Origin of the sequence: Micromonospora sp. NPDC005237 (assembly GCF_040607775.1) — a bacterium.
Lineage (GTDB): Bacteria > Actinomycetota > Actinomycetes > Mycobacteriales > Micromonosporaceae > Micromonospora.
The window spans coordinates 260,181-315,423 of the sequence record NZ_JBEXHJ010000008.1 but is presented as its reverse complement, the minus strand read 5'-3'; the positions used below and the strand labels follow the sequence as shown (position 1 = coordinate 315,423).

Below are 55,243 nucleotides of genomic sequence, written 5' to 3'. Positions count from 1 at the left end.
CGGGCGCGCTCCGCGCCGGCTGTCTGAAGACACCGTTGTCCCGCCCGCTACGCGGGCCGGCCGCCGCGCCCCGCGTAGCCCGAGGCACAGCAGACAACGGAGGACGCCGCGATGGCGGTCAGCAGCATCCCGGCCCGTTCCGGGGACCCGACGGCCCGCCCGGCCCGGGCGCCACGCCGGCCCCGGGGTGAGGGTCAGTGGGCGCTCGGCCACCGCGAGCCCCTCAACCCCAACGAGCGGATCAAAAAGGACGACGACCCGCTCAACGTCCGGGCCCGCATCGAGAACATCTACGCGCACCGCGGCTTCGCCTCCATCGACCCGCAGGATCTGCGCGGCCGTTTCCGCTGGTGGGGCCTCTACACCCAGCGCAAGGCGGGCATCGACGGCGGGCGCACCGCCGTGCTGGAGCCGCACGAGCTGGAGGACGAGTTCTTCATGCTCCGGGTCCGCATCGACGGCGGCCAGCTCAGCCTGGCTCAGCTGCGCGTGATCGCGGACATCTCGCGGGAGTTCGCCCGGGACACCGCCGACATCACCGACCGGCAGAACATCCAGTACCACTGGATCCGCGTCGAGGACATGCCGGAGATCTGGCGTCGGCTGGAGTCGGTCGGCCTGCAGACGACCGAGGCCTGCGGCGACTGCCCACGGATCGTGCTGGGCAGCCCGGTCGCCGGGGTGGCCCGCGACGAGCTGCTCGACCCGACCCCGGCGATCGACGAGATCGTCTCCCGGTACGTGGGGGACAAGCAGTTTTCCAACCTGCCCCGCAAGTTCAAGACCTCCATCTCCTGGCTGGTCGACACCCCGTACGAGTCGAACGACATCGCCTTCCTCGGCGTCGACCACCCCGAGCACGGGCCCGGCTTCGACGTCTGGGTCGGTGGCGGGCTCTCCACCAACCCGATGCTCGCCCAGCGGCTCGGCGTCTGGGTGCCGCTGGCCGAGGTGCCGGACGTGTGGGCCGGCGTGGTCGGGATCTTCCGCGACTACGGCTACCGCCGGCTGCGTAACCGGGCCCGGCTGAAGTTCCTGGTGGCCGACTGGGGCGTGGAGCGTTTCCGGGAGGTCCTGGAGAAGGAGTACCTGGGCCGTACGCTGCTCGACGGTCCCGCCCCGGAGCTGCCGGCGAAGCCGGTCGACCACGTGGGCGTGCACGAGCAGGCCGACGGGCGGCACTACGTGGGGGCCGCCCCGGTGGTCGGGCGGGTCTCCGGTGGGCAGCTCGCCCAGCTGGCCGACGTGGTCGAGGCGCACGGCAGCGACCGGGTGCGGCTCACCCCGTACCAGAAGCTGCTGGTGCTCGACGTGCCGTCGGAGCGGACGGAGTCGCTTGTCGACGCGCTGCGCGGGATCGGGTTGGAGGCCCGGCCGTCGGCCTGGCGACGCGGCACGATGGCGTGCACCGGCATCGAGTACTGCAAGCTGGCCATCGTCGAGACGAAGGCCCGCGGCGAGGAGCTGGTGGCCCGGCTGGAGCAGCGGCTGCGCGACTTCGACGCGGACATCTCGATCCACATCAACGGCTGCCCGAACGCCTGCGCCCGCACCCAGGTGGCCGACATCGGGCTCAAGGGCCAGCTGGTGGTCGGCCCGGACGGCCGCCAGGTAGAGGGCTTCCAGGTGCACCTGGGCGGTGGCCTGGGCATGGCGCAGGGGCAGAAGGCTGGTTTCGGCCGCAAGCTGCGCGGTCTGAAGACCACCGCCGACGAGCTTCCGGAGTACGTGGAACGGCTGGCCCGTCGCTACCTGGCCGGGCGGAGCGAGGGCGAGACGTTCGCCAACTGGGTGATCAGAGTCGACGAGGAGGAACTGCGATGAGCAGCGAGAACCGAGCGGCACCCCTGTACTGCCCGTACTGCGGCGAGGAGGACCTGCGGCCGCACGAGGCGGGGCACGGCGCCTGGGAGTGCCACGCCTGCGCACGGGTCTTCTCGGTGAAGTTCACCGGGCTGCTCTCGCAGGCGGTGACCCGATGAGTCTCGTCTCCGCCGCGAGCCTGCGCCTGGTCGGTCCGGGCGCTCAGACCTCGACCGACCCGGCCGGGCGCAGCCCGGACGAGCTGCGGACGCTGGCCGAGCAGGCGGCTCAGGACCTGGAGGGCGCCCCCGCCCTGGAGATCGCCCGCTGGGCGGCGCAGACCTTCGGTGACCGCTTCTGCGTCACCAGCTCGATGGCCGACGCCGTCCTGGCCCACCTGGTGTCCCGGGTCGCCCCGGGGGTGGACGTGGTCTTCCTCGACACCGGTCTGCACTTCCCGGAGACACTGCGGGTGCGCGACGAGGTGGCCCGGACGCTGCCGGTGAACGTCCGGTCGATCCGGCCCCGGCTCACCGTGGGGCAGCAGGACGGCCAGTACGGTCCGCGACTGTTCAACAAGTCGCCGGACGACTGCTGCCAGCTGCGCAAGGTGGAGCCGCTGGAGCGGGCGCTGTCCGGGTACGACGCCTGGGCCGCAGGCCTGCGCCGGGACGAGTCGCCGACCCGTGCCAACACGCCTGTGGTGACGTTCGACGCGCGACGCGGCAAGGTCAAGGTCAACCCGATCGCGGCCTGGTCGCAGGCGGACGTGGACGCCTACATCGCCCGCTGGAACGTCCCGGTCAACGAGCTGTTCAAGCAGGGCTACGGCTCGATCGGCTGCTGGCCGTGCACCCGACGGACGAAGGCCGGCGAGGACCCGCGGGCCGGGCGGTGGGCCATGTTCGAGAAGACCGAGTGCGGGCTGCACGTCTGACCCCGTCACCGACGACCCCGACCGGCCCGGTTGCGGCCGGCGGGGCGGCCCCGGTGGTGCTTGTCGCACACGGCAGCCGGGATCCACGAGCGGCCGAGGCCACCCGGGCGCTGGCCCGGGCGGTGTCGGCCGCCCGGCCCGGCCTGTCGGTGTGGGCGAGCTGGCTGGACCACACCGAGCCGGGACCGACCGAGGTGCTGCGCAGGCTGGCCGAGGCCGGGCATCCCCGTGCGGTGGTCGTGCCACTGCTGCTGACCGCCGCGTACCACCACCGGGTGGACATTCCGGCGGCCGTCGCCGCCGCGACGGAGGCCGGGCCCCCACTGGCGGTACGGGTGACCGACGTGCTCGGTCCGGCGGACGGAACGGTGTCGCCGGCGTTGCTGGCGGGGCTGCGCCGTCGGCTCGTCGAGGTTGGCCCGGGGCGCTTCGACGCGCTGGTGCTGGCCGCCGCGGGCACCCGGGACGCCCGGGCGCGCGGTTCGGTGGGCCGGGTGGCGGACGCGCTCGGCGCGGAGTTCGGGGTGCCCTGCCGGGTCTCGTACGCCTCGGCGGCCCCACCGGCGACCGCTGTGGCCGTGGCCCGGCTGCGGGCGGCCGGCGCGCGCCGGGTGGCGGTGTCCGCGTACTTCCTCGCGCCGGGCCTGTTCCACGACGCGGTGGCCGACTCGGCTCGGGCGGCCGGTGCGGTGGCGGTGGCGGCCCCGCTCACGGATGCGCCGGAGTTGGCCGAGCTGGTGCTGCGCCGGGTCGACGACCGGGGCGCGCTGGCACCGACGGGTTGACGGCTCAGCGGCTCGGGCGGCTCTGCCGCTGACGGCTCAGGCGGCTCAGCCGGGTTGGCGCAGACGGCGGCGGAGCCGGTGGCGGCTCAGGCGGGTTGGCGGGCACGGGACAGCAGTACGCCCCGGCAGGCGGACCTGCCGGGGCGTGCAGCTGTGTCGTTGGGGATCAGGCGGAGTGAGCGCGCAGCACCCGGAGGCCGCCGCGCCGCTTCACAGCGCGCCGCTCCTCCTCGCTCATCCCGCCCCAGACGCCGGCGTCCTGACCCGACTCGAGCGCCCACTGGAGGCACTGGTCGGTCACGGAGCAGCGCCGGCAGACGGCCTTGGCCTGCTCGACCTGCAGGAGAGCCGGTCCGGACGTCCCAATCGGGAAGAACAGTTCCGGGTCCTCGTCGCGGCAGACAGCATGGTGACGCCAGTCCATGGCGGCAACACTCCTCATTCTGGATGGGTGGCAATTTATTGCGGGTAGTGCTTTTCCTATATGCATCAGCAGTGCCTAAGGTGACCGTTCGCGTCTGACCATTCGGCAGTGCGTGAGCAGGCGGTTAGCCTCGGAGACCTGCTGGAACAGCTCAACCTGACGAGCATATCCAGGCAATGTCCCGGTAACTCAAGTTCGCTTGTGAATACTTTCACGAACGCTCGTGATGTCAAGGGTGACGCTCGGAAAAACTCCAAGCGGTGAGCAAGCCCACAACCCATTTGTCCGGGTTCCAGTGCGTTCCTGGTTACCCGCCGTGCCACAGCCGAGGATCAATATAGTACAGTCCGCGTGACATTGCTGACATTTCCGGCACCTGCCCCTCGGTGTGGCGGCACCTGCCGGCGCGGTTGCGGCGCCGCGTCGACCAAGGGCAGTACCCGAGACCTAGCAGATTACTCTGAGTGCGGCCGGAATGGATGCGAATCTGACTTTCTCCCGCTCGCCAAGATAGTCGCCGTCCAGCTGGAACGCCTGCGGGCGGCTGGAGAGCAGGGTGAACTCCGCTGTGTCATGGAGTCGTAACACCTGACGACCGCTCGGATCCGGCCGCCGGGACAGGAACTGGGTGACTGTCCGTGTTGTGCTAGCCACCCGGAGCTGACGCAGTGCCAGCACGTCGAGGCCGAGATCGAACGACGCCTCCGGGTTCGGGTTGACCTCGCGGTCGCCCAGGTACGTCCACGGAGCGGTGTTCTGGATGATGACGGTGGCCAGCTCGTCCTCCGCCGGCTCACCCGGTCGCTCCAGGCTGATCGCCGGATGCCGCCGGTCCGAGGCGAAGAAGTACTGGTTCATGATCGAGCGCAGGTAGAGCCCCGGAGTCGAGACCCGCCCCTTCCGCCGCGCCTGCTCCACCCGGTGGATCACCGCAGCGTCCACGCCGAACCCGGCGCAGAAGGTGAAGTAGCGGTCGTCCGCGCGGCCCAGCCCGACCGTGCGGTGCCGGCCCAGGCGCAACCCTTCGAGGATCATGCTGGTCGCCTCCGGCCATTCCCGGGGCAGGCCCAACGCGCGGGCGAACACGTTTGTCGAACCGCCCGGAACGGTGGCCAACGCGGGCAGTCGCTCCGCCATCGAGGCGCCCTCGACGCCGGCCGGCGGTTCGGCCGCCATCAGGCCGTTCACCACCTCGTTCACAGTGCCGTCACCACCCAGGGTGACGACGAGATCGACCCCCTCCACGGCGGCCTCCCGGGCCAGCGCCATGGCGTGCCCCCGGCGACGGGTGTAGCGCACACTGAGGTCGACTTCGCTGCGCAGCGCCCGGACAAGCACGTCCCGGCTGCGTTCGCTGGTGGTGGTGGCCTTCGGATTGACCACCAGGACGGCCCGCATGGGCGGCACTGTACCTCTCGGTAGCCCGGGTATCGTGGCGCGCGTGACCATCGACTCGGCCCCGGTTCCCGTCACACTCCGCTGGGCGGTGCGGCTGCTCTGGGCGGAGGCGGTCGCCGTCGGGCTGATCGCGGTCTGGCTGGTCTGGGCCGACCTCACCGCCACCACCACCGACCTGGCGTCGGCGCTGCTGGTGACCGCGTTCGCCGTCGGGGCGGCCATCGCGCTCTGGGCGCTGGGCCGCGCGCTGCTGCGCCGACAGGCCGGCGCGCGGGCCCCCGCGATCGTCCTTCAGCTCATGCTGCTGCCGATCGGCTGGTTCATGATCCAGGCCGGGCTGGGCTGGGCTGGCGTACCGCTGATGGCGCTCGGCCTGGGCGTCGGCTGGCTGCTCGTCAGCCCGCCCACGACGAAGGCCCTCGGCTTCGAGTGACCCCGCCGCACGGGCGGAGAGCAACGGATTCGCCCGCGGCCCCGGCTGTACGGGGTCGGCGGGGTGCGTCGGTCAGTAGCCGCCGGAGCGGCGGGTGAGCAACGAGATCGTCGCCCGGCCGTCGGTGGCCGTGGCGGACGCCGACGTGGTCAGGGCGGTGAGCACCTTCCAGGCGAAGGACGACTCGGCCGGCAACGTTGCCCCGCGTACGGTCGGCACGGTCACCTCGACGGTCAGCGCGTCGTTGGTGACCGAGAACCGGCACTCCAACTCGGCGTCGCGGGTGGCGATGGCGAGCAGCATGGCGCACGCCTCGTCGACGGCGATCCGCAGATCCTCGATCTCGTCGAGCGCGAACTGCAACCGGGCCGCGAGGCCGGCGGTGGCGGTGCGGAGCACGCCGAGGTAACCGCCGTCGGCGGGCACCGTGAGGTGCACCACGTCGTCGTCGGTCGCTGGCTGGCCGGTCAGTTGAGTCACGCCTCATCCCCCCGGTCGGGGACTCTACCCGGTCAGTCGTTCGGGCGCGTGTCGGCGGCCTCCGCCTGAGCGGCCAGGTCGCGCAACGCGTCACCGCTGAGCCGGTAGGGGACCCACTCGCTCATCTGCTCGGCGCCGATGGAGGCGTAGAAACCGGCAGCCGGATTCCACTCGATCATCCACCACTCCAGCCGCCGGTAACCCCGTCGTACGCAGATGTCGGCGAGCGTGGCGAGCAGCAGCCGGCCCGCGCCGGTGCCCCGGGCGGCCGGGGATACGTAGAGATCCTCCAGGTAGATGCCGTGCACGCCAGCCCAGGTGGAGAAGTTGAGAAACCACAGGGCGAAGCCGACCGGCTGGTCGCGCTCGTCGACCGCGACGTGGCCGAAGAGCGCCGGAGCAGTCGCGAACAGCGCCGAGGTGAGCTGCTCGGTGGTGAGGTGGCACTGGTCGGGAGCGCGTTCGTACTCCGCCAACTCGTGCACCATGGCGACGACGGCCGGCACGTCCTCGGGACGTACCGGCCGGATCGTCGGGATGACCGCGTTGGTCACGCCTTCTTGGTCTCCCAGAAGATCTTCGCGATCTCGTCGATCTTCGCGAGGAGCTTGTCGGCGGTGGCCGGGTCGAGGCTGCCCTTGACGCCACCGGCGCCGGCGAGCTTGGTGGCCTCGTTGAACAGGGTGTGCAGGTTCGGGTACTTCTCGAAGTGCGGCGCCTTGAAGTAGTCGGTCCAGAGCACCCACAGGTGGTGCTTGACCAGCTCGGCGCGCTGCTCCTTGATGATGACCGCCCGGGTGCGGAACTCCGGGTCGGTGTTCGCCTGGTACTTCTCGCAGATCATTTTGACCGACTCGGCCTCGATCCGGGCCTGGGCCGGGTCGTAGACGCCGCACGGCAGGTCGCAGTGAGCGCTCGCGGTGACGCGGGGCGCAAGGATGCGTGGAAGTCGCATCGGGATCCTCCATGGGAAGTTTGCGATGATCAAAGGCGACATTACTCCTGGGAATGCTCCCCGAACCGGGTGGAGGTGAAACCAGTGCGAGCCGATCACCCGGCGGAGGTGCCGCACCTGCGCGGGCCGCTGACGCCCGTTTCGGTGACGGGCCCGTCCATGGCGCCGACGCTGCGGCACGGCGACGCGGTGCTGGTCCGCTCGGGGGGGCGCCCGATCCGACCCGGTGACGTGGTGGTCGCCGTCTTCCGGACGCGTCCCGAGCTGCTGGTCGTGAAGCGGGCGGTACGACCGCAGGACGGCGGCTGGTGGCTGCGCGGCGACAACGATCTGGTCACCGACGACTCCCGGGCGTACGGGGTGGCCGACGTGCGCGGGAGGGTGCTGTTCCGCTACTGGCCCCGCCCCGGACGGGTGCACCGTCGGACGTTATGACCCTGCTCACATCCGAGTGACGGTACCGACACTATGCTCGGAAAGTGCCCGGGTGACCCCCCGCACCGCGTGCCACTGCTCGCCGCCCACCTCGCGGCCGGGCCGGCCGCCCCGTCTGCTCGACAGATCCTGGAGTCACCATCATGTCTTCGTCCACCGTGGACCCTGCTGATCCCGTCTTCCAACTGCACCTGGGCGGCAAGATGGCCGTCGCCTCGACGGTCCCGCTCACCAGCCGCGAGGACCTCTCCCTCGCGTACACCCCGGGTGTGGCCCGGGTGTGTGAGGCGATCGCCGCCGACCCCGACCTGGCCGACGACTACACCTGGGCGTCGCACGCCGTCGCGGTGGTCACGGACGGTTCGGCGGTGCTCGGGCTCGGCAACATCGGCCCGCGCGCCGCGTTGCCGGTGATGGAGGGCAAGGCGGTGCTGTTCAAGCAGTTCGCGGGGGTGGACGCGGTTCCGGTCTGCCTGGACACCCAGGACGTGGACGAGATCGTCGCGGTGGTGCGGGCACTGGCCCCGTCGTTCGGCGGGATCAACCTGGAGGACATCAGCGCGCCACGCTGCTTCGAGGTGGAGCGCCGACTCGACGAGGCGCTGGACATCCCGGTCTTCCACGACGACCAGCACGGCACCGCCATCGTGGTGCTCGCCGCGCTGCGCAACGCCGCCACCCTGCTCAACCGCAAGCTCGGTGACCTGCGGGTGGCGGTGAGTGGCGCGGGCGCGGCCGGCGTGGCCGTGACGAAGATGCTGGTCGCCGGTGGGGTCAACCCCGACCAGGTGGTGGTCTGCGACTCCAAGGGGATCATCGGCCGGCACCGCACCGAGTTGACCGGCACCAAGGCCGAGTTGGCGGCGAGCACCAACGCCGACGGCCGCCAGGGCGACATCACCGAGGCGCTGCGTGGTGCGGACGTGCTGATCGGCGTCTCCGGCGGGCAGATCCCCGAGGCGGCCGTCGCCCAGATGGCACCCGGCGGGATCGTGTTCGCGCTGGCCAACCCGACCCCGGAGGTGCACCCCGAGGTGGCCACCCGGCACGTCGCGGTGGTCGCCACCGGCCGCAGCGACTTTCCCAATCAGATCAACAACGTGCTGGCCTTCCCCGGGGTGTTCCGGGGCGCGTTGGACGCGCGGGCCACCCGGATCACCGAGGGGATGAAGGTCGCCGCCGCCGACGCCATCGCCGGCGTGGTGGCCGAGTCGCTCACCGCCGACGCGATCGTCCCGTCGCCGCTCGACCCGCGCGTCGCCCCGGCCGTCGCCGAGGCCGTCGCCGAAGCGGCCCGTCGCGACGGAGTCGCCCGCCGGTAGGCGGGGCCCTTCTTAACGGGCGCTCAGCTTGTTACCGTGCCGATCATGCGTGCCGCCTTCGCCTCCCGCTTCGACGATGCCGATCCGCTCGCCGCCCTCACCGTCGGTGAGCGGCCCGAGCCGACCCACCCGGAGGACGACTGGGTGACCGTGCAGGTACGGGCCACCTCGCTCAACCACCACGACCTCTGGTCGCTGCGCGGCGTCGGTCTCACCGAGGCCCAGCTGCCGATGATCCTCGGCTGCGACGCGGTCGGCGTGGACGCCGACGGCAACGAGATGGTCGTCTACCCGGTCGTCGTCACCCCGGGTGACCCGCGCGGGGTTTCGATCCTGTCCGAGCACTTCGCCGGGACCCTCGCCGAGCGGGTCGCCGTACCCCGGTCGAACCTGATCCCACTGCCCGACGGCATGGCGGCGACCGACGCGGCGTGCCTGCCCACGGCCTGGCTGACCGCGTGGCGGATGCTGACCACCAAGGGCCGCGTCGCGGACGCCGACAGCGTGCTGGTGCAGGGCGCGGGCGGCGGCGTCGCGACCGCGGCCGTCGCGCTCGCTGTCGCGATGGGCAAGCGGGTGTACGCGACCAGCCGTGACGCCGCCAAGCGGGAGCGGATCACCGCCCTCGGGGCGACTGCCCTGGAGTCCGGTGCCCGGCTGCCGGAGCGGGTCGACGTGGTGATCGAGACGGTCGGCGCGGCGACGTTCGACCACTCGTTGAAGTCGGCCGCGCCGATGGCCCGGATCGTGGTCTCCGGCGCCACCGCCGGGCACCAGCCGTCGGTCAACCTGCGCCGGGTCTTCGCCATGCAGCTGGAGATCCTGGGGACCTCGATGGGCACGCCGGAGGAGCTGTACGAGCTGCTGGCGTTCTGCGCCGAGAATGAGGTCCGCCCGGTGATCGACACCGTGGTCCCGTTCAGCCGGGTCGAGGACGCCTTCGCCCGCCTGCACTCCGGCGACACCTTCGGCAAGATCGTCATCGACCACACCGCCTGACGCGGGTCGTGCCCCCGCCGGACGCCGCCCGGCCGGCCCAGCCCTGCCCCGCCCCAAGACATCATGGAAATAGTGGCCTCCGCGTCGTGGGAGGCCACTACTTCCTGGTTAATCCGCGATCTTGAGCGGTCGGAGCGGTCGGGATCTCAGAGGTGATCGTCGAAGGTGGCGATGTCGCCGCGCGTCGCGTCGGTGGGGATGCGCTTCTTGGCCTCCGCGTCGCCGTACAGCGACCAGCGCAGGAACTCGACGGACGTGTCCGAGACGACCCGCAGCGTCGCGGCGTCGCTGAGCAGCGCCCGCCCGTGGTCGCCCTTGGGCAGGCTGAGCAGCGCCTTCGGCCACGGCACCTTGTCGTACGCCGCCTTGCCCGCCGCGTAGTCGACCACCTCGTCCAGCTCGCCGTGCACGAACAGCTGCGGCGCGGTCGCCCCTGCGAACGCCGTACCCACGCCTACGGCCGTGCCGGCGAACACCACCCCGGCGTCCAGCCGCTCGTCCCGGCTGGCGGTGAAGAGGCCGATGGTGGTCACCCCGCCGGCCGAGTGCCCGGCCGCGGCGACCCGGTCGGTGGCCAGCCGGCCGCGCAGCCCGTCGCCGGCCTTGCCGTCGAGCGCCAGCACCTGGGTCAGCGCGTACGACACGTCGGCCGGCTGGTTGAGCACGTCGAGGATGTTGCCGTCGCTGCCCCGGGAGGTGTGCGGGAAGGTCGGCGCGGCCACCACGAAGCCCGCCGCCGCCCAGCGGGTCAGCAGGGTGGCGTAGTCCTCCGGCCGCCCGGTGAGGCCGTGGCTGAACATCACCACCGGAAACCGGCCCTGTGCCGCCGCCGCGGACCGCTTGACCGCGCCGCCGGCCTCCCCGGCCGCCGGATACCAGAGCGTCACCGGCAGCGCGCGGCCGTCGCGGTTCAGCTTGAGCTGGCGTACGCCGACGCCGAAGGCGCTTTTCGGTGCGGTCCCGGCGGGTACCTGCGGCGTCGGCGTGGCGGCGGGCGGTGGCGCGGCCGGCGCCCGCCAGCTCTCGGTCTTGCGGGCGTCGGCGGAGCAGCCGACCAGGCTGGCCATGAGCAGGACGCTGGCCAGCAGCGTGGAGGTGACGCGACGCGACATGAAGCCAATTGTGCCCTGCCGCGCCGACCGGCTCGGCGCGGTTCGACGCGCAGTGGCCGCGGCGTGACCGGTTCGCTCAGGCCGCGGCGTGACCGGCTCGCTCGGGCCACGCCGTGACCGGTTCGCTCAGGCCGCGGCGCGGTCGGGGAGCGGGCGCCGCCGCCGGGCGGTGTCGGTCAGGGAGCGTGGCGGGAAGGCGGCGTTGGGGTCGTACCGGTTGGTTCCGGGCGGCACGATCTCGTCGATCCGGTCGAGGTTCGCGTCGTCCAGGGTGAGCGTGGCGCCCTTGATCAGGTCCTCCAGGTGCGCCATGGTCCGCGGTCCGATGATCGCCGAGGTGACCGCCGGATGGGCCACGGTGAAGGCGATGGCGAGCTGCGGGAGCGTGCAGCCGATGCCCGCCGCGAGGTCGACGAGCTGCTCGACGATGTCGAGCTTGGCGGCGTTCTCGGCGAGCGTGGGATCGAACTGCGCCGGCCGGAGCACGGCACGCCCGGTCGACAGGTCGACGGGCCGGTCCCTGCGGTACTTCCCGCTGAGGAATCCGAAGGCGAGCGGACTCCAGACCAGCACTCCCATGCCGTAGCGCTGACAGACCGGCAGGGTCGACGCCTCGACCCCGCGGGCCAGGATCGAGTACGGCGGCTGCTCGGTGCGCAGCCGCCCGAGGCCGCGACGCTCGGAGACCTGGTGCGCCTCGACGATCTCCTCAGCGGGGAACGTCGAGCACCCGAAGGCGCGGATCTTTCCCTCGCGCACCAGGTCGGTGAGCACCGAGAGCGTCTCCTCGATGTCGGTCGAGGGGTCGGGGCGGTGGACCTGGTAGAGGTCGATCCAGTCGGTGCCCAGGCGCCGCAGGCTCCCCTCGACCGCCTTGAGGATCCAGCGCCGCGAGTTGCCGCCCTGGTTGGGCCCCTCACCCATCGGAAAGTGCACCTTGGTGGCGAGGACGACGTCGTCCCGACGCCCCCGCAGCGCCTTGCCCACGATCTGCTCGGCCTCGCCCCGGCCGTACATGTCGGCGGTGTCGACACAGTTGATGCCCTGGTCCAGGGCCGCGTGGACGATGCGGACGCAGTCGTCGTGGTCCGGGTTTCCGACGGCGCCGAACATCATGGTCCCGAGGCAGTGGGTGCTCACCTCGATGCCGGTGCCGCCGAGTGTGCGATAGCGCATGCCGATGCTCCCTTGGCGATGTCGTAACGATCACGGGGGACCCTAGGAGCTGGAGTCGGCTCTAGGTCAAGCCTCGTTACCCTGCTCGGCATGGCCGAGGACACCGTGAGTCTGAGCATCGGGCAGGTCGCCGAACGTACCGGCTTGAGCGTGCACGCCCTCCGCTTCTACGAGCAGGAGGGCGTCTTCGTCGATCCCGTACGCCGTGGGCCCGGTGGGCGTCGTGTCTACAGCCAGGACGACGTCGACTGGCTGACCGTCTGCATCATTCTCCGCGCCTCGGGCATGCCGTTGCCCGCGCTCCGCCGGTACACCGACCTCGTCCGGGAGGGCGCCGGCAACGAGGAGGAACGTCTCGCCCTCCTGCGCGAGCACCGGGAGCGCGTCACCAGCCAGATCGGCAGGCTCACCCAGTGCCTGGACCTGATCGGCTTCAAGGTCGGGGTGTACGAGGACCTTCTCGACGGAGCCCAGCCCGCAGTCGAGCCAGGTCGTCCGCGTCCTTCGGACGGCGGGGCCGCTCCGGCATCCACACCGGGTACATCTGCTTGAACTCGATCTGGGCCGGCACCGAGATCGTCGGCACGGTCAACGGGCCGAGCCGGCCGGGTGGTGCGTCCAGCATCCCGGCCGGCAGTGGCGTGCCGGCCCAGGACCCGGCACCCACCGTCGGTCGACCGGCGTCGTCGCGACCCAGGTACGCGAAGCTCACCTCCACGTCGGCGGCGAACAGGTCGAGCTGTAGCTCCACCGGCATCCGAGGATCGGGTCGCCAGCCCCGGGCCAGCAGCAGGGCGGCCAGCCGGGCCGCGTCCTGGCGCCAGCAGTACCAGTCGACGTCGACGTGCGGTCGGGACACCTGGCCGAGCTGGAAGTCCATCGCCCAGCCGCCACGCAACCACAGCGGAATGCCGGCCGATCCGGCCACCTCGACCACTTCGGCGATGCTCGCCAACTGGCGGCGCGCGAGGTCGTCCACCGGGGCACCCTAGCGGCACGTCCGGGTGCGCGGGGGAGCCTTCAGTGGGCAGCAGCGCTTGTCGTGTGCGGCCACCGCCACCGCCGCTAGGTGAGGCGGGACTCGTAGTGGGTGCCGGGCGTGCGCGCGTCGGTGGGCAGGCGGGCGCCGGCGGTCCGGTCACCGTAGAGGGTCCAGCGCAGGAAGTCGGTGGTGGTGGCGAGGACGGCGGCGAATCCGGGGTTGCCCGGCGTGAGGTACGCGCCATGGTCCTGGCCGAGCACACTGACGAACACCGCCGGTCCCGGGGTACGCGCGTACGCCGCCCGGCCGACCGTCACCGGCACCACCGGGTCGGCCGTGCCGTGCACGAAGAGCACCGGTGCGGTCGGTCCGGCGAAGCTGCCCGGCAGCCCGCCGCCGGCGATCACGATGCCCCCGCGCAGCCGGGCCGGGTGGCCCTCGGTGAACATGCCGGAGGTGGTGAAGCCGCCCGCCGAGTGACCGGCGGCGGCGATCGACGTGAGGTCCAGGTGGCCGGCGAGCGGATCACCCGGGTCGCCGTCGAGGCGGCCCAGGTGCCGGATCAGCCGCCAACCGTCGGCGGGCTGGTTGCGCACGTCGGCCCGGGTGAAGTGCGCGGCACCCGCGCTGGTGTGCGGGTACGCGGGCGCCGCCACCACGAAACCGGCCGCCGCCCAGCGGGTGGTCAGCCCGGCGTGCAGCTCGGGTCGACTGTGCAGCCCGTGGCTGTAGATCACCACCGGGAAGCGGCCGGCGGCCACCCCGTCGGTCCCGGCCGGATACCAGATGGTCACCGGCAGGGGGCGCGCCGAGCGCGGATCGAGGGTGAGCGTACGCACGCCGACGACGTACGACCCCTCGGGCGCTCGGCGCGCGGACGGCGGCCCGGTGGAGCCGCCCGCCACGGCGGTGGCCGGCGCGCAACCGGCCAGCAGCGCTGTCACCAGTACGGCGACCAGCCGTCCCGCCCCCACCGTTTCACCGTAGGTGCCCGGGCACATCCGGCGGCCCCGCCGTCCGGCCCGGCTCTGCCCGCCACCCGGTCGGGTCGCCTCCGCCGGCCGGCTCGACCCGGTGGGACGGCGGAGGCGGGGGCGGCGCTCGGCGACCGGCTTCGCTAGGGTCACCGACATGGCTGAGAACTACACCGACCCCAGCGGCAACACCGAGGCGTTCCGCGCCTTCACCCAGACGCCGGAGGCCGCCGGCCCGGCCGACGCGCCGTCCCGCCTGCCGCTCATCGTCGGTGCGGCGGTGGTCGTCGTACTGCTGGTGGCCCTCGTCGCCTGGTTGGCGATGCGCTGAGCGGGCGCGCGGCGATGCGCTGAGCGGGCCCGCTCCCACGGGTCGGGGCGACGTCAGTGCGCCCCGACCACGTCCCGGGTCTGCCGGGCGATCTCCCGTTCCTCATCGGTGCGGATGACACAGACGCTCACCTCGGCGTCGTCCGGCGAGATCAGCCGGTCGCCGTCACCGTTGTTGCGCGCCTCGTCGACGGTGATGCCGAGCCGGGCCAGCCCGGCCAGCGCGGCGGCCCGGACGGGCGCGGCGTGCTCGCCCACGCCGGCGGTGAACGCGATCGCGTCCACGTGGCCGAGCAGCGCGTAGTACGCGCCGACGTACCCGGTGATCCGCCGGCAGTACACGTCGAAGGCCAGCGCGGCTGCCCGGTCCCCGGCCGCCCTGCGCTGCAGCACCTCGCGCATGTCGTTGACGCCGGTCAACCCCAGCAGCCCGCTGCGGTGGTTGAGCAGGTCGTCGATGTCGTCGACCGACAGCCCGCCCTCCCGCCGCAGGTGGAAGATCACGGTCGGGTCGAGGTCGCCGCTGCGCGTGCCCATCACCAGCCCCTGGAGGGGCGACATCCCCATCGAGGTGGCGACGCTGCGGCCGTTCGCGACCGCGCAGGCGCTGGCCCCGTTGCCCAGGTGCAGGGTGATGGTGTTGAGCTGCTCGTACGGGCGGCCCAGCAGTTCGGCGGTACGCCGGGAGACGTACGCGTGCGAGGTGCCGTGGAAGCCGTACCGGCGGATGCCGTACCGCTGCGCGGTGTCCAGGTCGATCGCGTAGGTCGCGGCGGCCTCCGGCAGGGTGTGGTGGAACGCCGTGTCGAAGACGGCGACCTGCGGGACGTCCGGCAGCGCCGCCCGGGTCACCTCGATGCCGGCCAGGTTGGCCGGGTTGTGCAGCGGGGCGAGCGGCACCAGATCCTTGATCGCGGCCAGCACCGCGTCGTCGATGAGGACCGGGGTGGTGAACTTCCGTCCGCCGTGCACCACCCGGTGCCCGACCGCGGTGAGCCCGTTCAGGTCCAGACCGGCCAGGATCTGCCGGACGGCGCTGGCGTGGTCCGCCGGGCCGCCGCCGGGCTCACCGACCCGCTCGACGGTGCCCTGGTCGAAGGGCTGGTCCCCGTCGTAGTGGCGCCACTTCACCGACGACGACCCGCAGTTGAGCACCAGCACCCGACTCATGACGCCTCCTCGGCGGCCGCCTGGATGGCGGTGATCGCCACCGTGTTGACGATGTCCGGCACGGTCGCGCCGCGGGACAGGTCGTTCACCGGCCGGCGCAGGCCCTGCATGACCGGGCCGACGGCGACCGCCCCGGCCGAGCGCTGCACCGCTTTGTACGTGTTGTTGCCCGTGTTCAGGTCCGGGAAGATGAAGACCGTGGCCTGGCCGGCGACCGGGCTGTCGGGCAGCTTCGTCGCCGCCACGGCGGGGTCGATCGCCGCGTCGTACTGGATCGGCCCCTCGACCAGCAGGTCGGGCCGACGCTCCCGGACCAGCGCGGTGGCCGCGGCGACCTTCTCCACGTCTTCGCCCGCGCCGGAGCTGCCGGTGGAGTACGACAGCATGGCCACCCGGGGTTCGATGCCGAAGCGGGCGGCGGTGTCGGCCGACGAGATCGCGATGTCGGCGAGCTGGGCGGCGTCCGGGTCGCGGTTGACCGCACAGTCGCCGTAGACCAGCACCCGGTCGGCGAGCAGCATGAAGAAGACGCTGGAGGCCACCGAGACCTCCGGCACGGTACGGATGATCTCGAACGCGGGCAGGATGGTGGCGGCGGTGGTGTGCGTGGCCCCCGAGACCATGCCGTCGGCGTACCCGGCGTTCACCATGAGCGTCCCGAAGTAGTTGGGCTGGGCCACGATGTCGTGCGCCAGCTCGGCGGTGACGCCCCGGTGGGCGCGCAGCCGCGCGTACTCGGCCGTGAACTCGTCGCGCCACCCGCTGGCGGCCGGGTCGACGAGCCGCGCGTCGCCGAGGTCGATGCCCAGCTCGCGGGTGCGCCGGGCGATGTCGTCCGGGCGGCCGAGCAGCGTCAGGTCGGCCACGCCCCGGCGCAGCAGGATCTCCGCCGCCCGCAGGATGCGCTCCTCGGCGCCCTCGGGCAGCACCAGGTGCCGGGGCTTCGAGCGGGCCCGGTCGATCAGCTCGTTCTCGAACATCAGCGGGGTGACCCGCGTCGAGCGGCTGACCCGCAGCCGGCGGGCCAGGTCGTCGGTGTCCACGCAGCGTTCGAACGCGCCGAGCGCGGCCTCCACCTTGCGGGGGTTGGCCACGCTGGGCCGCCCCTCGATCCGGCTGGACGCGGCCACCGTGTCGTAGCTGTCGCTGCCGACGGAGAGCACGGCCAGGCCGGTGTTGAGGCCCTCCACCAGCCGCATCACCCGGGGGTCGGGTTGCTCGCCGAGGGTGAGCACCAGCCCGGCCACCGACACCTGCCCGGCCACGTGCGCCGCACTGGCGGCGACGAGCAGGTCGGCCCGGTCCCCGGGGGTGATCACCAGAGCGCCCTCGGTGAGGTGGCCCAGCAGGGTCGGCACGTGTGCCGCGCCGACCACGAAGTCCAGCACGTCCCGGCCGAGCGCCGCGTCGTCCCCGGCCAGCAGGGTGGCGCCGAGCGCCGCCGCCACCTCGGCCACCGTCGGCGCCGACACGCTCGGCACCTCCGGGATGGCGTACGCCGGCACGGGCAGCTCCGGCAGCGTCATCGGCTCGGACACCCGGTTGGCGATCACCGCCAGCACCGTCGCGCCCAGGTCGGCCACATCGTGGTACGCCCCGCGCATGGCCGCCGCGACGGCCGTCGGCTCCTGCTCGTAGCCGTCCACCACCGGCACCACCACGCTGCCGAACTCGGTGGCCAGCCGGGCGTTGAAGGCCAGCTCGCGGGGGTGCGCCGGGTCGCCCGGCTCGTCGAAGTCACTGCCCACCACGACCACCGCCGGGCACTGCCGCTCCACCGCCCGGTACCGCTGGACGACAGCGGAGATCAGCTCTTCCCGTCGGCCGTCGGCGACCAGCCTGGCCGCCTCGGCGTAGGTGGATCCGGCCAGCTCGGCGAGCGGCACCTCGACCCGGTACCGCTCGCTCAGCAGCGCGAGGATCGGGTCCGGGCCGGTGTCGGCCACCAGCGGCCGGAACACACCGATCCGCCCGACCTGGCGGGACAGCAACTCGGCCAGCCCGAGGGCGATGGTCGACTTGCCCCCGCCCGAACCGACGCTGGTCAGATACACGCTGCGCGCCACGGCCCCACGCTACAAGATCGTGGTGGCCGTCGTCGGTCCGCTCGTCAGCACGTCGACCCGGCGGGCCAGCCAGAGTGTCCGCTGGAGGTTGCGCTCCCGCACCCGTTCCTGTCGGGGTTCAGGGCGAGTCCCGTCCGTTCAGGACGCGGCTGTCGCGGACGTCGGCCCGATCGTCTCGGCGGACGGTGGCGCGTCGGGCAGCCCGGCCATCCGGAAGATCGCGTCGCTCTTGACGACCCAGGCGGTGCCGAAGGCGGCCACGGCGAGGGTCTCGCACCACAGCAGCGGCTGGAGGGCGTGGCGGACGTCGGTGGGCAGCGCCCCGCTCGCCAGCGCGCCTGCGATCGCCGCCAGGATGAGCAGGCCGCACGCGCGGTAGCAGCGGTTGGCGGCGCGTCGGGGCGGCACCCCAGCACGGTCGGGTCGGGTGAACAGGAACATGCAGAAGGCGGCGAGCAGGACGAACAGCGACCCGGCGGCGGCCTGGTGCACCAGACCGACCAGCCGGCTGTCGCCTCCGGTCGGCCCGTGTACCGGAAACAGGGCCACCAGGATCGCGAGCGTCCCGGCGATCGTGCCTAACAGGTCGTCCGGCCAGCGGTAGCGGTAGGCGATCAGGAACACCCCGATCGCGCACAGTGCGCCGACGAAGATGTTGCGCATCTCGGTGTGGTAATAGGCGCTGAGCGAGTCGAGGACGACGACGCGGCGGCTGGCGACCATGTGGCCGACCACCAGTGCGACGGGCAGGGCCAAGCCGACCGAGCCGATGCCGAGGCGCAGGTGGCGTACGGTCGCGGTGTCCTGCGGCGGGTTGCCGGGCTGGTGTTTCATGGTCGTCTCCTGGCGCCGGGGTGGCGTCCGGTGAGGGTCGAGGAGACCCGCGCACGCCGCCCCACCAGTGCACATCACACAGAGAGACGGGTCAACCGCCGAGGGTCACTCGTCGTCGGGGTCGTCCAGGCGGGCCAGGTAGGTGGCCAGGCGCTCGATCGGGGTCTCGAACTCGGGGTTGAGGTCGACGAAGTCGCGCAGGCGCTCGCCCAGCCACTCCAGGGTCACCTGCTCGTCGCCCCGGCGCTCGACCAGCTCCTCGATGCCACGGTCGGTGAAGTACACGGCGTACGTCCTCGTGCTCGGCCCGGCGCGGGCCGGGCGGGTCGGTGGTTCGGATGGACCGACGCGAGCCGGGGCAGGACCGTGGGAAAACGGCCCTGCCCCGGCTCGCGTGGCGCGGTCAGGTCACGGGCGGGGGAGTGCCGCCTCGATGAGCGCGGTCTGCTCGACCTCGTGGGTCTTGGCCGAGCCGACCGCCGGGGCCGCCGCGGCCGGGCGGGAGATCCGCCGCAGCCGGACGTCGGTGAGGTGCTCCAGCAGGTTGAGCGCCACGAACGACCAGGCGCCCTGGTTGGCCGGCTCCTCCTGCACCCAGGCGAAGTCCTCCGCGTTCGGGAACTGCGCGAGGGCGGCCCGGATCTCCTCCACCGGCAGCGGGTACAGCTGCTCGATCCGGATGATCGCCGTGTCGGTGATGCCGCGCTCCTGCCGGGCCTGGAACAGGTCGTAGTAGACCTTGCCCGAGCAGAGCAGCACCCGCTTCACCGACTCCGGTGCCGGGGCGGCGGTGTCGCGCAGCACCGGCTGGAAGGTGCCGGTGGTGAAGTCTTCCACCGACGAGACGCAGAGCTTGTGCCGCAGCAGCGACTTCGGCGTGAACACCACGAGCGGCTTGCGCTTCGGCGACAGGGCCTGGCGTCGCAGCAGGTGGAAGTAGTTCGCCGGGGTCGTCGGAATGGACACCCGCATGTTGTCCTCGGCGCACATCTGCAGGAACCGCTCCGGGCGACCGGAGGTGTGGTCCGGGCCCTGGCCCTCGTGGCCGTGCGGCAGCAGCAGGGTCACCGCGGAGCGCTGACCCCACTTCACCTCACCGGAGGAGATGAACTCGTCGATCACCGACTGGGCGCCGTTGACGAAGTCACCGAACTGGGCCTCCCAGGCGACCAGCGCGTTGACGTTCTCCACCGAGTACCCGTACTCGAAGCCCATCGCCGCGTACTCGCTCAGCAGCGAGTCGTGCACGAAGAACCGGGAGCGCTCGCCATCGCCGGTGAGCGACTTCAACGGCAGGTAGTCGTCGCCGGTGCGGTGGTCGACCACCGACGCGTGCCGCTGGACGAAGGTGCCGCGCCGCGAGTCCTGCCCGGCGAGCCGGACGGTGACCCCGTCGTGCAGCAGCGCCCCGAACGCGATGATCTCGCCGAAGCCCCAGTCGATGTTGCCCTCGACGGACATCTTGGCCCGCCGGTCGAGCAGCTGCTGGATCCGCTTGTGCGGAGTGAAGCCCTCGGGCAGGTTGACGTGGGCCTCGCCGATCGCCTTCACCACGGCGGCGTCGGTGGCGGTGTCGACCGCCGGCTCCGGCTCCTCCTCGTGGCGGGGGCGGTTGAGCTGGCGCGGCGTGGCGGCGGCGTCCCGGGTGGCCTTGAAGACCTTCTCCAGTTGCGCCTGGTAGTCGCGCAGCAGCTCCTCCGCGTCCTCCACGGTGATGTCGCCGCGACCGATCAGCTCCTCGGTGTAGAGCTTGCGCACCGAACGCTTCGAGTCAATGATCTTGTACATCTGAGGGTTGGACATCGACGGGTCGTCGCCCTCGTTGTGGCCGCGCCGGCGGTAGCAGACCATGTCGATCACGACGTCCTTGTTGAACGCCTGCCGGTACTCGAAGGCCAGCCGGGCCACTCGGACCACGGCCTCCGGGTCGTCGCCGTTCACGTGGAAGATCGGCGCCTGGATCATCCGGGCCACGTCGGTGCTGTAGAGGCTGGACCGGCTGTACTCCGGGGCGGTGGTGAAGCCGACCTGGTTGTTGACCACCACGTGCACGGTGCCGCCGGTGCGGTAGCCGCGCAGCTGCGACAGGTTGAGCGTCTCGGCGACCACACCCTGCCCGGCGAACGCGGCGTCGCCGTGCACCGCCAGCGGCAGCACGGTGTAGCCCTCCAGCTTGAGGTCGATCCGGTCCTGCTTGGCCCGGACGATGCCCTCCAGCACGGGGTCGACGGCCTCCAGGTGCGACGGGTTCGCCACCAGGGACACCTTGACGACGTGCTCGCCGTCCGGGGTGGTGAACTTGCCGTTCTGACCCAGGTGGTACTTCACGTCGCCGGAGCCCTGCGTCGAGCGCGGGTCGAGGTGACCCTCGAACTCCGAGAAGATCTTCTCGTACGGCTTGCCGACGATGTTGGCCAGCACGTTGAGCCGGCCCCGGTGGGCCATGCCGATGACGACCTCGTCCAGCCCGCTCTCGGCGGAGGACTCGAGCACCTCGCCCAGCAGCGGAATCAGCGACTCGCCACCCTCCAGCGAGAAGCGCTTCTGGCCGACGTACTTGGTCTGCAGGAAGGTCTCGAACGCCTCGGCGGCGTTGAGCCGGTTGAGCACGTGCTTCTGCTCGTCGGGGGACGGCTTCTCGTACTTGCGCTCGATCCGCTCCTGGATCCAGCGCCGCTCCTCCGGGTCCTGGATGTGCATGTACTCGATGCCGACGCGCCGGCAGTACGAGTCGCGCAGCACGCCGAGGATCTCGCGCAGCTTCATCCGCTGGCGGCCGGCGAAGCCGTTGACCGGGAACTCGCGGTCCAGGTCCCACAGGGTCAGCCCGTGCTGGAGGACGTCCAGGTCGGGGTGCTTGCGGATGTGGAATTCCAGCGGGTCGGTGTCGGCCATCAGGTGACCGCGCACGCGGTACGCGTGGATCAGCTCGTGCACCCGGGCGGTCTTGTTGATCTGACCCTCGGAGTTGACGGCCACGTCGCGCACCCAGCGCACCGGCTCGTACGGGATGCGCAGCGAGGTGAAGATCTCGTCGTAGAAGCTGTGCTCGCCCAGGATCAGCTCGTGCATGACCTTGAGGAACTCGCCGGACTGCGCGCCCTGGATGATGCGGTGGTCGTACGTGCTGGTCAGCGTGATGACCTTGCTGACCGCCAGCTCGGCGAGAGTCGCCTCGGACATGCCCTGGTAGGGGGCCGGGTACTCCATCGCGCCCACGCCGATGATCGCGCTCTGCCCCTGCATGAGCCGCGGCATGGAGTGCACCGTGCCGATGCCGCCCGGGTTGGTCAGCGAGATCGTGGTGCCGGAGTAGTCCTCCATGGTCAGCTCGTTGCGCCGCGCCCGCCGGACCACGTCCTCGTACGCCTGCCAGAACTGCCGGAAGTCCATCTGCTCGCAACCCTTGATGGAGGGGACCACCAGGTTGCGGCTGCCGTCCGGCTTGGCCAGGTCGATCGCGATGCCGAGGTTGACGTGCGCCGGGCGGACCACGGCCGGCTTGCCGTTGGCCTCGGCGAAGGAGTTGTTCATCTCCGGGTGCTGGACCAGCGCGCGGACCATCGCGTAGCCGACCAGGTGGGTGAAGCTGACCTTGCCACCGCGCCCCCGGGCGAGGTGGTTGTTGATCACGATGCGGTTGTCGACCAGCAGCTTCGCCGGGACCGCGCGGACGCTTGTCGCGGTGGGCACGCTCAGCGAGGCGTCCATGTTCTGCACGATCTTCGCGGCGACACCCCGCAGCGGGGTGGTCTGCGGGCCGTCGGCGCTCGGCGCGGCCGCCTTCGCGGCCGGCTTGGCCGGTGCGGCCTTCTCCGGGGTGGCCTTCGCGGGCGCGGCCTTGGCCGGTGCCGACGGCGCCGCGGCCGTCTTGCTGGCGGCGGCGGTCGGCTTCGCCGGGGCGCTGGGCTGGCTGACCGTGGCCGCCGGCTCCGGCTGGCCGTCCGGCTCGGGCGCGGCGGCGGGCTTGCCCGACGTCTCAGCCCTGCGCGGTGTGCCGGCGCCGGGCGCCGGCCGGTAGTCGGCGAAGAAGTCGTGCCAGGCCGAATCGACGCTCGTTGGGTCGGCGAGGTACCGCTGGTACATCTCCTCGACGATCCACTCGTTCGGGCCGAAACCCGCCAGTGGGTTCTCCTGCGAAGTCTGCTGGGTCGACACGGCCGGTAATCGCCTCTTTCACGCGGGTTTATGTGTCACGCGGTGTCCGTCGCGTCCAGTTGATGGACCACGGACAGGACGACTCCCAGGCTACGCCGTAAGGATCCCGGCGGCATTTCCGCCTCGGTCGGGTGGCCGGTTTCACAGAAGATGCCAGAAGTTCACCAACCCCTGCGCGACCCGTCGCCGGCTGGTACGGCTGGTACCGCCAGATTGAGTACCGGTACGGATGTCCCGGGCCAACGCCGTCCGCGACGATCGGGCGCATGGATCATGACGGGGTACGGGGGCGCTACGGCCGGAGCATGGCGGTGGCGTCCGGTTGGTACGTCACCGCGATCGCGGCCATGGCGGTGGGCACGACGAGCGTGCCGAGCGCGCCGCACGACGACTGCGCGGCCTGGTTCAGCTGCCTGTCGCCGGGCGAGTCGCTGGTGTTCGTCGCTCTGGTGTGGGGCACGCCGGTGCTCCTCGGGCTGCTGGTCGTGACGGCGCTGGTGACCGCGCTGGTCGTCCGACTCGTCCCCTCGGCGGTGCTCGCCGGCACCACGGCCGCGGTGCTCAGCGTCGGGGTCTGCGCCGCCGTGTACCTGGGTCGCTCGTGAAGCGGCTCGGCCTCGGCGGGCTCTTCTTCGCCTGGCTCTACGGGGTGCCGTTCCTGCTGCTGGTGGGCCTGATCCGGCGCTTGGCCAGGCCGTACACGCCGACCGCGGACGAGGCGCAGGCGTTCGGCGCGACCACGGACGCCCTGCTGACGACCGGGCTCGTGCTCAACGCGGTGCTTCCGGTGCTTGGCCTGCTGCTGGCCGGGTTGGCGGGGGAGGCCCTCTGGCGTCGGCACTTCGCCGGGGCGCTCGGCGGGACGGTGCTGCTGTACGTGGCGGTCGCCCTGGTCGCCAGCCTGACCACCAGTGGGCTGACCGGGCACATTCCCGCCGACCAGGAGCCCGACCCGGTGGTCACCCAGTGCATTCCGATCAGCGGCGGCCGGGGCTGCCCGGGCGGGTGAGGTGCCGGCAGCCCGGCGGAGCCGGAGCCGGCCCGGGGTGGCGGCCGTGCCGCCGCCACCCCGGAACTCGCGTCGGTCAGGAGATGTCGCGCCGACGCATCAGCAGGGTGCCGACCACGCCGGTGACCACCGCGTACCCGATGAGCACGGCGGCGCCCGCCCAGCGCGGCGGGTTACCCGGGATGTCCGCCCCGGTGACCATCAGCGACGAGGCCAGCGACGGCACCAGCAGTTGCAGGTTGTTGATCCAGTCACCCCACCGGTTGGCCAGGATGGTGATCACCAGGATGGCGCCGATCGAGCCGCCCAGGTAGAGCAGGATGCCGGTCACGGTGGCGCCGATCTGGCTGCGGATCAGCACGCCGATGCCGACGCCGAACACCGCCCAGAGCAGGTACGCGAGCAGGTTCAACCCGATCGCCCGCCAGGCCGCGTCGTTGCCCAACTGTGAGTCCACCCCGACGGCGTTCAGCACCGCCGAGCCGGCGATCAGGTTGAACACCGTGGTGACCAGCCAGAACAGCAGCGCCAGCACACCCGCCGCGACCAGCTTGGCGACCATCACCGCGGTGCGGTGCGGGTTGGTGAGGAAGGTGGTGGTGACCGTCTGGTGGAAGAACTCGCTGGTCACCACGATGATGCCGAGCAGCATCACGATCAGCAGGCCGAAGAACTGCCCGGTGGTGAACAGGTTCGACGAGAGCGCGTCCGGGGTGGCCGCCGCAGCGATCTGGTCCGCCTGCTCGCCCGACACCTCGCCGAGGTTGTTGCTGGTCAACGCGTCGGCCTGCAACCAGTTGATGAGCAGCGTGAGCGCCCACAGCGGCAGGCTGATCAGCGCGAAGACCCACCAGGTGTTGGTGGTACGGATCTTGAGCAACTCGGATCGGACGAGGTTCATCGGATGCCCGCCTTTCCGGCCGTCAGCTCCAGGAAGACCCGTTCCAGGTCGGGCCGTTCGGTGGTCAGTTCGTGCAGTTCCACACCGGCGGCCAGGGCGGCCCGGCCGATCGTCGGGGCGTCCACCCCGGAGACCAGCAGGATGCCCTGCTCGTCGGTGTCGACCGTGGCCGACTGCGCCTTCAACGCGGTGGTCAGCGCCTCGGCCTGCGGGGTGCGGACCCGGACCCGGGCGCCCTGCGCCATCGACCCGAGCACCTGCTCGACCGGACCCTGCCGGACCAGCTGGCCCGCCGCGATGATCACCACGTCGTCGGCGAGCAGCTGCATCTCCGACAGCAGGTGGCTGGAGACCAGCACCGTGCGGCCCTCGTGGGCGAGGTTCTTGAGGAACCCGCGCATCCACCGGATGCCCTCCGGGTCCAGCCCGTTGGCCGGCTCGTCGAGGATCAGCACCCGCGGGTCACCGAGCATCGCGGCGGCGATACCGAGCCGCTGCTTCATGCCCAGCGAGTAGCCCTTGAACTTGCGCTTCGCCGCCGGGGTCAACCCGACCAGCTCCAGCGCCTCGTCGGCCCGGGACTTGGGCAGGCCGGCCGCCGCGCAGATCACCCGCAGGTGGTTGATGCCGGTGCGGCCCTTGTGCGCGCTGGACGCCTCCAGGATCGCGCCGACGTGCCGCAGCGGGTCGGCGAGATCGGCGTAGCGCTGCCCGCTGATGGTGGCGGTGCCCCCGGTCGGCGTGACCAGGTTGAGCAGCATGCGCAGCGTGGTGGTCTTACCGGCGCCGTTCGGGCCGAGGAAGCCGGTCACCCGCCCCGGTGCCACGGTGAAGGACAGGTTGTTCACCGCCCGCACGTTCTTGTACTGCTTCGTCAGACCGGACACCACGATCTGACCGTCGCTGGTGGGGCTTCGCTGCCCGTCAGTCATCGTTCTCCTCCCGTGTGGCGTCGAGGTACGCCGTGGCACAGCGTGACGGTACCGAGCAACAAGGTCAATCAGGCTCGGTCCCTACGGCGTGGTCCCCCTTGGGGTGGAGTCGTCTCCTCCCTGCGGACGACGGCGGGGCCTCAGCGGGCGATCCAGGTGGCCCGGGCCGAGCCGAGCAGCGCGCCGCCGGGGCCGTACAGGCTGGTGTGCACAAGCGCCTTGCGGCCGTCGACACCGATCAGCGCGCCGGTCACCACGCACTCGTCGCCCGGCGCCGGCCGGGCGGTGACCACCGCGGCGATCCGGCCGAGCAGGTACGGGCGGCCCGGCGCGAGCACCGTCCAGCCGCCGGGGCAGTCCAGCGCGGCCCAGACCGTGGCATCGCTGACCTGCTCGGGTGCGCGGAACGGCGCGGCGGTCCGGCCGTCCGGCAACCGGCCGGGGAAGATCCGCAACCCGTCGTTCCGGCGCGGACCACAGACGAAACACTCGGGGTACGGATGCTCGACGAACCCGGGGTAGCGGGTCGACGCCTGCACCGCCGTCTCCCGGTCGACCGGCGGCACGACGGCGTCCACGGCACCGGCGGGGCGAACCTCGGCCACCAGCTCGCCGGCCGGGTCCCGGACCTCGCCGTCGACCAGGCTCAGCGCCGTCTCCAGCGGCGGTGGCCGACGCAGCGTCACCTCCACCGGTCCGGATCCACCGGCGGCGGCGGCGAAGAGGCCGGCGCTCCAGCCGCCGTTGCCCGAGCCGGTGGGCCCGTTGTGGCGGGACTCGATGCGCATGGGCGACCTCCGTGTGGCGTGGGGCGGCGCCGTCGCCGGCCCGCTGGGCAGCCTCGCACGGACCGGGTCGGAGGCATCCGCCGGCCGGCGTTCATCCGGTCGACACCAGTGGTGCGATCCGATGGCAACCCGGGGCACCTACACAGATCCCATGGCCGTTCTGCATGTCGCTGGCGCACCCCTGACGACCAGCGGATACACCCTGCTGATCGCCGACGACCCCACCCAGGTCGCGGCCGCGCAACGCCTGCGTCACGAGGTGTTCGCCACCGAGTTGGGTGCCACCCTCGCACCCGGCGGCGCCGGGTTGGACGTGGACCCCTTCGACGTCCACTGCGACCACCTCATCGTCCGCGAGGACAGCACCGGGCAGGTGGTCGGCACGTACCGGCTGCTGCCGCCGGGGCGTACCGACCGGCGGTACGCCGAGGACGAGTTCGACCTCGGCGCGCTGGACCCGCTGCGCGACGACCTCGTCGAGACGGGTCGGTCCTGCGTGCACCCGGACCACCGCTCCGGTGCGGTGATCAACCTGATGTGGGCGGGGCTCACCCGCTACCTGCACCTGCGCGGCTCCCGCTGGCTCGGCGGCTGCGCCTCGGTGCCGGTCGACGACGGTGGTCGGACGGTCGCCGGGGTGTGGGCCCAGGCCCAGGCCCGGCACCTGTCGCCCCCGCCGTTGCGGGTGCGCCCACTGCGCCCGTGGTTCGCCGAGCCGGCCGCCGCCCCGGCTGCCCCGGCCTGCGCCACCGACCCGGCCGCTCGGGTGGCGGTGCCGCCGCTGCTGCGTGGTTACCTGCGGCTCGGCGCGTGGATCTGCGGTGAGCCCGCGTACGACCCCGACTTCGGGTGCGCGGACTTCTACGTGCTCTTCTCCCTGGACCGGATGAACCCGCGCTACCTGCGGCACTTCCTGGGCGGGGACCAGCGGTGACCCTCGGAGCGCGGGACCTGTGGCGGCCCTTCTCGGGCTGCGACGACGACTGCCTGCCGGCGGCCGGCGAGGTGCCCACGGTGCCGGTGGTTCGCCGGGTGCTCCGGTTGGTCGCGGCGAGCGGGATGCTGCTGGCCGGGGTGGGAGTGGCGGTGCTGCTGCCCGTGCTGCCGGCACGTGAGCGGCAGGCGGTGCTGCGCGGCTGGGCCCGCGGCACCGTTCGCGCGTTCGGCGTCCGGCTGGTGATCCGGGGTCGGCTGCCCCGGCGGCGCGCGCTGCTGGTCGCCAACCACGTCTCGTGGCTGGACATCCTCGCCGTCCTGGCGGTCGCGCCCACCCGCATGGTGGCGAAGCGGGAGATCCGGTCCTGGCCGGTGGTCGGGCTGCTCGCTGCGGCGGCGGGCACGGTCTTCGTGGACCGGTCCCGGCCGCGGGCGCTGCCGGCCACCGTGCGCCGGCTCGCCGACACGCTGCGCGCCGGCCGGTCGGTCGCGGTGTTTCCCGAGGGTACGACCTGGTGTGCCGGGGACGGCGCGGACGGGTGCCGCCCCGGGGGCGGCTTCCGGCCCGCGATGTTCCAGGCCGCCATCGACGCGGGCAGCCCGGTGGTGCCGCTGCGGCTCGGCTACCGGTGCGCCGCCACCGGCGCGGTCACGACGGTCGCCGCCTTCCTCGGCGCGGACACCCTGCTGCGCTCGGTCGCTCGGGTGGTCGCGGCGCGGCAACTGGTGGTGTCGGTGACGATCGCCGCCGCGCTGCACCCGGCTGGCGACGCCGACCGGCGGTTGCTGGCCCGGGCCGCCGAGTCTGCCGTACACCTGATGCCGGTTGTCCCGACGCGGACCCGGCTGCGGCCGGTCCCCACCATGACCCCGGCGGGTTCCGTGCCGCAGGTGCCTGCCGGCCGGGACCTGGACCTGGCGGCCTGAGAGGAGGATTCATCGCTTGAACACGCGCCGATTCCGGCGCCGGAGTAGGTCGGATCGCCCTTTGCTCTGCTTCAACCCACGCAACACTTGCGGCCCGCTTGTGTTGCCTGGGTTGAAGCAGAGCAAAGGAGGCGACCGGAGCATCCCTTCCCCTCGTCGTTGGAAGGCCGGGGCTGGTGGCTGGCGCCGTGGTCAGGGTCGCGGTGACGACTCGCGACAGTCTTGTGTGTCGCGATGTATCGCGTTAGGGTTTCCTCGTCGGCGCGCGTGGGCGCGTCGCCGAGGGGAGGACGTCATGGCCGGATGGACGGTCGACAGCCCGCAGCGGCTCACCGTGGACGGCCCGGTCACCCGGCTGGACGTCCGCCTGATCAGTGGACGACTCAACGTCGTCGCCACCGACGGCCCGACCCGGATCGACGTCACCCACGTCGGCCGTCGGCCCGTCCTGATCGACCACTCCGACGGCCGGCTCACCATCCGTCAAAAACGCGGCCACGGCTGGTCGGAGGTCCTGCGGTGGTTCCAGATGATCCACCGCTATCCGCGGGTGGACGTCTCCGTCGCCGTGCCCGCCGATGTCCTCGCCGACCTGGACCTGGTCTCCGGGTCGCTGGTCGCCTCCGGTCTGCGGCGGCAGACCACGGCCCACGTCGTCTCCGGCCAGATCACCCTGATGGGCCTGCGCGGCAGCACCTCCGCGAAGATCACCTCCGGGCCGGTGGAGGCGCTCGGCGTGCGCGGTGACCTCACCCTGGAGACCGTCTCCGGGGAGGTGACCCTCGCCGACAGCGCCGCCGACCGGGTACGGGCGCAGACCGTCTCCGGCGCCATCACCTGCGACCTGGACAACCCCCGACGCAGCGAGATCCGGCTCACCACCATCTCGGGCAGCATCACCGTCCGGGTCCGCGAGGACAGCGACCTCGCCGTCCGGCTGAACACCGCCTCCGGTCGGATCACCAGCGGCTTCCCGCAGGTGCGCAACTCGCGATTCCCGCTTCCGAGCAGCGAGGGGGTGCTCGGCGCCGGCGAAGGTAAGCTCTGGGCCTCCGCGACGTCGGGGAGCATTTCGCTCCTCGCCCGACCGGTGACTGCCGACGAGGAGGAGTTGCCGTGACCGCCGTGTTCAGCCACGGGCGGCTCCGGCTCTACCTGCTCAAGCTCCTCGACGACGGCCCCAAGCACGGCTACGAGCTGATCCGCCTCCTGGAGGACCGGTTCCTCGGGCTCTACGCGCCCAGCGCCGGCACCATCTACCCCCGGCTGCAACGGCTGGAGGTCGAGGGGCTGGTGAGCCACACCGCCGCCGGGGGCCGCAAGACGTACGCCATCACCGACGCCGGCCTCGCCGAGCTGCGCCAGCGCGCCGGTGAGCTGACCGCGTTGGAAGCGGACATCGCGGCCTCGGTGGCGGATCTCTCCACCCTGGCCGGCGAGATCCGCAGCGAGGTGCGCGGCTCGACGCGCGACCTCAAGCGGGAGCTGAGCGAGGCCACCCGGCAGACCCGGCGTACGCGGTGGGAGCCGCCCGCGTCGCCGTACCGGCCCCCGTCGGCCGACGTGCCGCGCGCCGCCCTGCTCGACGAGTTCGATCAGCGGCTGGCCTCGTTCACCGCCGAGGTGAGCCGTCTGGCGCGGGCGCGGCAGTTCAGCGACACTCAACTGCGCACGGCGATCCGGCTGCTCGACGGCGCCCTGGACGGGCTGCGCCGGCTGCTGCGCTGACGTCCGCCCGCCCGCCCCGGCGACTCACAGGGTTTTTCCAGCGAGCGTCCAGCGCCGGTGCAGTGAGGTCACCGATGATTGGGCCCATGCCCGCTACCCAGACCGAGGCGCGACTTCTCGTCGTCGAGGACGACCCCAACATCCTCGAACTCCTCTCCGCGAGCCTGCGCTTCGCGGGCTTCGACGTGGCCACCGCAACCAGCGGCAGCGCGGCGCTCAACGCCGCCAAGGACCACCGGCCCGACCTGGTCGTGCTCGACGTCATGCTGCCGGACCTGGACGGCTTCGAGGTCATCCGGATGCTGCGCGAGGGCGGCACGCGTACCCCGGTGGTGTTCCTGACCGCCCGGGACGCCACCGACGACAAGATCCGCGGGCTCACCCTGGGCGGCGACGACTACGTCACCAAGCCGTTCAGCCTGGAGGAGCTGACCGCCCGGATTCGCGCCGTGCTGCGCCGCACCACCACCGGCGAGCAGGCCCCGTCCCGGCTCACCTTCGCCGACCTGGAGCTGGACGAGGAGACCCACGAGGTGCACCGGGCCGGGCAGCGGGTGCAGCTCTCGCCGACCGAGTTCAAGCTGCTGCGCTATTTGATGCTCAACGCCAACCGGGTGCTGTCCAAGGCGCAGATCCTCGACCACGTCTGGAACTACGACTTCCGTGGTGACGACAACATCGTCGAGTCCTACATCTCCTACCTGCGGCGCAAGGTCGACACCACCCAGCCTCGGCTGATCCACACCCTCCGCGGCGTGGGGTACGTGCTGCGCAAGCCGGCGGCGTGAACGCGGTCCAGCAGGCCAAGGGACGGCTGCGGGGCGTACCGCTGCGGGTGAAGCTGGTCGCCTCGGTGCTCGCGCTGGTCTCCGGTGCCCTGGTGGTGATCAGTGTCTCGACCGCGTACTTCCTGCACAGCTATCTGGTCGGCCAGATCGACCTCGAACTGCGGGACTCGGCCAACCGGATCCAGTCCATCACGCCGAAGTCGACAGGTGTCTCGCTGCCGAGCGACTACCTGGTGGTGTTGACCAGCCCGACCACCGGCAAGGTGCAGATCTCCGTCTACGACGATTCTCGCTTCTCGGTGAGCGATCTGCCGCCGTGGCCGAGCGACGCCGCCGGGTTCCAGACGCAGGAGCAGAGCCACGGTGATCCGTTCACCGTTCGCGCCCGGGACAGCTCGGTGCGCTGGCGGATGCTCTACACGGAGCTACCCAGCGGTCAGATGGCGGCGATCGGCGAGCACCTGACCGACGTCGACCTCGCCGTCAAGCGGCTGGCCTGGATCGACCTGCTGGTCGGCGGGGCGGTGCTGATCCTGCTCGCGTCGGTCGGCGCGGCGATCGTGCGGACCAGCCTCAAGCCCCTCGTGGAGATCGAACGGACCGCCGCCGCCATCGCCGGCGGCGACCTGACCCGCCGGGTGCCCGACCCCGAAGAGGGCCACGAGCATCCCACCTCCGAGCTGGGCCGGCTCTCCCGCGCGCTGAACGCGATGCTCACCCAGATCGAGGCGGCGTTCACCGCCCGGGCGGCCTCGGAGACGGCGGCCCGCTCGGCGGAGAGCACCGCCCGGGACGCGGCCGCCGCCGCCCAGGCGTCCGAGGCGCGGGCCCGACGCTCCGAGGAGCGGATGCGGCAGTTCGTGGCGGACGCCTCGCACGAGCTGCGCACCCCGCTGACCACCATCCGTGGCTTCGCCGAGCTGTACCGCCAGGGCGCGGCCCGCGCGCCGGAGCAGACCGCCGGGCTGCTGCGCCGCATCGAGGACGAGGCCGCCCGGATGGGTCTGCTGGTGGAGGACCTGCTGCTGCTCGCCCGGCTGGACCGGGAACGCCCGCTCTCGCTGGCCCCGGTGGAGCTGCCGGTGCTGGCCTCCGACGCCGTGCAGGCGGCGCGCGCGATCGCTCCGGACCGGCGGATCGAGCTGGAGATCGAGCCCGGTTCCGGCCCGCTCGTCGTCTACGCCGACGACGCGCGGCTGCGGCAGATCATCGGCAACCTGGTGACCAACGCGCTGACCCACACCCCGCCGGAAGCCGACGTCAGTGTGCGCCTGCGCGCCGAGCCGGGCAACCTCGCCGTCGTGGAGGTGGTCGACACCGGCCCCGGTCTCTCCCGGGAACAGTCCGAGCGGGTCTTCGAGCGGTTCTACCGGGCCGACGCGGCCCGGACCCGACGGGCCGACGGCAACACCGGCACCGGCCTCGGCCTGGCCATCGTGGCGGCGCTGGTCGCCGCCCACCACGGCTCGGTCGAGGTGCTCGAGACACCCGGTGGCGGAGCCACCTTCCGGGTCCGGCTGCCGCAGGTGCCCAAGGGCGACGACCTGGGCGAGTGACTTTCAGCCAACTTCCAGGACGGTTCCAGGTTGATTGCAGTGCCGGGGGAGAAGGTAGTCCCATGACCGAGTTCGAGTCCGACCCGCAGCGCCGGCCGGCCCCCACCGACGCCGAGCCGTCGCACCCCACCGCCGAGCTGCCGCGCGACGCGCGCGCGCAGTCCGACTCTCCGACCACCCCCGTTCCGGTCGTCTCGACCGACGGGGACACCGCGCCCACCGTCGCCACTCCGGCCGCGTCCGCCGCTCCCGACGGACCGACCGGGTCCGCTCCCCACACCGGGCAGCCGACCGGGTACGAGCCGCCGACCGTGGGCCAGCCCACGGGGTACGAGACGCCGGCCGCCGCCGGTGGATCCGCGCCGCCGTACCCGGTCTCCGGCCACCCGGCGCCCGGCCACTCCGGCCAGCCTGGCTACCCGGGCCAGCCCGGCTACTCCGGTTACCCACAGCCGGCCGCCGGCCAGTACCCGGGCGCCGGCTGGCACGCGGGCCAGCAGTCCGGCTGGGCCGGCGGGGGCCAGCCGGGCGCGGCCTACCCCCAGCACGCCCAGCACCAGCAGCACCCGCAGCACCAGCCGGGGCAGCCCGTGCCGCCCTGGGGCCCGCAGGCCACACCGCCTGGCGCCGGGCCCCGTCCGGGCCGGATCGCCAAGTTCGCCGGCGCCGGCGTCGCGGTGTTCGCCCTGATGCTCGGCTCCGGCGTCGCCGGTGGGGCGCTCGCGCTCGCCCTCGACGGCGACAACGGCGGCGTCACCCGCACCTACTCCGCGGCCCCCGTGCTCAACAGCGCCGACCTGCCGAAGATCGCCGCGTCCGTACAGGACAGCGTCGTCTCCATCGCCACCGACAGCGGCGAGGGCTCCGGCGTGGTGCTCAGCGCCGACGGTTACGTGCTCACCAACAACCACGTGGTCGCCTCCGCCAGCGGGGACACCGTGCAGGTCGTCTTCGCCGACGGCAAGAACGCCCAGGCGAAGATCGTCGGCACCGACCCGAAGACCGACCTGGCCGTGGTCAAGGCCAACGGGGTGAGCGACCTCAAGCCGGCCACGTTCGGCGACAGCGACGCCATGCAGGTCGGCGACCAGGTGCTCGCCCTGGGCAGCCCGCTCGGCCTCCAGGGCTCGGTGACCGCGGGCATCCTCAGCGCCCGGGACCGCACCATCCGGGCCGGCGAGGGCCAGCAGCAGGACCCGAACCAGCAGAGCCAGGCGGTCAGCTCGATCTCCGGGCTGCTGCAGACCGACGCGCCGATCAACCCCGGCAACTCCGGTGGCGCGCTGGTCAACACCCGGGGTGAGGTGATCGGCGTCAACACCGCCATCGCCACCTCCGGGCAGAGCACCGGCAACATCGGCGTCGGCTTCGCCATCCCCAGCAACAAGGCCAAGGACGTCGCCGGCAAGCTCCAGCGCGGCGAGAAGGTCAGCCACCCGTCGCTCGGGGTCGGCGTCAACCAGGCCGAGGGCGGCGGCGCGCTGATCGCCTCGGTCACCGCGGGCAGCGCCGCCGAGAAGGCCGGCCTGCAGCGCGGCGACGTGGTCACCCGCTTCGGCGACAAGGTGATCAACGACTCCGACGACCTGGTCGGCGCGGTGCAGGCCGGCAAGGTCGGCGACCGGGTCGAGGTGCACTTCAAGCGCAACGGCGCCGAGAAGACGGCGACCGTGACGCTCGCCGAGACGTCCTGACCGACAACTGAACCTGCCTCCTCCCTCCGGCGGCGGGTGGCGGGGCCGAGGGGGTCGGCTCCGTCACCCGCCGCTTTTTTCCGCCCGGACGGCGGTTCACCCTCTTGGGGTGAACCGCCGTCACCCGTGCGAGCGGCACGGTCGGCAGGCGAGCCGGCGAGCGTACGGGGGGTGGGCCGTGAGCAGGGTGGATGTCGACGACGACGAGTGGATCCAGCGCGAGGTCCTGGCCGAGCTGGCCTGGGATCCGCGGCTGCGACCGAACGAGATCGGGGTGGCCGTCGACCAGGGAGTGGTCACCCTGACCGGTTTCGTGGACGGCGCGGCCCGTGCGTGGGCGGCGACCCGCTGCGCCCAACGGGTGCGGGGGGTACGCGTGGTGGCCGACGAGATCGAGGTACGCCTGCCGGGGACACCGGGGCGTACCGACGGCGATATCGCCCTCGCCGCGGCCCGGGCCCTGGAGTGGGACAGTTTCGTGCCCGCCGAACGGCTGGACGTCACCGTCGCCAACGGCTGGTTGATGCTGCGCGGCGAGGTCGAGTTCGGGTGGCAGCGCCGGGCCGCCGAGGGGGAGCTGCGCCGGCTGGACGGGGTACGGGGAATCACCAACCTGGTCGAGGTGCGGCCGTCCGCGCCACCGGCCGGCGAGCGGCTGCGGCAGGACGTCCGACGTGCCCTGGCGCGCACGCTCGGCGCCGAGCGGGTGACGGTGGAGGTGGACGGCGACACGCTGGTCCTCGCCGGGGTGGTCCGCTCGTGGTGGGAACGGGACCAGGTGGATCGGGTGGCGTGGTCGGCGCCGGGCGTACGAGCCGTGCACGACCAACTCCTGGTCGGCGGGTAGGCGTCCGTCTTGTCCGGTTTACCGGAGGCCGGGTGGGGAAACCGCCGCGGACCATGCCGACCGACGGCGATACCCGATCGGGGATCAACGGGGAGGACTCGTGGCCGTGAACCACCCGCCCGCCGACCGCTCGCCGCAGCGGTCGTTGCGCATAGCGATGGTGGTCCCGCCATGGCTGTCCGTGCCGCCGCCCGGTTACGGCGGCCTGGAGCAGGTGGTGGCCTGCCTGGTGGACGAGTTGTCCGCGCACGGCCACGCGGTGACGCTGTTCGGTGCCGGCGAGCAGCACGGCACCGACGCCGGCGGCTTCGTCTCCACCGTCGCCGAGGTCCAGTACGAGCGGCTCGGCGAGTCGCTGCCGGAGCTTGCGCACCTGGCCCGGGTGAACCGCATGATCACGCCGGCCGACTTCGACGTGATCCACGACCACACCACGATCGGCCCGCTCGTGGCCGGCCGCCGGTCCGTGCCGACGGTGGCGACGGTGCACGGCAACCCGGTGGGGGAGTACGGCGACGTGCTCGGCGAGGCCGACGAGGACGTCGCCCTGGTGGCCATCTCGCACGCGCAGCGCCGACTCAACCCGAGCCTGCCCTGGGCCGGCACCGTGCACAACGCGCTGGACCTGCGTGGCTTCCCGCGTAAGACCGCGCCCGGCCCCGGGCCGGTGCTGTGGTTGGCCCGGTTCAGCCCGGACAAGGGCCCGGACATCGCCATCCGCGCCTGCCGGGAGGCCGGCCTGCCGCTGCTGCTGGCCGGCAAGTGCAACGAGCCGGCTGAGCGGCGCTACTTCGAGCAGGTCGTCGCGCCGCTGGTCGACGAGGACGTGTCCGTCGTGCTCAACGCCGACCGCGCCGAGACCCTGCGGATGCTCGTCGACGCCCGTTGCCTGATCATGCCGATCCAGTGGGAGGAGCCGTTCGGCATGGTGATGGTGGAGGCGATGGCGACGGGTACGCCGGTGGTCGCGCTCGACCGGGGCGCGGTGCCCGAACTGGTTCGGCCCGGGCTCACCGGGCTGGTCTGTCGGCAGCCCGCCGAGCTGCCCGCCGCACTGCTGGCCGTTCGGGAGCTGGACCCGCTGGACTGTGTGGCGCACGTCGCCGAGAACTTCTCGGTCGAGCGGATGGCGTACGGCTACGAGGACGTCTACCGGCGCTTCGCCCTCGGGCGGCCCGCTGCCCGCGAGACGGCCCCCGTCGCGGTCCGTTGACGGTGTCGCCCCGGTTCAGACCCGGGCCGCGCCCAGCTCGGCGATGGCGGCGTCCAGCCGCTGCGCGTACGCCGGGCTGATCGCCCCCTCGCCCAGCCGGACCGTGACCTTCTCGCGCAGCCGGGCCACCGGTCGGGCCAGCTCGTCCCGGCCGGAGCCGGCGGCGGCCAGCAGGTTGCGCAGCTCGTTGCGCAGGTCGAGGCCGACATCGTCGCGGATCTCCCCGTCGCGTAGGCCGGCGTCGATCAGCCCGTCGACACGGTTGGCGGCCTCCACGAGGGTGCCCGGCTCGCCGGTGGGCGCGCGGGTGGCCGGTGGCGACGACGGTGCCGGGGTCGGCCGGGACGGCTCGGTGGCCGGCGGGTCGGTCGGCGGGTCGGGCGGCACGGGCGTCGCCGGGCCGGCCGACGGCTGGGCCCGGCGATCCGGCTGCCGGTCGGGCAGCAGTGCCGCACCGGCCAGCGCCACACCGACGGCCAGCACCACCGGGATCAGGAGCAGCAGCGCCACCCGCCGGCGGGACCGGCCGGGCCCCGCACCGGACAGCGCCGTCACCTCGTCCGCCAGCGGTGCCGTCGCGTCGCCCGCGTGCGCCGTCCCCGCGGCGCTCAGCGGCGGGGTCGTCGTCGACGGCGGCAGGGCCAGGGTGGGCACCCGGATCGTGGCGGTCGGTGGGTCGGGCGGCGGGAGGTGGCCGCGCAGCTCGGTGGCGAGCTGCCGGGCCGTCGGTCGGTCCGCCGGGTCCCGGGAGAGGCTCCGCAGGCAGATCCGGGCCACCGCCGCGGGCAGCTCCGGCACGTCGGCCAGGGTCGGCGCCGGGCCGCCGGCCAGCGCGGCGCTGAGCTGCTCCCAGGTGTCCGCCGGGTAGGGCACCCGGCCGGTCAACGCCTCGTGCAGCAGCACGCCGAGCGAGTAGACGTCGGTGGCCGGCTGGGCGGGTGCGCCGTGGAGCCGTTCCGGGGCCACGTACGCCGGGGTGCCGAAGGTGCCGCCGTCCTCGTCCTCGTCCGGGGCGCCGATCCGGGTGGCGATGCCGAAGTCGAGGACCTTCACCCCCATCGCCGTCATCATGACGTTGGCCGGGGTGATGTCGCGGTGCACGATGCCCAGCCGGTGCGCGGCGGCCAGCGCGTCCGCGACCTGGGCGCCCAGCTCGACCGCCTCCGGCCACGGCAGCGGGCCCTCGGTGAGCCGCAGCTCCAGCTCCTCGCCGCTGAGCAGCTCCATCACCACGAACGAGGTGATGGTCCCGTCCGGGTCGACCGTCTCGCCGTAGTCGTGCACCGCCGTCACGTGCGGGTGCACCAACTGGGCGGCGGCGCGCGCCTCCTCCCGCACCATGTCGCGGAACCGCGCGTCGGCGGCGAGTGACGGCGCGAGCACCTTGAGCGCCACGACGCGGTCGAGCACCTCGTCCCGCGCCCGCCAGATCACCGACATGCCGCCGGAGCCGATCTGGTCGATGAGTCGGTACCTGCGGGCCAGCAATCGGCCCGGATGCAGCGCTGCCTTCACGGATCGCACCTGCCCTCGGGGGTGGGAGCCGTATCAGGTTGCGCGAATGTGTCCTGCCTGTCAACGGCCGATGTGCCCGATGGTGGCGGACGGCGGGCGGGGTGCGCCCACCGCCCGGTGGGCGGCGGCCGACTGGTGGCGGCGGGCGCGTGCCAGGATGAGGACATGGCGGGGGGACCGGTGGCGTTCGTTCTCGGTGGCGGAGGGGTGCTCGGCGCCGTCGAGGTGGGCATGTTGCGGGCCCTGTTCCGCGCTGGCATCCAACCCGACATGGTGCTCGGCACCTCGATCGGCGCGGTCAACGGCGCGCTGGTCGCCGCCGACCCGTCCGAGGCGGTGACCGACCGGCTGGTGCGGCTCTGGGCCTCACCCGAGGCCAGCGAGGTGTACGGCGACTCGGTCGCCCGGCAACTGCGCCGCTTCGCCGCCCGCACCCACCTGCACTCGCCCCGGCCGCTGCGCCGGCTGCTGGAATCCGAACTGGGCGCCGACACCACCTTCGCCGACCTGCGGGTGCCGTTCCGCTGCTGCGCCGCGCACATCGAGCGGGCCGCCGAGCACTGGTTCTCCAGCGGCCCGGTGGTGCCGGCCGTGCTGGCGTCGGCCTCGGTGCCGGGCCTGCTCCCGCCCACCGAGATCGACGGCGCGCACTACGTCGACGGCGGCATCGTCAACTCCATCCCGATCGGCGAGGCGGTGGCCGCGGGCGCCGGCCAGATCTTCGTCCTCCAGGTGGGCCGGATCGAACGGGAGCTGACGCCACCCCGGCGACCGTGGGAGATCGCCCAGGTCGCGTTCGAGATATCCCGCCGGCACCGCTTCTTCCGCGAGATGGCCGCGCTGCCCGAGGGGGTGGAGGTGCACGTCCTGCCGACCGGTGGGTTGAACCCACGCGACGACACGCCGTGGGCGTACCGGGACATCGCGGCGGTGGGACGGCGGATCAGCCGGGCGTACACCGCTTCGCGCCGCTACCTCGCCACCCACGTGGAGCGCTGATGCCGCTGCCCCCCAGGTGGCTGCGGCGGCTGCTGATCGCCCCCGGCGTGGTGCTGCTCGCGATCGCCGTGGTGACCACGCTGCCGGTCTGGGCGCTGCTCGCGGCGGCCGTCTCGCCGCTGGTCCCGGGCCGGCTACGCCCCCTGCGTCTGCTCTGGATCGGCTGCGTCTACCTGGTCTGGGACGCTGCCGCGCTGCTCGCGCTGTTCGTCCTGTGGCTGGCGTCCGGGTTCGGCTGGCGCAGCCGGTCCCCGGCCTTCCAGCGCGCGCACTACGTGCTGGCCGGCTGGTTCCTGCGGGTGCTGTTCTGGCAGGCCCGCTGGTCGCTGCGGCTGCACATCGACGTGGTCGGCACGGACCCGGACACCGCGCTGCCCGGTCGGCCCGAGCTGGTGCTCTGCCGGCACGCCGGGCCGGGTGACTCGTTCATCCTGATCCACGGTCTGGTCAACTGGTTCAACCGGGAGCCGCGGATCGTGCTCAAGGACAGTCTCCAGTGGGATCCGGCGATTGACGTGCTGCTCAACCGCCTGCCCAACCGGTTCATCGCGCCCACACCGGAGCGCGGCGAGGAGACGGTACGCCAGGTCGGGCACCTCGCCACCGGCCTGGACGACAACGACGCCTTCGTGATCTTCCCGGAGGGCGGCAACTTCACCCCCAAGCGCCGACTGCGGGCCATCGCCCGGCTGCGGTCCCTCGGCCTGGAGCGGATGGCGCAGCGCGCGGAACGGATGCGCCACGTGCTCGCCCCGCAGCCCGGTGGGGTGCTCGCCGCGTTGGACGCCGCCCCGGACGCCGGGGTCATCTTCGTCGCCCACACCGGACTCGACCGGATGCGCACCGTCGCCGACGTGTGGCGGGAGCTGCCCATGGACAAGCAGATCGTGATGCGGTTCTGGTCGGTGCCCCCGGAGGAGGTGCCGACCGGCCGGCAGCAGCGCATCGACTGGCTCTTCGACTGGTGGGCGCAGATTGACACGTGGATCGCGGCCAATCGGGACAGCGCCGCGTAGGGTGCGCTCGTGGACCAGATCTGCGTGGTGACGACGGTGGTGGATGCGCGTTCGGTTGCGGACGTGCTGGCGGCCGCGGCCGTCGCCGGGCGGCTCGCCGCCTGTGCCCAGGTCGGCGGTCAGGTGGACAGCACCTACTGGTGGCGCTCCGGGGTGGAGACGAGCACCGAGTGGTCCGTGCAGTTCAAGACCGCGCCGGATCGGTTGGCCGCGCTGGTGGACCAGATCCGGGCCAGCCACCCGTACGAGGTCCCGGAGATCCTGGTGTCGCGGGTGGACAGTGGTGATCCCGGGTACGCGGCCTGGGTGCACGACCACACCCGACCCTAGGTACGCGCACTCTGGGCCGTCCGCCGTCGGTTTTCGATGATGACCGGGTGGACGACACCCGCTATCCCTGCCCCGCCTGCGGCGCCCCGGCCGACCTGACCGCCGGTTGCGCCGGCTGCCGCCGCCCGCCGGACCCGGTCGCGGCCGAGGTGGTCCGACTGGGGCGGGAGGTGGATCGGCTCGGTCCGGAGGTGGAGCGGGCCCGCCGGACGTACACCGAGTTGGCTGGTCTGTTGGCGGCCACCTCGCGGCGGCGGGCCGAGCTGGCGGCGGTCGTCCGCGCGGGGCTGGCGGCGGGGGCACCGGTCGTCGGGCCGGCGCAGGTCGTCGCGTCGGCGTCGCCCGGTGGCGCGGGGGAGCACGCGCGGCCCGGCGCGGCGGAGACCTCGACCCGGACGGTCCAGGGGTTGCTGTTCGTCCTCGGTGGACTTCTGCTCGGCACCGCGGCCGTGGTCTTCACGGCGGTGGCCTGGGCGTCCGTGGGGGTCGGTGGCCGGGCGCTGATCCTGGCGGCGGTCACGGCGCTCGTCCTGGCCGGCCCGCTGCTGGCGGTCCGCCGGGGGTTGCGGGGTACGGCGGAGACGTTCGCCGCGGTGGGGCTGCTGCTGGTGTTGCTGGACGGGTACGCCGCCTGGTCGGTGAACCTGGGCCAGGTGGCCGGATGGCCGGGCACCAGGTACGCCGCGCTGGTCGGGGGGGCCAGCGCGGCGGTCTTCGTGGCGTACGGCCGGTTGAGCGGGTTGACCGGGCCCTGGTTCGCCGGCCTCGTGGTCGCGCAACCGGTGCTGCCGTTGCTCGCGGCGCCGGCCGAGCCCGGCGCGGACGGCTGGGTGCTGGTGCTGCTCGGGGTGGCCGTGCTGAATCTGGCGGTGCTGGTCGCGCTGCGCGATGGGGACGACGCACGCCGGCTCGCCGGTCGGGTGCTCGCCGGGCTGGGTCACGTCGGCGCGCTGGTCGGCGCGGGCGCGTGTGCGTTGGTGCCGTTGGTGCTGGGGCGGTCGGCGGGGTCGCCGTTGCTGGCCGGCGTGCCGATGCTGCTGGTCGCGGTGACCGGGCTCGTCGCGGCGTTGCTGGTCGGCGGCACGGCGTCGCGGGCGGTGGCCGCCGGCCTGCTGATGCCGGTGCTCGCCGCCGCGCTGCTGCGCCCGGTGGGTGAGCTGCGGCCGTCGTTGCTGCTGCTCGCGGCGGCGACGGTCGCGCTCGTCCTGGCCGGGGCGGTACGGCTGTTGCCGACCGTCTGGCGTCCCGGGCCGCGCGCCGGCGCGCTGCTGGTCGCGGCCGGTGCGGCGCAGGTCGCCGTGGCGATCGCCGGTGTGTTGGCGGTGGCCGCCGCCGCCCGGTCGCTGCCGCCCTGGCACGGGGCCGGGTGGGGGCCGGATCTGAGCTGGGGTTGGCAGGTGGCGCCCGCCGTGGCGCTGGCGCTGGCCGCGGCCGCGTCGTTGCTGCCCCGCCGCGGGTGGGCGGGGCTGGCCACGGCCGGCGCGGTGGTGGTGCTGCTCGCCGTGCCCATCGGCTGGACAGCGTCGTGGGCGACGGTGGTGGCCGTGGACCTGGCCGGCGGGGTAGCCCTGGTGCTCGCCGTACTGGCCCGCCCGACGACCCGACCGGCCACCCAGCTCGGCTGGGCGGCCGGCGGCGCCGTTCTGATCGGGCACGCGCTGCTGGTGGCCCTGGCCGATCCGCTCGGCGTCGTGGTGGTGCTGGGCATCAGCACCGTGCTCGGGGTGGCGCTGGCGGTGCGGACGGCCGACGGGCCGTACCGATGGGTGGCGGGTGTCGGTCTGCTGGCCGCGCACCTGGCGCTGCCCGCCATCGCCGCGGTGGCGCTCTTCGCGGCCGGCGCGCAGCCCTGGTGGCAGGCCCGGGCCGCGCTGATCGCCGCCGGGCTGTCGCTGGTCGCGACGCTCGCGGTGCGTCGCCACCGGGTCGACCTGATCGAGTACGCGGTGCCGGGCGCCGTGGTCGCGGTGCTCGCGGCCGGGGTCGCGCCACTGGTGGCGGCGGGGAACGAACCCGTGACGCTGTACGCCGCGCTGGCGGCGCTGGGCGTCGCGCTCGTCGCCCGCTGGGGCCTGCCGGCGCTCGGCGACGAGCGGGACGGTCCCGCGGAGCAGACGACTGTCGAGGGATTGTCGACGGTCGGGGGGCCGTCGGCGATCGGGGGTCTGCTGAGGGCGTCGGGTGCCGTGCTGGCGGGGGTCGCGGTGCTGGCCGCGCTGCCGACGATCCTCATCGCGCTGGTCTTTCCGTACGGCATCTGGGAACCGGTCTGGTCCGGGGCGCCGACCGCGACCGCCGATCGGGGGCTGTTCCCCACCGGGCTGGCGCTTGTCGGGTTGGCGGTGGCCGCGGCGCTGGCCGGTCGGCGGGTGCGCCCACCGCTGCTGGCCGGCCTGCCGTTCGCCGCCGCCGCGCTGCCGGTGCTGCTCGTCGCGATCGGTGTGCCCTGGCCGGTGCTGCCGGCCGCCACCCTGCTCGTCGGGGTGTCCACGCTACTGCTCGCCGCCCTGGTGGCGCCCCGTCCGGGGCTCGCGTCGATCGCCGTGCCCGTGGGAGCGGTGTTGGCCGCGGCGGGCGTGGCGGTGCTCCTGGCCACCAGGTCCGGCACGCTCGCGGCCGAGGGCACGCTTCTGGTGACGGCGGTGGTCGTCGCCGTCGGAGCGCGGATGGTCGAGGTGCGCGTCGTCGGAAGCGTCGCCGCCGTGGGAGCGGCGTGCGCGCTGGCGGTGACCGCTCCGCTCGCCAACGGGCTGGGGTTGCGGGCGGCGGCGTACCCGCTGCTGGCTGTGGCCGTGCTGGTCCTCGCCGCCGCGGCCACGTCCAGCCGGCGGCGGGCACCGGTCGGGCGCGTGCTGGATGCCGCCGCGCAGGCGGTGGCGGGGGTGGCTGCGGCGCTCACCGTCGAGGTGGCGCAGCAGCTCGCGACCGTCTGCGTGCTGTGGGGTGCGGCCGTCGCGCTGCGGCTGCTGCGCCAGGGGGAGCCGGCCGGTCGACGGTGGCGGTTCGCCGCCATCGCCGCCGGCAGCGAGTTGCTCGGTGCGTGGGTGCTGCTCGCCGCCGGTGGGGTGACCGTGCTGGAGGCGTACACCCTGCCGGCGGCGGGGCTCGCCCTCGGCGCGGGCCTGCTGGCGTTGCGTACCCGGCCGGGGCTGACGAGTTGGCCGGCGCTCGGCCCGGGGCTGGTCGCGGCGCTGCTGCCGAGCCTGGTGTCGGTAATGGCCGGGCCGGATCCGCAGCCGTGGCGACGGTTGCTGCTCGGCGCGGCGGCGCTGGGCGCGGTGCTGGCCGGCGCCAGCCGCCGCTGGCAGGCCCCGGTGTTGCTCGGCGGTGCGGTGCTGGCCGTCCTGGCGCTGCACGAGATCGCCCGTGGCTGGGACCTGCTGCCCCGGTGGATCTACCTGGGCGCCGGCGGGCTGGCGCTGATCGGGCTGGCCGCCAGCTACGAGCGGCGGCGCCGTGACCTGGCCCGACTGCGCGCCGCAGTGGCCCGGCTGGGCTGAACCGAGGCCGGGGGTAGGGCCCGCCCTACCCCCCATCCGGGGGTTGTCAGGGTTACTCACCGCAACCGATGCGGGGAGACTGACGTTGACCCCGAACCATCCTGGTTCGGGCGCAAGCGGAACAGGAGCAGCAATGGCGCTCGGAGCGGTGGCGGAACCGCCGGTACGACGGCGGGGTAGTGATTACGCACAGTTGTCCCGACGGATCAGTCAGGCCGGCCTGCTGGAGCGGCGACCTGCCTCGTACGTTGCCCGCCTCGTGCTCACCCTCGGCGCCTTCGTGGCCGGTTGGGTCGCCGTGTTCCTGGTCGGCGACTCCTGGTGGCAGGTGGCGCTCGCGGCCGTGATGGCGGTGGCCACCACCCAGGTCGCGTTCCTCGGTCACGACGCCGGGCACCGCCAGATGTTCCGTCGACGCGGTCCCAGCCAGGTCGTCGGGCTGGTCGCCGGCAACGCGGCGGTGGGGATCAGCTACGGCTGGTGGGTCGACAAGCACAACCGGCACCACGCCAACCCGAACCACGAGGACGAGGACCCGGACGTCGGCGCGGGCGCCCTGGCGTGGACTCCCGAACAGGCGCTGGAGACCCGGGGCGCACACCGCTGGATGGCCAGCCGGCAGGCGTACCTCTTCTTTCCGCTGCTCTTCCTTGAGGGTCTGAGCCTGCACGTGGCGAGCATCCGGGCGATCATCGGCCGCGAGCAGAGTGGCCGGTACGCGACCCCGATGCGGCACCGCGCGGTCGAGGCAGGGCTCCTCCTCGCGCACACCGCCGGCTACGTGGCGCTGCTGCTGGCGGTCATGTCGCCGGGCAAGGCGCTGCTCTTCGCCGCCGTGCACCAGGGGCTGTGGGGCCTCTACATGGGCTGCGCGTTCGCGCCGAACCACAAGGGCATGCCGATGCCGACCGCCGAGGACGAGCTGGACTTCCTGCGCAAGCAGGTGCTGACCTCACGCAACGTGCGGGGCAGCCGGCTGGTCGACACCGCGCTGGGCGGGCTCAACTACCAGATTGAGCACCACCTGTTCCCGAACATGCCCCGGGCGAACCTGCGCCGGGCGCAGCCGATCGTCCGCGCCTACTGCGTCGAGCAGGGCATCCCGTACGCGGAGACCGGGCTGATCGAGTCGTACCGGCAGGCGCTCGGCCACCTGCACGAGGTGGGCCGGCCGCTGCGCGGCTGAACAGAGCGGCTGACGTGAGATCGACAGGCGGGGCGGCATCGGGTGATGCCGCCCCGCCGGCGTCTGCGTGCCTCAACTGGCGGTGGCGCGTACGGCTCGCTGGACACGCCACCGGTAGGGTCTGGTCATGGCAGACCTGCTCACCGCGGACGCGGTGCGGAAAGAGCTGGGCGGGTTGGCCGACTGGTCGGGTGACCCGACCGGCATCGGCCGCACCGTTCAGCTCGGCAGTTTCCCGGACGCCATCGCGGTCGTGGACCGGGTGGCGGCGGTGGCCGAGGAGCTCGACCACCATCCCGACATCGACATCCGATGGCGGACCCTGACCTTCCGCTGTGTCACGCACTCGGCCGGCGGGGTCACCCACCGGGACATCGAGCTGGCCCGGCGGATTGACGACATCGTCCGGAGTGCGGCATGAGATTCGAGATCAGCAAGGTTCTGGACGCCATCGAGGGGCGGGTCTGCACCGACCCTTCGCTGGCCCGCGCGGTGCTCGACCTGGCCGAGATCATCCGCTACCAGGACATCGACGGTGGCCGGCCGGCGAGCCTGCTGCGCCTCGGCATGGTCATCGACGCGCTCTCCCGCGAGCTGGAGGAGGACAGCGTCCAGGTGTACGCCGTGGTGCACCGGGCGCTGCTCTCCGACGCCGACCTGACCTCGAACGAGCGGATGGTGGTTCGCCGCTGGGCCGACGACGGGCTCGTCGAGGTGCTCGACAACCCGGGGGACCGGATGCTGGAGGTCGCCGACCTGCTCGGCCTTCCGGTGCTCAGCCGGGTGCGCTTCGACGGGCTGCGCGGGCGGTTCCCGTGGCTGGTCGAGCAGCCCGGCCGGGTGGTCGCCCCGGTGCCGGGCGCCGGTGGGCCGGTGTTCATCGCGCACGTCGGTGGCGGGCACGCCCCGGTGGCCGGCAAGCGTTCGCCGACCGGGGCGAAGCTGCTGGCCCGGCAGTGGCGCTGCCCCGAGTCGGGCTGCGCGCTGTTCGGCGGTGGTGGCGGGGGTGGCGCGTTCGCCGACCTGGCCGGCGGAGCGGACCGCAGCCCGGCCGCGCAGCCGCCGCCCTCGCTGCGCAACGGCGTGCCGACCTGCCCGCGACACGGCGCGCGGCTCGGCGACGGCGGCCCGCGTCCGCGTACGGAGGTGTTGGCCGTGCGCGTGGGTGGCCTGGTGCGACGGCGGTTCGTGCTGAGCGAGGAGCAGCCGGTGGTGGCCGGCCGGGCGCCCGAGCAGGAGGGCGGGATCATGCTCGGCCAGTGGCTCAACGACGAGGCCCGGCGGTGGATCAGCCGGGGTCACGTCCGTTTCGAGCTGCGGGTCGGTGAGGTCATCGTGACCGACGTCAGCACCAACGGCTCCGGCATCCGGCCGGCCGGGTCGATGAACGAGGCGGACCGGATCCCCCTGGCCCCGCAGCAGTCCCGGGTGCTGGGCGAGAACGACATGATCGAGCTGTACCCCGGCGTGCAGATCGGCCGCGCCGAGGAGTTGCCAACCGGCGCCCCGTTCACCCCCACCTCGGTGATGGCCGAGGCCCCCACGATGGCGATGCGCCTACCCCGCCCCTAACGCAAAAGGGCGGGCGCCGGGGGTTTCGGCGCCCGCCCTTCCACCCAGTGCCGCCCCAGCGCGCCGACCCCGGTTGATCATGAAGTTATTGCCACGACACGCCGCGGCAGCGGGCAATAACTTCATGATCAACGCGAGGGTCAGGCGGTCAGTACCTCCGCCAGCTGCGCCACCGCGAGGTCGATCTCTTCCTCGGTGATGACCAGGGGTGGGGCGAGCCGGATGGTGGAGCCGTGGGTGTCCTTGGCGAGGATGCCGCGCTGGGCGAGGCGCTCGCAGGCCTCCCGGCCGCTCATCAGGGCCGGGTCGATGTCCAGACCGGCCCACAGGCCGCGTACGCGTACCTCGACGAGGCCCTTGCCGACCAGCCCTTCCAGGCCGGCCCGCAGCCGCTCGCCCAGCTCGGCCGAGCGGCGCTGGAACTCGCCGGTGGCCAGCAGCCGGACGACCTCGATCGCCACCGCGCACGCGAGGGGGTTGCCGCCGAAGGTGGAGCCGTGCTGGCCGGGCTTGAGCACGCCGAGCACGTCGGCGTTCGCAGCCACCGCGGAGACGGGCACGATGCCGCCGCCGAGCGCCTTGCCGAGCAGGTACATGTCCGGCACGACGCCCTCGTGGTCACAGGCGAACGTCCGACCGGTACGCCCCAGACCCGACTGGATCTCGTCGGCGATGAAGAGCACGTTCCGGTCGGTGCAGACCTGGCGTACGCCCGGCAGGTAGCCCTCCGGCGGCACCACCACGCCCTGCTCGCCCTGGATCGGCTCCAGCAGCACGGCCACGGTGTTCTCGTCGATCGCGGCGGTCAGCGCCTCCAGGTCGCCGTACGGCACGACAGTGAAGCCCGGGGTGTACGGCCCGAAGTCGGCGCGGGCGTCCTCGTCGGTGGAGAAGCTCACGATGGTGGTCGTCCGGCCGTGGAAGTTGCCCTCGGCGACCACGATGTTGGCCTGGCCCGGGGTGACGCCCTTGACCTGGTAGCCCCACTTGCGGGCCACCTTGATCCCGGTCTCCACCGCCTCCGCGCCGGTGTTCATCGGCAGCACGAGGTCCTTGCCGCACAGCTCGGCCAGTTCCCGGCAGAAGTCGGCGAACTGGTCGTGGATGAACGCGCGGCTGGTCAGCGTCAGCCGATCCAGTTGCGCGTGCGCGGCGGCGATGAGCTGCGGGTGCCGGTGGCCGAAGTTGAGCGCCGAGTAGCCGGCGAGGCAGTCCAGGTAGCGGCGGCCGTCCACGTCGGTGAGCCAGGCGCCCTCGGCGGACGAGATGACCACCGGCAGCGGGTGGTAGTTGTGCGCCGTCCAGCGCTCGGCGTCCCGGACCGCTCCCGGCGTACGCAGGATGTCATCCACGATCACTTGCTTGCCTTTCCCTGACGGAGTCGCAGCGTGCAGCACTTCGGTCCGCCGCCGGCCTTGAGCAGCTCGGACAGGTCGACACCGATGGTCTCGTAGCCCCGGTCGCGCAGCTTGGCGGCCAGGTCGGTGGCCTGCGCGGGCAGCACGACGTGCCGTCCGTCGCTGACCGCGTTCAGGCCCAGCACCTCGGCGTCGGCCATGGTGGCGTGCACCGCGTCGGGGAAGAGCCGGCGCAGCACGGCCTGGCTGCCGGGGGAGAACGCCTCCGGCAGGTACGCCACGGTCCGCTCGTCGAGCACGGTCAGCGCGGTGTCCAGGTGGTAGAAGCGCGGGTCGACGAGCTGCATGGTGATCACCGGGTAGCCGAAGACCTCCTGCAACTGGGCGTGCGAGGCGTGCGCCGTGCGGAAGCCGGTGCCGGCGAGCAGGTGGTCACCGGCCAGCAGGACGTCACCTTCGCCCTCGTTGACGTGCTTCGGGTCGTACATCTCGAAGCCGGCGGCCTCGAACCAGGCCCGGTAGGCCGGCGCCTCGTCGGCGCGCTGCGGGTCGCGGAACTGCACGGCCATCGCCTTGCCGTCGATCACGGTGCCGCCGTTGGCGGCGAAGACCATGTCGGGCAGGCCGGGCACCGGAGTGATCTCCTCGACGGTGTGGCCCAGGTCAAGGTACGTCTGGCGCAGCTGCTCCCACTGTCGGACGGCCAGCGCGGCGTCGACCGGAGCGCTCGGGTCCATCCACGGGTTGATCGCGTAGTCGACGGCGAAGTACGTCGGCCGGCACATCAACAGGCGCTGGCTGGTGGCGTCCATCGTCATTGTCCTGCTCCCAGGGGTCGGGCGCGCCCGGCCACCGTGGCCCACGGGCTGGCGCCGTTGCTCAACGGTATGCGGCGCGACCGGCAGGATCCACCACCAGAACTTGCGCAGACCGCAGATCCGTTGCGTGTGAGGCCTGCGCGGCCGCGATTCGTTGCGTAGATAGGCCGGTCAGGGCTGACTGGTGCTCCGCGTCACCCGACGTGGCCTGTGCGACGACACCGTCCGTGTGCGTGACACCGTCCGTCTGCGGGTCAACGTGCGGGCCGGCTGCGGGGGCAGTGGGCGCATCCTTTGCTCTGCTTCAGCGGAGGCAACACCTGCCGTCCGGTAATCGGACGCAACGTGTTGCCTGGGGTGAAGCAGAGCAAAGGACGAAAGGAGGAGGAAGGTGAGCCGGAAGGCAGGAGCGAGAAGGAAGAGGAGGAAGAGGAAGAAGGAGGCGGAGAGGGGCTCAAGAGAGGGAGCGGAGGGAGGCGGGGGTGCGCGCGCTGTCCCCTCTTGGAGACGGCCTGTGCGGACCCCGGACACACTTCAGGGGCGGCGAATCGCCGCCCCTGAAAGGGTGTTGCCCGATCGGTGAACCACCTGCGGGCTGCCGGCGAACCGCCGGCCGCGCCGGTGCATCACCGGCGAGCCGAAAAGTGCCCGCTAGAAACGGTCGACAAACTGTGAGTCAAGCCACTCGCGGAAGCGCTGCACCCAGTCACCGTCGGTGGTCGGCCAGTCGAACTGACCGGTCATCGCCAGCACGCCGATCACCACCGCCGCGAGGCCGATGAGCACGCCGAACAGCGCGTCGGTCTTGCCGGCGACGTGCCGGCGGCGGGTGGCCATCAGGCCGAGCACCGAGAGCACCGCGCCGAACGCGCCGAGCCCGATGCCGTACCCGGCCAGGGTGCCGGTCAGCACGAACAGCGCACCGGCGACGGAGACGATCAGGCCGAGGGTGGCGAGCAGGCTGGCCCGGGGCTTCGGGCCGCGCGTCACCGGCGGCTCCGGCTCGGTGTGGCCGGGGGTGGGGTCGACCGGGCGGTCGGTCGCGACGCGGTCCGTCGGGTCGGGTCGCGGGGTCGTCCGGTCGAGGTCCGTGTCGCTCTCGGGGCGTCGGGTCGTGCGGTCGAGGTCGGTGTCACGCTCGATGGTCGGGGCGGTCGCCGCGGCGCTGCTCGCCCGGGTCGGACCGTCCGACCGGAGCGCGCCGGGCCGGGAGTCGCCCTCCACCGGGCGGGCGGTGGCGGCGCGGGCCACCGCCGCGCGCTCCGCGGCACGCCGCTCGGCCTCGCCGGCCTGGTCGCCGGTCGCCGTCGTGCTGCGGTACGTCGTCTGGTCGGCGTCCCGGTCGGTTGCCACCGGTCGGCCGGTGACGTCGTCGGGCCGGCCGGTGTCGGTGACCGCCGTGCTGCTGTCCCGGTCGGCGACCGGGGTGTCGTTGCCGTCGACGCGCCCGTCGAGGTTCTCGTCCCGCGTCGGCGCCGGCTCGGACCGGCGGGACAGCGAAGGAATCCTGACCACTACACACCTCCTGATGAATGCGTGGTGGCCGACGAAACGGGTGGCACCCACGCGGTACCGCCCTCAACTACCCCGTTGGGCGTTTCCTGACACCAATTCCGGGTACGCCCATCACGCGCGGACCGACCTGCCCGGCACCGGGGCGGCGCAGAGCACCCGCAGCCCGGCCCGCTGCACGTACAGCTCCCGCTTGTCGACGGCCAGGCCCCTGTCGTCCAGCACGTAGCCGGTCAGCCAGACCCACCCGTGGTACGTGGGGCGCGCGTCCACGCTCACCAGTCGCAGCCGCAGCTCGCGGTCGCCGGAGAACTGCACCGAGCAGGCCGCCCCGATCAGCAGGAGGTCGCCGGGCTTCAGCTCGGTCACGTCGGCCAGTGCCCACGGTTGATCGGGATGCGGTGGCGGGCCCGGCAGGGCAGCTCCGCGCCGCAGCGGCACACCCTGCGCCAGCGCCTCCAGCTCCAGACCGGGCGATGCCGACGGGCGAGGGTCAGCGCGGTGACCAAGAGGTATTCGTTGTACGACACGCGCACCGCGGCATCCTTCCGCCGAATTGTTGCCGACGCCATTCCCGGCGTTCTTTTCGAGGCCCCGATACGTGACAGCCTGTTCCACGCTGGCCCCCTTGTGCAACAACTCCACCCCGTCCTACTCTCAAGCCGTATTGACGCACGAGGAATGGAAAAGAAATGTGTGCGGGGCGAAACAATCGGTGTTGCAGGAAGGGTGCGGTGATGTTGCATGACGGATGAAACAGGCGGGTCCACGGTCCCTCGGCGACAGCTCGGCCGGCTGCTCACCCAGCTCCGCGAGGACGCCTCGGTGACGCTGGACGCCGCGGCCGCGGCGCTGGACTGCTCGCGGCAGAAGGTGTGGCGCATCGAGAAGGGGCTGGTCCCGGTGCGCGTGGTGGACGCCCGCGCGATGTGCGCTCTCTACCGGGTGCCCGACGATATGCGGGAGATCGTCGCCGCGCTCGCGAAAGAGACTCGCGCCAAAGGGTGGTGGCATTCGTACGGCGATGTCGTCCCGTCGTGGTTCTCGCTGTACGTCGGCCTGGAATCGTCGGCGAGTCTGATTCGCCGATACGACTCCGAGCTGATCCCCGGCCTCCTGCAAACCCGCGAATACGCCAGCGAGCTTTTCCGCCGCAAGAACCCGACCATGAGCGCGCAGGATCGGGAGAAGCTGGTCGAGGTCCGGCTGCAACGGCAGGGCATCCTCGTCCGCCGGCTGCCGACCGCGCCGGTCCTGCGGGTCGTCCTGAGCGAAGCGGTGCTGCGGCGCACGATCCCCGACCGGCGGGCGATGGTGGGGCAGTTGCGCCACCTGCTCGACGCGGCGCTGCTGCCGAACGTCAGCCTGCGGGTGCTGCCGCTCGCCGCCGGTCCGCCGCTGGCCAGCGAGACCGGCACCTTCGTCCTGCTGGGCTTCCCGCAGGCGTTCGGGAGGGCGTCGACCGAGCCGACCACCGTCTACCTGGAGAACATCACCGGAGCGCTCTATCTCGACAAGCCAGCCGAGGTGGCCGCCTTCGAACATGTCTGGTCTGATCTGGAGACGCTGGCGTCGACTGAGGCAGAATCAGAGAAAATGATCACTTCGATCATCGAGGAGCATCATGACTGACCTGGCCGGTGCCACCTGGCGCAAGAGCACCCGCAGCGGCGGGAGCGGCGGTGACTGCGTCGAGGTGGCCGACAACCTCCCCGGCGTCGTTGCCGTACGCGACAGCAAGGCCCCGTCTGGGGCCGCCCTGGTCTTCCCTCCGCGCGCCTGGGCGTCGTTCGTGGCCGACGTCAAGGAGCAGCGCCTGGGCTGACGTGACCGCACTGCTCATTCGGCCCGGCCGGCTGCCGCTGACTATCCTTGGGTCCCGTGCCAGAGGGACACACGATTCATCGCCTGGCGGCCCGGAACGCCGAGCTGTTCGCCGGGGACAAGCTGCACGCCGCCAGCCCGCAGGGCCGCTTCGCCGAGGGCGCGGCCCGGCTGTCCGGCACGGTGCTGGAGAGCACCGAGGCGTACGGCAAGCATCTGCTGCACCACTACGCCGGCGAGCTGACCCTGCACGTGCACCTCGGCCTGTACGGGAAGTTCACCGACGGGCCGGGGGAGCCGCCCGAGCCTGTCGGCCAGGTGCGGCTGCGGCTGGCCAGCGACCGGCACTGGCTCGACCTGCGCGGCCCGACCGCCTGCGAGCTGTTCACCCCGCCCGAGGTCACCGCCCTGCGCGAGCGCCTGGGGCCGGATCCGCTGCGCGCCGACGCCGACCCCGAGCGGGCGTACGCCCGGATCTCCCGCAGCCCCACGCCCCTCGCGGCGCTGCTGCTGGACCAGTCGGTGGTGGCCGGCACCGGGCTGATCTTCGTGACCGAGGCGCTGTTCCGGGCCGGGTTGTCGCCGACGATGCCCGGCCGCAACCTGACCCGCGCCGGCTGGGACGCGCTCTGGGTCGACCTGGTCGAGCTGATGCGGCTCGCCCTCCGGCACGGGCGGATCGACACCGTGCGCGACGTCCACCTGCCGGAGGCGATGGGCCGCCCGCCGCGGGTCGATCGCCACGGCGGCGAGGTGTACGTCTACCGCCGCCCCGGCGCGCCCTGCCACATCTGCGGCACCGAGGTCAGTCGCGGGGAACTGGCCGGCCGCAACCTCTACTGGTGCCGCACCTGCCAGGCCGGCTGACCGGCCGCCGCCCGCGCTTGATCGCGGGATGCGGGGCCAGCGTGGCCGCCGGCCGGGCGTCACTCGCCGTCGAGCAGCCAGCGGACCACCTCGATCTGGTGCGGAAAGACGACCTCGCCGTCGATGCTCCAGGCCAGCGTGTGGCCGATCGTCCAACCCCGGACCCGCTCGGCGTCCAGCCCGAGGTCGCTGCTGAGCCGGTGCAGCCGGTGCCGGACGGCGGCCGGCGAGTGGCCCAGCTCCGGACCGCGCACGAGCGGCACGACCGAGAACTCCCGCTCACCGCTCAGCGGCTTCGGGTCGATCACCAACCAGGGCTCGCGGTCGGCGGCGAGCATGTTGCCGGCGTGCAGGTCCTGGTTGACGAGCACCTGCTCGCCCTGGCTCGACGCCAGGTCGACGAGCAGGGCGCACGCCGCGTCGAGCAGCCGCCGCTCGTACGGCCGGCCGGTCCGTTCCCAACTCCGGGGAATCCGGTCGAGCCAGCCGGCGGCCTCCTCGGTGAGCGGGGTGAACGGCGTGCCGGCCGGCCGCCAGAGCCGGGGCAGCACGTGGGTCGCCGCGTCCAGTGCCCGGTCCAGCGGCAGCTCGTACAGCGGCGTGCCGGGTTGGCAGCGTTCCACCAGCAGGGCGTGCCGTTGCGGGTCGTGTGCGAGCAGCCGGACCGCGCCGTCGCCGTCCCAGTGGGCCAGCGCGTCGGCCTCGTGCTGGCTGTCCCCGGTCGGGAACTGAAGCTTGAGCACCGCCGCCGTGCCGTCGGGCAGGTCGGCGGGGAGCGCCAGGGAGGCGTACGCGTACCGGAAGGGCGGGCCGAGTCGCAGCGACCACCGCTCGGCGCACTGCGCCAGCAGCGTCGGAAGTGTGGCCAGCCAGGCCCGGCCGACCGCTGACCCCCGTATCCAGCCCAGTCCCTCCGGCAGATCCATCCAGCCTCCCGTGGCATCCACCGTGCCACCACGGTGTTCGCGTGCCGGGTCCACTGTGGCTAGCGTGGGACCCGTGCGGATTGGCGTGACCGTACCGAACTTCGCCCCGGGCACCGATCCCGAGCCCGAACGTGCCTGGCGGACCCTTGCGGCCGTGGCCGCGTACCACTCATCTCAGGAGGACCGATGACACCCGAGGACGAGACCTTTCTCCGCCGCGCCGTCGAACTCGCCAGCCAGGCGGGGGCCTCCGGCGAACGGCCGTTCGGCTCGTTGCTTGTCGACGCCGACGGCACCGTTCTGATCGAGGATCACAACACCGTGGTCTCGGACGCGGACATCACGGCTCATCCGGAACTGAAGCTGGCCCGTTGGGCCGCTCGGGAACTCTCGCGCGACGTGGCCGCCCGCACCACCATGTTCACCAGTTGCCAGCCCTGCCCGATGTGCGCGACAGCGATCGACCGGTCCGGCCTCGGCCGGGTGGTGTACGCCCTGTCCGGCGAGCAGTTCGAGGAGGTCAAGCCGGCCACCACCCCGGCGCTGCCTCCGGTCCGCTACGAGGGGCCGGCGCTGTTCGACGAGGCGCGCCAGCCGATCGACAACTACTACTAGCCGCAGCGCACCGGAAGTTGACAGTGGCCCGGCTGCCGGAGCAGGGTTGATGAGTGACAACGATGTCAACGGACAAAAGGGAATAATGGCCCCTCTTGATTCCCTCCGTGTCGCACCGCGGTCGGACGGCCAGCTCCCGGCGTACCGTAAGCGGGTTTTCCGGCGCGGACCCGGTTCGTCCGCCGATCCTTGCCGTATGCCCCTTCGCTCCTCGACGGTGACCAGCTGAGATGACCGACGTGCCCCGCTCCGACACCGAAACGACCCCTGCCCCGGCAGGGTCACCCGACCTGCCCGACCTGGACGGGTTCCTCGCCGACCAGACCCACACGCTGCTCGACACCGCCCGTCGCGCGGTCCGCCCCGAGGGCGGGTTCTGGTGGCTCACCGACGACCGCACCCCGGACCGTGGCGAACCCCTCTACACGTGGATCACCTGCCGGATGACCCACGTGGCCGCGCTCGCCCACCGCAACGGCGACCCGGATGCCGCCGCCCTCGTCGACCACGGCGTCGCCGCGCTCAGCACGCTGCTGCGCGACGACCGGTACGGCGGCTGGTTCGGTGCCGTGGACCAGCAGGGCACGCCGACCGACGAGCGCAAGGCCGGCTACGACCACGCGTTCGTGCTGCTCGCCGCGTCCAGCGCCGCCCGGGCCGGACGACCCGGCGCGGACCGCCTGCTCGCCGACGTGCTCGCCGTGGTGCGGGACCGGTTCTGGGACGACGACGCGGGCGCGGTCCGCGAATCGTGGAACCGGGACTGGACGGTCACCGAGGACTACCGCGGCGCCAACAGCAGCATGCACATGGTCGAGGCGTTCCTCGCCGCTGCCGCCGCCACCGGCGACGCGAGCTGGACCGACCGGGCGCTGCGGATCGCCACCCACCTGGTGCACACCGAGGCCGCCCGGCACGACTGGCGGCTGCCCGAGCACTTCACGGCCGACTGGACGCCCCTGCTCGACTACAACCGGGACCAGCCCGCCGACCCGTTCCGGCCGTACGGCTCGACGATGGGCCACTGGCTGGAGTGGGCCCGGCTGCTGCTGGAGATGGAGGCGGTCCTGCCGCAGCCGCCGGGCTGGCTGCTCGCCGACGCCCGTACCCTCT

The 55,243-nt window shown here is 72.7% G+C and carries 56 protein-coding genes (1 of these 56 running past the window's edge); 33 read left to right on the top strand and 23 right to left on the bottom strand.

Annotated elements, in window-relative coordinates:
- Positions 1-111 precede the first annotated feature (111 nt).
- Genes ABZT87_RS23370 through ABZT87_RS23355 form a run of 4 tightly spaced genes read left to right on the top strand, consistent with a single transcriptional unit; the run spans position 112 to position 3,525 of the window.
- Positions 112-1,824 carry a nitrite/sulfite reductase gene (locus tag ABZT87_RS23370; protein WP_355138059.1) on the top strand — a complete coding sequence of 571 codons (1,713 nt, stop codon included), beginning with the start codon at positions 112-114 and terminating at the stop codon, positions 1,822-1,824.
- Positions 1,821-1,982, top strand: coding sequence for a hypothetical protein (locus ABZT87_RS23365; protein ID WP_354858473.1), 162 nt, complete (start codon positions 1,821-1,823; stop codon positions 1,980-1,982). The genes ABZT87_RS23370 and ABZT87_RS23365 overlap by 4 nt, the downstream gene beginning before the upstream one ends.
- Entirely contained in the window at positions 1,979-2,740 is a 762-nt protein-coding gene (locus ABZT87_RS23360; protein WP_355063653.1) for a phosphoadenylyl-sulfate reductase, read from the top strand. The genes ABZT87_RS23365 and ABZT87_RS23360 overlap by 4 nt, the downstream gene beginning before the upstream one ends.
- On the top strand, positions 2,737-3,525 hold the full coding sequence (locus ABZT87_RS23355; protein ID WP_355138233.1) for a CbiX/SirB N-terminal domain-containing protein: 789 nt from the start codon (positions 2,737-2,739) through the stop codon (positions 3,523-3,525). Before ABZT87_RS23360 ends, ABZT87_RS23355 begins: the two co-directional genes overlap by 4 nt.
- A 166-nt stretch (positions 3,526-3,691) precedes the next feature.
- On the opposite strand, the gene ABZT87_RS23350 is transcribed toward ABZT87_RS23355, so the two are convergent.
- On the bottom strand, positions 3,692-3,949 hold the full coding sequence (locus ABZT87_RS23350) for a WhiB family transcriptional regulator (RefSeq protein WP_007072794.1): 258 nt from the start codon (positions 3,947-3,949) through the stop codon (positions 3,692-3,694).
- A 447-nt stretch (positions 3,950-4,396) separates the two neighbouring features.
- Positions 4,397-5,347 (bottom strand): diacylglycerol kinase family protein, encoded by a 951-nt coding sequence (locus tag ABZT87_RS23345; protein WP_355138057.1) that lies wholly within the window; start codon positions 5,345-5,347, stop codon positions 4,397-4,399.
- A 43-nt stretch (positions 5,348-5,390) separates the two neighbouring features.
- On the opposite strand from ABZT87_RS23345, the gene ABZT87_RS23340 reads away from it, so the two are divergent.
- Complete coding sequence (locus tag ABZT87_RS23340; protein ID WP_355138055.1) at positions 5,391-5,780, top strand: hypothetical protein; 390 nt, start codon at positions 5,391-5,393, stop codon at positions 5,778-5,780.
- 72 nt (positions 5,781-5,852) lie between these two features.
- On the opposite strand, the gene ABZT87_RS23335 is transcribed toward ABZT87_RS23340, so the two are convergent.
- The 3 genes from ABZT87_RS23335 to sodN form a co-directional block, all read right to left on the bottom strand.
- Positions 5,853-6,260, bottom strand: a complete 408-nt coding sequence (locus ABZT87_RS23335) for an ATP-binding protein (protein WP_266245852.1) — start codon at positions 6,258-6,260, stop codon at positions 5,853-5,855.
- 32 nt (positions 6,261-6,292) lie between these two features.
- Entirely contained in the window at positions 6,293-6,748 is a 456-nt protein-coding gene (locus ABZT87_RS23330) for a GNAT family N-acetyltransferase (protein WP_354858530.1), read from the bottom strand.
- A 62-nt stretch (positions 6,749-6,810) separates the two neighbouring features.
- Positions 6,811-7,215: a superoxide dismutase, Ni gene (gene sodN, locus ABZT87_RS23325; protein ID WP_007464694.1), complete on the bottom strand. Its 405-nt coding sequence runs from the start codon at positions 7,213-7,215 to the stop codon at positions 6,811-6,813.
- An 84-nt stretch (positions 7,216-7,299) separates the two neighbouring features.
- On the opposite strand from sodN, the gene ABZT87_RS23320 reads away from it, so the two are divergent.
- The 3 genes from ABZT87_RS23320 (at position 7,300) to ABZT87_RS23310 (ending at position 9,971) form a co-directional block, all read left to right on the top strand.
- A complete protein-coding gene (locus tag ABZT87_RS23320; RefSeq protein ID WP_355138053.1) occupies positions 7,300-7,650 on the top strand; it encodes a S26 family signal peptidase in 351 nt (116 codons plus the stop codon).
- A 143-nt stretch (positions 7,651-7,793) separates the two neighbouring features.
- Positions 7,794-8,972, top strand: a complete 1,179-nt coding sequence (locus tag ABZT87_RS23315; RefSeq protein WP_355063651.1) for an NADP-dependent malic enzyme — start codon at positions 7,794-7,796, stop codon at positions 8,970-8,972.
- Between the two features lie 36 nt (positions 8,973-9,008).
- On the top strand, positions 9,009-9,971 hold the full coding sequence (locus ABZT87_RS23310) for a zinc-binding dehydrogenase (RefSeq protein ID WP_354858483.1): 963 nt from the start codon (positions 9,009-9,011) through the stop codon (positions 9,969-9,971).
- 146 nt (positions 9,972-10,117) lie between these two features.
- Here the strand turns inward: ABZT87_RS23310 and ABZT87_RS23305 are convergent, their stop codons facing one another.
- Positions 10,118-11,083 (bottom strand): chlorophyllase, encoded by a 966-nt coding sequence (locus tag ABZT87_RS23305; protein ID WP_355138051.1) that lies wholly within the window; start codon positions 11,081-11,083, stop codon positions 10,118-10,120.
- Between the two features lie 126 nt (positions 11,084-11,209).
- On the bottom strand, positions 11,210-12,259 hold the full coding sequence (locus tag ABZT87_RS23300) for an aldo/keto reductase (RefSeq protein WP_355138049.1): 1,050 nt from the start codon (positions 12,257-12,259) through the stop codon (positions 11,210-11,212).
- Positions 12,260-12,349: 90 nt separating this feature from the next.
- Here ABZT87_RS23300 and ABZT87_RS23295 point away from each other — a divergent pair, with 90 nt between their 5' ends.
- Complete coding sequence (locus ABZT87_RS23295) at positions 12,350-12,811, top strand: MerR family transcriptional regulator (RefSeq protein WP_355138047.1); 462 nt, start codon at positions 12,350-12,352, stop codon at positions 12,809-12,811.
- Here ABZT87_RS23295 and ABZT87_RS23290 read toward each other — a convergent pair.
- Both ABZT87_RS23290 and ABZT87_RS23285 read right to left on the bottom strand, forming a co-directional pair.
- Positions 12,693-13,238 carry an aminoglycoside adenylyltransferase gene (locus ABZT87_RS23290; RefSeq protein WP_355138045.1) on the bottom strand — a complete coding sequence of 182 codons (546 nt, stop codon included), beginning with the start codon at positions 13,236-13,238 and terminating at the stop codon, positions 12,693-12,695. The genes ABZT87_RS23295 and ABZT87_RS23290 overlap by 119 nt on opposite strands.
- A gap of 86 nt (positions 13,239-13,324) precedes the next feature.
- On the bottom strand, positions 13,325-14,215 hold the full coding sequence (locus ABZT87_RS23285; RefSeq protein WP_355138043.1) for an alpha/beta hydrolase: 891 nt from the start codon (positions 14,213-14,215) through the stop codon (positions 13,325-13,327).
- A gap of 157 nt (positions 14,216-14,372) precedes the next feature.
- Between ABZT87_RS23285 and ABZT87_RS23280 the strand changes: the two genes are divergently transcribed.
- The gene (locus tag ABZT87_RS23280) at positions 14,373-14,546 is read left to right on the top strand and encodes a hypothetical protein (RefSeq protein WP_234588635.1); all 174 of its coding nucleotides are present in this window, start codon (positions 14,373-14,375) and stop codon (positions 14,544-14,546) included.
- 53 nt (positions 14,547-14,599) lie between these two features.
- Here the strand turns inward: ABZT87_RS23280 and ABZT87_RS23275 are convergent, their stop codons facing one another.
- The 5 genes from ABZT87_RS23275 to ABZT87_RS23255 form a co-directional block, all read right to left on the bottom strand.
- Complete coding sequence (locus ABZT87_RS23275; RefSeq protein ID WP_355138041.1) at positions 14,600-15,715, bottom strand: acetate kinase; 1,116 nt, start codon at positions 15,713-15,715, stop codon at positions 14,600-14,602.
- Positions 15,712-17,781: a phosphate acetyltransferase gene (gene pta, locus ABZT87_RS23270; RefSeq protein WP_355138039.1), complete on the bottom strand. Its 2,070-nt coding sequence runs from the start codon at positions 17,779-17,781 to the stop codon at positions 15,712-15,714. Before pta ends, ABZT87_RS23275 begins: the two co-directional genes overlap by 4 nt.
- Positions 17,782-17,919: 138 nt before the next feature.
- Positions 17,920-18,615 carry a DUF998 domain-containing protein gene (locus ABZT87_RS23265; RefSeq protein ID WP_355138037.1) on the bottom strand — a complete coding sequence of 232 codons (696 nt, stop codon included), beginning with the start codon at positions 18,613-18,615 and terminating at the stop codon, positions 17,920-17,922.
- A 105-nt stretch (positions 18,616-18,720) separates the two neighbouring features.
- Complete coding sequence (locus ABZT87_RS23260; protein WP_355063637.1) at positions 18,721-18,900, bottom strand: DUF6104 family protein; 180 nt, start codon at positions 18,898-18,900, stop codon at positions 18,721-18,723.
- A 123-nt stretch (positions 18,901-19,023) separates the two neighbouring features.
- Positions 19,024-22,773, bottom strand: a complete 3,750-nt coding sequence (locus tag ABZT87_RS23255; protein WP_355063635.1) for a multifunctional oxoglutarate decarboxylase/oxoglutarate dehydrogenase thiamine pyrophosphate-binding subunit/dihydrolipoyllysine-residue succinyltransferase subunit — start codon at positions 22,771-22,773, stop codon at positions 19,024-19,026.
- Between the two features lie 266 nt (positions 22,774-23,039).
- On the opposite strand from ABZT87_RS23255, the gene ABZT87_RS23250 reads away from it, so the two are divergent.
- A complete protein-coding gene (locus ABZT87_RS23250; RefSeq protein WP_354858503.1) occupies positions 23,040-23,378 on the top strand; it encodes a hypothetical protein in 339 nt (112 codons plus the stop codon).
- Positions 23,375-23,782, top strand: coding sequence for a hypothetical protein (locus tag ABZT87_RS23245; RefSeq protein WP_354858505.1), 408 nt, complete (start codon positions 23,375-23,377; stop codon positions 23,780-23,782). Before ABZT87_RS23250 ends, ABZT87_RS23245 begins: the two co-directional genes overlap by 4 nt.
- Before the next feature lie 76 nt (positions 23,783-23,858).
- Here ABZT87_RS23245 and ABZT87_RS23240 read toward each other — a convergent pair whose 3' ends face one another.
- The 3 genes from ABZT87_RS23240 to ABZT87_RS23230 form a co-directional block, all read right to left on the bottom strand.
- The gene (locus ABZT87_RS23240) at positions 23,859-24,683 is read right to left on the bottom strand and encodes an ABC transporter permease (RefSeq protein WP_355138036.1); all 825 of its coding nucleotides are present in this window, start codon (positions 24,681-24,683) and stop codon (positions 23,859-23,861) included.
- Entirely contained in the window at positions 24,680-25,615 is a 936-nt protein-coding gene (locus tag ABZT87_RS23235) for an ABC transporter ATP-binding protein (protein WP_355063629.1), read from the bottom strand. The genes ABZT87_RS23240 and ABZT87_RS23235 overlap by 4 nt, the downstream gene beginning before the upstream one ends.
- A 140-nt stretch (positions 25,616-25,755) precedes the next feature.
- The gene (locus ABZT87_RS23230; protein WP_355138034.1) at positions 25,756-26,403 is read right to left on the bottom strand and encodes a hypothetical protein; all 648 of its coding nucleotides are present in this window, start codon (positions 26,401-26,403) and stop codon (positions 25,756-25,758) included.
- A 151-nt stretch (positions 26,404-26,554) separates the two neighbouring features.
- Here ABZT87_RS23230 and ABZT87_RS23225 point away from each other — a divergent pair, with 151 nt between their 5' ends.
- The 9 genes from ABZT87_RS23225 (at position 26,555) to ABZT87_RS23185 (ending at position 36,092) form a co-directional block, all read left to right on the top strand.
- Positions 26,555-27,337 (top strand): GNAT family N-acyltransferase, encoded by a 783-nt coding sequence (locus ABZT87_RS23225; protein ID WP_355138032.1) that lies wholly within the window; start codon positions 26,555-26,557, stop codon positions 27,335-27,337.
- Complete coding sequence (locus tag ABZT87_RS23220; RefSeq protein WP_355063625.1) at positions 27,334-28,266, top strand: lysophospholipid acyltransferase family protein; 933 nt, start codon at positions 27,334-27,336, stop codon at positions 28,264-28,266. Before ABZT87_RS23225 ends, ABZT87_RS23220 begins: the two co-directional genes overlap by 4 nt.
- A 295-nt stretch (positions 28,267-28,561) precedes the next feature.
- Entirely contained in the window at positions 28,562-29,386 is an 825-nt protein-coding gene (locus tag ABZT87_RS23215) for a DUF4097 family beta strand repeat-containing protein (protein WP_355138030.1), read from the top strand.
- Complete coding sequence (locus ABZT87_RS23210) at positions 29,383-29,994, top strand: PadR family transcriptional regulator (RefSeq protein WP_355138028.1); 612 nt, start codon at positions 29,383-29,385, stop codon at positions 29,992-29,994. The genes ABZT87_RS23215 and ABZT87_RS23210 overlap by 4 nt, the downstream gene beginning before the upstream one ends.
- A gap of 86 nt (positions 29,995-30,080) precedes the next feature.
- Complete coding sequence (locus ABZT87_RS23205; RefSeq protein ID WP_030336721.1) at positions 30,081-30,782, top strand: response regulator transcription factor; 702 nt, start codon at positions 30,081-30,083, stop codon at positions 30,780-30,782.
- Positions 30,779-32,338, top strand: coding sequence for a HAMP domain-containing sensor histidine kinase (locus tag ABZT87_RS23200; RefSeq protein ID WP_354858521.1), 1,560 nt, complete (start codon positions 30,779-30,781; stop codon positions 32,336-32,338). Before ABZT87_RS23205 ends, ABZT87_RS23200 begins: the two co-directional genes overlap by 4 nt.
- A gap of 62 nt (positions 32,339-32,400) precedes the next feature.
- A complete protein-coding gene (locus ABZT87_RS23195; RefSeq protein ID WP_354858524.1) occupies positions 32,401-34,032 on the top strand; it encodes a trypsin-like peptidase domain-containing protein in 1,632 nt (543 codons plus the stop codon).
- A 187-nt stretch (positions 34,033-34,219) separates the two neighbouring features.
- A complete protein-coding gene (locus tag ABZT87_RS23190; RefSeq protein ID WP_354862682.1) occupies positions 34,220-34,879 on the top strand; it encodes a BON domain-containing protein in 660 nt (219 codons plus the stop codon).
- A gap of 157 nt (positions 34,880-35,036) precedes the next feature.
- Positions 35,037-36,092 carry a glycosyltransferase family 4 protein gene (locus ABZT87_RS23185; protein WP_355138231.1) on the top strand — a complete coding sequence of 352 codons (1,056 nt, stop codon included), beginning with the start codon at positions 35,037-35,039 and terminating at the stop codon, positions 36,090-36,092.
- A 15-nt stretch (positions 36,093-36,107) separates the two neighbouring features.
- On the opposite strand, the gene ABZT87_RS23180 is transcribed toward ABZT87_RS23185, so the two are convergent.
- The gene (locus tag ABZT87_RS23180; protein ID WP_355138026.1) at positions 36,108-37,607 is read right to left on the bottom strand and encodes a serine/threonine-protein kinase; all 1,500 of its coding nucleotides are present in this window, start codon (positions 37,605-37,607) and stop codon (positions 36,108-36,110) included.
- 165 nt (positions 37,608-37,772) lie between these two features.
- On the opposite strand from ABZT87_RS23180, the gene ABZT87_RS23175 reads away from it, so the two are divergent.
- The 7 genes from ABZT87_RS23175 to ABZT87_RS23145 all read left to right on the top strand — a co-directional run bounded on the left by ABZT87_RS23175 (position 37,773) and on the right by ABZT87_RS23145 (position 46,210).
- Entirely contained in the window at positions 37,773-38,606 is an 834-nt protein-coding gene (locus ABZT87_RS23175; protein WP_354862678.1) for a patatin-like phospholipase family protein, read from the top strand.
- A complete protein-coding gene (locus ABZT87_RS23170) occupies positions 38,606-39,622 on the top strand; it encodes a 1-acyl-sn-glycerol-3-phosphate acyltransferase (RefSeq protein WP_355138024.1) in 1,017 nt (338 codons plus the stop codon). The genes ABZT87_RS23175 and ABZT87_RS23170 overlap by 1 nt, the downstream gene beginning before the upstream one ends.
- A 9-nt stretch (positions 39,623-39,631) precedes the next feature.
- On the top strand, positions 39,632-39,952 hold the full coding sequence (gene cutA, locus ABZT87_RS23165) for a divalent-cation tolerance protein CutA (protein WP_234590601.1): 321 nt from the start codon (positions 39,632-39,634) through the stop codon (positions 39,950-39,952).
- A gap of 47 nt (positions 39,953-39,999) precedes the next feature.
- The gene (locus ABZT87_RS23160; protein WP_355138022.1) at positions 40,000-43,452 is read left to right on the top strand and encodes a hypothetical protein; all 3,453 of its coding nucleotides are present in this window, start codon (positions 40,000-40,002) and stop codon (positions 43,450-43,452) included.
- Between the two features lie 133 nt (positions 43,453-43,585).
- Positions 43,586-44,638 (top strand): acyl-CoA desaturase, encoded by a 1,053-nt coding sequence (locus tag ABZT87_RS23155; protein ID WP_354862674.1) that lies wholly within the window; start codon positions 43,586-43,588, stop codon positions 44,636-44,638.
- 127 nt (positions 44,639-44,765) lie between these two features.
- Positions 44,766-45,059 carry a 4a-hydroxytetrahydrobiopterin dehydratase gene (locus ABZT87_RS23150; RefSeq protein WP_354860475.1) on the top strand — a complete coding sequence of 98 codons (294 nt, stop codon included), beginning with the start codon at positions 44,766-44,768 and terminating at the stop codon, positions 45,057-45,059.
- A complete protein-coding gene (locus ABZT87_RS23145) occupies positions 45,056-46,210 on the top strand; it encodes an FHA domain-containing protein (protein WP_355138020.1) in 1,155 nt (384 codons plus the stop codon). The genes ABZT87_RS23150 and ABZT87_RS23145 overlap by 4 nt, the downstream gene beginning before the upstream one ends.
- Positions 46,211-46,350: 140 nt before the next feature.
- Here the strand turns inward: ABZT87_RS23145 and rocD are convergent, their stop codons facing one another.
- The 4 genes from rocD to ABZT87_RS23125 form a co-directional block, all read right to left on the bottom strand.
- A complete protein-coding gene (rocD, locus tag ABZT87_RS23140; protein WP_355138229.1) occupies positions 46,351-47,565 on the bottom strand; it encodes an ornithine--oxo-acid transaminase in 1,215 nt (404 codons plus the stop codon).
- Positions 47,565-48,380 (bottom strand): dimethylargininase, encoded by an 816-nt coding sequence (ddaH, locus tag ABZT87_RS23135; RefSeq protein WP_354860482.1) that lies wholly within the window; start codon positions 48,378-48,380, stop codon positions 47,565-47,567. The genes rocD and ddaH overlap by 1 nt, the downstream gene beginning before the upstream one ends.
- 657 nt (positions 48,381-49,037) lie before the next feature.
- Positions 49,038-49,901 (bottom strand): thrombospondin, encoded by an 864-nt coding sequence (locus ABZT87_RS23130; RefSeq protein WP_355138018.1) that lies wholly within the window; start codon positions 49,899-49,901, stop codon positions 49,038-49,040.
- Positions 49,902-50,012: 111 nt separating this feature from the next.
- Entirely contained in the window at positions 50,013-50,267 is a 255-nt protein-coding gene (locus tag ABZT87_RS23125) for a hypothetical protein (RefSeq protein ID WP_355138016.1), read from the bottom strand.
- 375 nt (positions 50,268-50,642) lie between these two features.
- Between ABZT87_RS23125 and ABZT87_RS23120 the strand changes: the two genes are divergently transcribed.
- Genes ABZT87_RS23120 through ABZT87_RS23110 form a run of 3 tightly spaced genes read left to right on the top strand, consistent with a single transcriptional unit; the run spans position 50,643 to position 52,589 of the window.
- On the top strand, positions 50,643-51,530 hold the full coding sequence (locus tag ABZT87_RS23120; protein WP_355138014.1) for a helix-turn-helix transcriptional regulator: 888 nt from the start codon (positions 50,643-50,645) through the stop codon (positions 51,528-51,530).
- The gene (locus tag ABZT87_RS23115; RefSeq protein WP_354860466.1) at positions 51,523-51,723 is read left to right on the top strand and encodes a DUF397 domain-containing protein; all 201 of its coding nucleotides are present in this window, start codon (positions 51,523-51,525) and stop codon (positions 51,721-51,723) included. The genes ABZT87_RS23120 and ABZT87_RS23115 overlap by 8 nt, the downstream gene beginning before the upstream one ends.
- Before the next feature lie 56 nt (positions 51,724-51,779).
- The gene (locus ABZT87_RS23110; protein ID WP_355138012.1) at positions 51,780-52,589 is read left to right on the top strand and encodes a DNA-formamidopyrimidine glycosylase family protein; all 810 of its coding nucleotides are present in this window, start codon (positions 51,780-51,782) and stop codon (positions 52,587-52,589) included.
- A gap of 59 nt (positions 52,590-52,648) precedes the next feature.
- On the opposite strand, the gene ABZT87_RS23105 is transcribed toward ABZT87_RS23110, so the two are convergent.
- Complete coding sequence (locus ABZT87_RS23105) at positions 52,649-53,515, bottom strand: aminoglycoside phosphotransferase family protein (RefSeq protein ID WP_355138010.1); 867 nt, start codon at positions 53,513-53,515, stop codon at positions 52,649-52,651.
- A gap of 186 nt (positions 53,516-53,701) precedes the next feature.
- Here ABZT87_RS23105 and ABZT87_RS23100 point away from each other — a divergent pair, with 186 nt between their 5' ends.
- Positions 53,702-54,130, top strand: a complete 429-nt coding sequence (locus ABZT87_RS23100; protein ID WP_355138008.1) for a nucleoside deaminase — start codon at positions 53,702-53,704, stop codon at positions 54,128-54,130.
- 230 nt (positions 54,131-54,360) lie between these two features.
- On the top strand, positions 54,361-55,243 hold the 5' portion of the coding sequence (locus tag ABZT87_RS23095) for an AGE family epimerase/isomerase (protein ID WP_355138006.1). The gene runs 383 nt beyond the window's last position; only the first 883 of its 1,266 coding nucleotides appear in the window; it begins with the start codon at positions 54,361-54,363; its stop codon lies off the right edge, out of view.

What these genes read in the sequence shown, in the direction of transcription:
- ABZT87_RS23370 (WP_355138059.1), top strand. Translation starts at nt 112, where the DNA reads ATGGCGGTCAGCAGCATCCCGGCCCGTTCCGGGGACCCGACGGCCCGC.
- ABZT87_RS23365 (WP_354858473.1), top strand. Translation starts at nt 1,821, where the DNA reads ATGAGCAGCGAGAACCGAGCGGCACCCCTGTACTGCCCGTACTGCGGC.
- ABZT87_RS23360 (WP_355063653.1), top strand. Translation starts at nt 1,979, where the DNA reads ATGAGTCTCGTCTCCGCCGCGAGCCTGCGCCTGGTCGGTCCGGGCGCT.
- ABZT87_RS23350 (WP_007072794.1), bottom strand. Translation starts at nt 3,949, where the DNA reads ATGGACTGGCGTCACCATGCTGTCTGCCGCGACGAGGACCCGGAACTG.
- ABZT87_RS23345 (WP_355138057.1), bottom strand. Translation starts at nt 5,347, where the DNA reads ATGCGGGCCGTCCTGGTGGTCAATCCGAAGGCCACCACCACCAGCGAA.
- ABZT87_RS23330 (WP_354858530.1), bottom strand. Translation starts at nt 6,748, where the DNA reads ATGGTGCACGAGTTGGCGGAGTACGAACGCGCTCCCGACCAGTGCCAC.
- sodN (WP_007464694.1), bottom strand. Translation starts at nt 7,215, where the DNA reads ATGCGACTTCCACGCATCCTTGCGCCCCGCGTCACCGCGAGCGCTCAC.
- ABZT87_RS23315 (WP_355063651.1), top strand. Translation starts at nt 7,794, where the DNA reads ATGTCTTCGTCCACCGTGGACCCTGCTGATCCCGTCTTCCAACTGCAC.
- ABZT87_RS23305 (WP_355138051.1), bottom strand. Translation starts at nt 11,083, where the DNA reads ATGTCGCGTCGCGTCACCTCCACGCTGCTGGCCAGCGTCCTGCTCATG.
- ABZT87_RS23300 (WP_355138049.1), bottom strand. Translation starts at nt 12,259, where the DNA reads ATGCGCTATCGCACACTCGGCGGCACCGGCATCGAGGTGAGCACCCAC.
- ABZT87_RS23295 (WP_355138047.1), top strand. Translation starts at nt 12,350, where the DNA reads ATGGCCGAGGACACCGTGAGTCTGAGCATCGGGCAGGTCGCCGAACGT.
- ABZT87_RS23280 (WP_234588635.1), top strand. Translation starts at nt 14,373, where the DNA reads ATGGCTGAGAACTACACCGACCCCAGCGGCAACACCGAGGCGTTCCGC.
- ABZT87_RS23275 (WP_355138041.1), bottom strand. Translation starts at nt 15,715, where the DNA reads ATGAGTCGGGTGCTGGTGCTCAACTGCGGGTCGTCGTCGGTGAAGTGG.
- ABZT87_RS23265 (WP_355138037.1), bottom strand. Translation starts at nt 18,615, where the DNA reads ATGAAACACCAGCCCGGCAACCCGCCGCAGGACACCGCGACCGTACGC.
- ABZT87_RS23250 (WP_354858503.1), top strand. Translation starts at nt 23,040, where the DNA reads ATGGATCATGACGGGGTACGGGGGCGCTACGGCCGGAGCATGGCGGTG.
- ABZT87_RS23240 (WP_355138036.1), bottom strand. Translation starts at nt 24,683, where the DNA reads ATGAACCTCGTCCGATCCGAGTTGCTCAAGATCCGTACCACCAACACC.
- ABZT87_RS23235 (WP_355063629.1), bottom strand. Translation starts at nt 25,615, where the DNA reads ATGACTGACGGGCAGCGAAGCCCCACCAGCGACGGTCAGATCGTGGTG.
- ABZT87_RS23230 (WP_355138034.1), bottom strand. Translation starts at nt 26,403, where the DNA reads ATGCGCATCGAGTCCCGCCACAACGGGCCCACCGGCTCGGGCAACGGC.
- ABZT87_RS23225 (WP_355138032.1), top strand. Translation starts at nt 26,555, where the DNA reads ATGGCCGTTCTGCATGTCGCTGGCGCACCCCTGACGACCAGCGGATAC.
- ABZT87_RS23215 (WP_355138030.1), top strand. Translation starts at nt 28,562, where the DNA reads ATGGCCGGATGGACGGTCGACAGCCCGCAGCGGCTCACCGTGGACGGC.
- ABZT87_RS23205 (WP_030336721.1), top strand. Translation starts at nt 30,081, where the DNA reads ATGCCCGCTACCCAGACCGAGGCGCGACTTCTCGTCGTCGAGGACGAC.
- ABZT87_RS23195 (WP_354858524.1), top strand. Translation starts at nt 32,401, where the DNA reads ATGACCGAGTTCGAGTCCGACCCGCAGCGCCGGCCGGCCCCCACCGAC.
- ABZT87_RS23185 (WP_355138231.1), top strand. Translation starts at nt 35,037, where the DNA reads ATGGTGGTCCCGCCATGGCTGTCCGTGCCGCCGCCCGGTTACGGCGGC.
- ABZT87_RS23175 (WP_354862678.1), top strand. Translation starts at nt 37,773, where the DNA reads ATGGCGGGGGGACCGGTGGCGTTCGTTCTCGGTGGCGGAGGGGTGCTC.
- ABZT87_RS23170 (WP_355138024.1), top strand. Translation starts at nt 38,606, where the DNA reads ATGCCGCTGCCCCCCAGGTGGCTGCGGCGGCTGCTGATCGCCCCCGGC.
- ABZT87_RS23155 (WP_354862674.1), top strand. Translation starts at nt 43,586, where the DNA reads ATGGCGCTCGGAGCGGTGGCGGAACCGCCGGTACGACGGCGGGGTAGT.
- ABZT87_RS23150 (WP_354860475.1), top strand. Translation starts at nt 44,766, where the DNA reads ATGGCAGACCTGCTCACCGCGGACGCGGTGCGGAAAGAGCTGGGCGGG.
- ABZT87_RS23145 (WP_355138020.1), top strand. Translation starts at nt 45,056, where the DNA reads ATGAGATTCGAGATCAGCAAGGTTCTGGACGCCATCGAGGGGCGGGTC.
- ddaH (WP_354860482.1), bottom strand. Translation starts at nt 48,380, where the DNA reads ATGGACGCCACCAGCCAGCGCCTGTTGATGTGCCGGCCGACGTACTTC.
- ABZT87_RS23120 (WP_355138014.1), top strand. Translation starts at nt 50,643, where the DNA reads ATGACGGATGAAACAGGCGGGTCCACGGTCCCTCGGCGACAGCTCGGC.
- ABZT87_RS23115 (WP_354860466.1), top strand. Translation starts at nt 51,523, where the DNA reads ATGACTGACCTGGCCGGTGCCACCTGGCGCAAGAGCACCCGCAGCGGC.
- ABZT87_RS23105 (WP_355138010.1), bottom strand. Translation starts at nt 53,515, where the DNA reads ATGGATCTGCCGGAGGGACTGGGCTGGATACGGGGGTCAGCGGTCGGC.
- ABZT87_RS23100 (WP_355138008.1), top strand. Translation starts at nt 53,702, where the DNA reads ATGACACCCGAGGACGAGACCTTTCTCCGCCGCGCCGTCGAACTCGCC.